The 56,182-nt window shown below is 69.6% G+C and carries 47 protein-coding genes and 1 pseudogene (2 of these 48 only partly in view); 29 read left to right on the top strand and 19 right to left on the bottom strand.

All coding sequences use genetic code 11. The annotated features are described in order from the left end of the window. The 3 genes from ACE3QP_RS03785 to ACE3QP_RS03775 all read left to right on the top strand — a co-directional run. A protein-coding gene (locus ACE3QP_RS03785) for a hypothetical protein (protein WP_374433657.1) crosses the window boundary here: on the top strand, nt 1-801 show its 3' portion. The gene continues 147 nt to the left of window position 1, outside the view; the window shows 801 of its 948 coding nt (coding positions 148-948); the start codon falls outside the window, past its left edge; its stop codon occupies nt 799-801. Nucleotides 802-1,007: 206 nt separating this feature from the next. Next, the gene (locus ACE3QP_RS03780; protein ID WP_374433655.1) at nt 1,008-4,079 is read left to right on the top strand and encodes an endonuclease/exonuclease/phosphatase family protein; all 3,072 of its coding nucleotides are present in this window, start codon (nt 1,008-1,010) and stop codon (nt 4,077-4,079) included. Between the two features lie 26 nt (nt 4,080-4,105). Next, complete coding sequence (locus tag ACE3QP_RS03775; protein WP_374433653.1) at nt 4,106-4,612, top strand: PEP-CTERM sorting domain-containing protein; 507 nt, start codon at nt 4,106-4,108, stop codon at nt 4,610-4,612. On the opposite strand, the gene ACE3QP_RS03770 is transcribed toward ACE3QP_RS03775, so the two are convergent. Further along, nucleotides 4,613-5,320, bottom strand: a complete 708-nt coding sequence (locus tag ACE3QP_RS03770) for a DUF599 domain-containing protein (protein ID WP_374433652.1) — start codon at nt 5,318-5,320, stop codon at nt 4,613-4,615. Between the two features lie 13 nt (nt 5,321-5,333). Further along, the gene (locus ACE3QP_RS03765) at nt 5,334-5,942 is read right to left on the bottom strand and encodes a YitT family protein (protein ID WP_374433649.1); all 609 of its coding nucleotides are present in this window, start codon (nt 5,940-5,942) and stop codon (nt 5,334-5,336) included. A 127-nt stretch (nt 5,943-6,069) separates the two neighbouring features. Between ACE3QP_RS03765 and ACE3QP_RS03760 the strand changes: the two genes are divergently transcribed. Both ACE3QP_RS03760 and ACE3QP_RS03755 read left to right on the top strand, forming a co-directional pair. Beyond that, a complete protein-coding gene (locus ACE3QP_RS03760) occupies nt 6,070-6,813 on the top strand; it encodes a PEP-CTERM/exosortase system-associated acyltransferase (protein ID WP_374433647.1) in 744 nt (247 codons plus the stop codon). A 30-nt stretch (nt 6,814-6,843) separates the two neighbouring features. Further along, the gene (locus tag ACE3QP_RS03755; RefSeq protein ID WP_374433645.1) at nt 6,844-6,978 is read left to right on the top strand and encodes a hypothetical protein; all 135 of its coding nucleotides are present in this window, start codon (nt 6,844-6,846) and stop codon (nt 6,976-6,978) included. Here the strand turns inward: ACE3QP_RS03755 and ACE3QP_RS03750 are convergent. The 5 genes and pseudogenes from ACE3QP_RS03750 to ACE3QP_RS03730 form a co-directional block, all read right to left on the bottom strand. Beyond that, a pseudogene (locus ACE3QP_RS03750) lies at nt 6,937-7,473 on the bottom strand (hypothetical protein); the annotation flags it as partial. The gene ACE3QP_RS03755 and the pseudogene ACE3QP_RS03750 overlap by 42 nt on opposite strands. 172 nt (nt 7,474-7,645) lie before the next feature. Beyond that, entirely contained in the window at nt 7,646-8,656 is a 1,011-nt protein-coding gene (locus ACE3QP_RS03745; RefSeq protein ID WP_374433643.1) for an anion permease, read from the bottom strand. Nucleotides 8,657-8,677: 21 nt separating this feature from the next. Further along, complete coding sequence (locus tag ACE3QP_RS03740; RefSeq protein ID WP_374433641.1) at nt 8,678-9,325, bottom strand: DUF47 domain-containing protein; 648 nt, start codon at nt 9,323-9,325, stop codon at nt 8,678-8,680. Between the two features lie 132 nt (nt 9,326-9,457). Then, nucleotides 9,458-10,066 carry a PH domain-containing protein gene (locus ACE3QP_RS03735; RefSeq protein ID WP_374433639.1) on the bottom strand — a complete coding sequence of 203 codons (609 nt, stop codon included), beginning with the start codon at nt 10,064-10,066 and terminating at the stop codon, nt 9,458-9,460. Nucleotides 10,067-10,133: 67 nt separating this feature from the next. Continuing rightward, a complete protein-coding gene (locus ACE3QP_RS03730) occupies nt 10,134-12,113 on the bottom strand; it encodes an SUMF1/EgtB/PvdO family nonheme iron enzyme (protein ID WP_374433637.1) in 1,980 nt (659 codons plus the stop codon). Nucleotides 12,114-12,411: 298 nt separating this feature from the next. Between ACE3QP_RS03730 and ACE3QP_RS03725 the strand changes: the two genes are divergently transcribed. The 3 genes from ACE3QP_RS03725 to ACE3QP_RS03715 are packed head-to-tail and all read left to right on the top strand — an operon-like array spanning nt 12,412 to nt 14,200. Further along, the gene (locus ACE3QP_RS03725; protein WP_374433634.1) at nt 12,412-12,651 is read left to right on the top strand and encodes a hypothetical protein; all 240 of its coding nucleotides are present in this window, start codon (nt 12,412-12,414) and stop codon (nt 12,649-12,651) included. 22 nt (nt 12,652-12,673) lie between these two features. After that, nucleotides 12,674-13,612 (top strand): hypothetical protein, encoded by a 939-nt coding sequence (locus tag ACE3QP_RS03720; protein WP_374433633.1) that lies wholly within the window; start codon nt 12,674-12,676, stop codon nt 13,610-13,612. Nucleotides 13,613-13,666: 54 nt separating this feature from the next. After that, nucleotides 13,667-14,200, top strand: coding sequence for a GNAT family N-acetyltransferase (locus ACE3QP_RS03715; protein ID WP_374433631.1), 534 nt, complete (start codon nt 13,667-13,669; stop codon nt 14,198-14,200). On the opposite strand, the gene ACE3QP_RS03710 is transcribed toward ACE3QP_RS03715, so the two are convergent. From ACE3QP_RS03710 to ACE3QP_RS03690, 5 genes are read right to left on the bottom strand one after another with little or no spacing between them, the layout of a single operon-like run. Next, nucleotides 14,160-14,951: a substrate-binding periplasmic protein gene (locus ACE3QP_RS03710; protein WP_374433629.1), complete on the bottom strand. Its 792-nt coding sequence runs from the start codon at nt 14,949-14,951 to the stop codon at nt 14,160-14,162. The two genes, ACE3QP_RS03715 and ACE3QP_RS03710, sit on opposite strands and share 41 nt — an antisense overlap. Then, a complete protein-coding gene (locus ACE3QP_RS03705) occupies nt 14,948-15,253 on the bottom strand; it encodes a hypothetical protein (RefSeq protein WP_374433628.1) in 306 nt (101 codons plus the stop codon). Before ACE3QP_RS03705 ends, ACE3QP_RS03710 begins: the two co-directional genes overlap by 4 nt. A gap of 26 nt (nt 15,254-15,279) precedes the next feature. After that, nucleotides 15,280-19,119, bottom strand: coding sequence for a translocation/assembly module TamB domain-containing protein (locus tag ACE3QP_RS03700; RefSeq protein WP_374433625.1), 3,840 nt, complete (start codon nt 19,117-19,119; stop codon nt 15,280-15,282). Then, the gene (locus tag ACE3QP_RS03695; RefSeq protein WP_374433624.1) at nt 19,116-20,888 is read right to left on the bottom strand and encodes an autotransporter assembly complex family protein; all 1,773 of its coding nucleotides are present in this window, start codon (nt 20,886-20,888) and stop codon (nt 19,116-19,118) included. The genes ACE3QP_RS03700 and ACE3QP_RS03695 overlap by 4 nt, the downstream gene beginning before the upstream one ends. Beyond that, nucleotides 20,885-22,054: a VWA domain-containing protein gene (locus ACE3QP_RS03690; protein WP_374433622.1), complete on the bottom strand. Its 1,170-nt coding sequence runs from the start codon at nt 22,052-22,054 to the stop codon at nt 20,885-20,887. The genes ACE3QP_RS03695 and ACE3QP_RS03690 overlap by 4 nt, the downstream gene beginning before the upstream one ends. 83 nt (nt 22,055-22,137) lie before the next feature. Here ACE3QP_RS03690 and ACE3QP_RS03685 point away from each other — a divergent pair, with 83 nt between their 5' ends. Then, on the top strand, nt 22,138-23,307 hold the full coding sequence (locus tag ACE3QP_RS03685) for a GGDEF domain-containing protein (RefSeq protein ID WP_374433621.1): 1,170 nt from the start codon (nt 22,138-22,140) through the stop codon (nt 23,305-23,307). Then, nucleotides 23,307-24,476, top strand: coding sequence for a diguanylate cyclase (locus tag ACE3QP_RS03680; RefSeq protein WP_374433620.1), 1,170 nt, complete (start codon nt 23,307-23,309; stop codon nt 24,474-24,476). The genes ACE3QP_RS03685 and ACE3QP_RS03680 overlap by 1 nt, the downstream gene beginning before the upstream one ends. Before the next feature lies 1 nt (nt 24,477). On the opposite strand, the gene ACE3QP_RS03675 is transcribed toward ACE3QP_RS03680, so the two are convergent. Together ACE3QP_RS03675 and ACE3QP_RS03670 are read right to left on the bottom strand one after the other, a co-directional pair. Beyond that, entirely contained in the window at nt 24,478-25,068 is a 591-nt protein-coding gene (locus ACE3QP_RS03675; RefSeq protein ID WP_374433706.1) for a GNAT family N-acetyltransferase, read from the bottom strand. Continuing rightward, a complete protein-coding gene (locus tag ACE3QP_RS03670) occupies nt 25,065-25,910 on the bottom strand; it encodes an AAA family ATPase (RefSeq protein ID WP_374433618.1) in 846 nt (281 codons plus the stop codon). The genes ACE3QP_RS03675 and ACE3QP_RS03670 overlap by 4 nt, the downstream gene beginning before the upstream one ends. Nucleotides 25,911-26,002: 92 nt before the next feature. On the opposite strand from ACE3QP_RS03670, the gene ACE3QP_RS03665 reads away from it, so the two are divergent. From ACE3QP_RS03665 to ACE3QP_RS03650, 4 genes are all read left to right on the top strand, one after another. Next, nucleotides 26,003-26,641, top strand: coding sequence for a cytochrome c (locus ACE3QP_RS03665; RefSeq protein WP_374433617.1), 639 nt, complete (start codon nt 26,003-26,005; stop codon nt 26,639-26,641). A gap of 106 nt (nt 26,642-26,747) precedes the next feature. Beyond that, entirely contained in the window at nt 26,748-27,992 is a 1,245-nt protein-coding gene (locus ACE3QP_RS03660) for an HD-GYP domain-containing protein (RefSeq protein ID WP_374433615.1), read from the top strand. A gap of 15 nt (nt 27,993-28,007) precedes the next feature. Next, nucleotides 28,008-29,591, top strand: coding sequence for an ABC transporter substrate-binding protein (locus tag ACE3QP_RS03655; protein ID WP_374433614.1), 1,584 nt, complete (start codon nt 28,008-28,010; stop codon nt 29,589-29,591). Nucleotides 29,592-29,653: 62 nt separating this feature from the next. Next, a complete protein-coding gene (locus tag ACE3QP_RS03650; protein ID WP_374433612.1) occupies nt 29,654-30,772 on the top strand; it encodes a hypothetical protein in 1,119 nt (372 codons plus the stop codon). Here ACE3QP_RS03650 and ACE3QP_RS03645 read toward each other — a convergent pair. Next, nucleotides 30,766-31,626, bottom strand: coding sequence for an HDOD domain-containing protein (locus ACE3QP_RS03645; RefSeq protein WP_374433610.1), 861 nt, complete (start codon nt 31,624-31,626; stop codon nt 30,766-30,768). The two genes, ACE3QP_RS03650 and ACE3QP_RS03645, sit on opposite strands and share 7 nt — an antisense overlap. A gap of 119 nt (nt 31,627-31,745) precedes the next feature. Between ACE3QP_RS03645 and ACE3QP_RS03640 the strand changes: the two genes are divergently transcribed. From ACE3QP_RS03640 to ACE3QP_RS03620, 5 genes are all read left to right on the top strand, one after another. After that, the gene (locus ACE3QP_RS03640; RefSeq protein ID WP_374433609.1) at nt 31,746-32,381 is read left to right on the top strand and encodes a transglutaminase-like cysteine peptidase; all 636 of its coding nucleotides are present in this window, start codon (nt 31,746-31,748) and stop codon (nt 32,379-32,381) included. Nucleotides 32,382-32,523: 142 nt separating this feature from the next. After that, nucleotides 32,524-34,494 carry a LapD/MoxY N-terminal periplasmic domain-containing protein gene (locus tag ACE3QP_RS03635; protein WP_374433606.1) on the top strand — a complete coding sequence of 657 codons (1,971 nt, stop codon included), beginning with the start codon at nt 32,524-32,526 and terminating at the stop codon, nt 34,492-34,494. A gap of 111 nt (nt 34,495-34,605) precedes the next feature. After that, the gene (gene nemA / locus ACE3QP_RS03630; protein WP_374433605.1) at nt 34,606-35,700 is read left to right on the top strand and encodes an N-ethylmaleimide reductase; all 1,095 of its coding nucleotides are present in this window, start codon (nt 34,606-34,608) and stop codon (nt 35,698-35,700) included. Between the two features lie 3 nt (nt 35,701-35,703). Continuing rightward, entirely contained in the window at nt 35,704-36,486 is a 783-nt protein-coding gene (gene ppk2 / locus ACE3QP_RS03625; RefSeq protein WP_374433604.1) for a polyphosphate kinase 2, read from the top strand. 86 nt (nt 36,487-36,572) lie between these two features. Then, nucleotides 36,573-38,399, top strand: a complete 1,827-nt coding sequence (locus tag ACE3QP_RS03620; RefSeq protein ID WP_374433603.1) for a hypothetical protein — start codon at nt 36,573-36,575, stop codon at nt 38,397-38,399. An 11-nt stretch (nt 38,400-38,410) separates the two neighbouring features. On the opposite strand, the gene ACE3QP_RS03615 is transcribed toward ACE3QP_RS03620, so the two are convergent. Further along, on the bottom strand, nt 38,411-38,947 hold the full coding sequence (locus ACE3QP_RS03615; protein WP_374433602.1) for an NUDIX hydrolase: 537 nt from the start codon (nt 38,945-38,947) through the stop codon (nt 38,411-38,413). 110 nt (nt 38,948-39,057) lie between these two features. Here ACE3QP_RS03615 and ACE3QP_RS03610 point away from each other — a divergent pair, with 110 nt between their 5' ends. From ACE3QP_RS03610 to pgeF, 3 genes are read left to right on the top strand one after another with little or no spacing between them, the layout of a single operon-like run. Further along, on the top strand, nt 39,058-41,982 hold the full coding sequence (locus tag ACE3QP_RS03610; protein ID WP_374433601.1) for a M10 family metallopeptidase C-terminal domain-containing protein: 2,925 nt from the start codon (nt 39,058-39,060) through the stop codon (nt 41,980-41,982). 15 nt (nt 41,983-41,997) lie between these two features. Next, the gene (gene maiA, locus ACE3QP_RS03605; protein ID WP_374433600.1) at nt 41,998-42,636 is read left to right on the top strand and encodes a maleylacetoacetate isomerase; all 639 of its coding nucleotides are present in this window, start codon (nt 41,998-42,000) and stop codon (nt 42,634-42,636) included. 4 nt (nt 42,637-42,640) lie between these two features. Further along, nucleotides 42,641-43,384: a peptidoglycan editing factor PgeF gene (gene pgeF, locus ACE3QP_RS03600; protein WP_374433599.1), complete on the top strand. Its 744-nt coding sequence runs from the start codon at nt 42,641-42,643 to the stop codon at nt 43,382-43,384. On the opposite strand, the gene ACE3QP_RS03595 is transcribed toward pgeF, so the two are convergent. Beyond that, entirely contained in the window at nt 43,313-43,555 is a 243-nt protein-coding gene (locus ACE3QP_RS03595) for a hypothetical protein (RefSeq protein WP_374433598.1), read from the bottom strand. The two genes, pgeF and ACE3QP_RS03595, sit on opposite strands and share 72 nt — an antisense overlap. Before the next feature lie 172 nt (nt 43,556-43,727). On the opposite strand from ACE3QP_RS03595, the gene phaC reads away from it, so the two are divergent. Genes phaC through phbB form a run of 3 tightly spaced genes read left to right on the top strand, consistent with a single transcriptional unit; the run spans nt 43,728 to nt 47,259 of the window. Continuing rightward, a complete protein-coding gene (phaC, locus tag ACE3QP_RS03590; RefSeq protein ID WP_374433704.1) occupies nt 43,728-45,308 on the top strand; it encodes a class I poly(R)-hydroxyalkanoic acid synthase in 1,581 nt (526 codons plus the stop codon). 10 nt (nt 45,309-45,318) lie between these two features. Next, the gene (locus ACE3QP_RS03585; RefSeq protein ID WP_374433597.1) at nt 45,319-46,494 is read left to right on the top strand and encodes an acetyl-CoA C-acetyltransferase; all 1,176 of its coding nucleotides are present in this window, start codon (nt 45,319-45,321) and stop codon (nt 46,492-46,494) included. A 27-nt stretch (nt 46,495-46,521) separates the two neighbouring features. Next, the gene (gene phbB, locus ACE3QP_RS03580) at nt 46,522-47,259 is read left to right on the top strand and encodes an acetoacetyl-CoA reductase (protein WP_374433596.1); all 738 of its coding nucleotides are present in this window, start codon (nt 46,522-46,524) and stop codon (nt 47,257-47,259) included. A 222-nt stretch (nt 47,260-47,481) separates the two neighbouring features. Here the strand turns inward: phbB and ACE3QP_RS03575 are convergent, their stop codons facing one another. Together ACE3QP_RS03575 and ACE3QP_RS03570 are read right to left on the bottom strand one after the other, a co-directional pair. Then, nucleotides 47,482-50,037, bottom strand: a complete 2,556-nt coding sequence (locus ACE3QP_RS03575; protein WP_374433595.1) for a CHASE2 domain-containing protein — start codon at nt 50,035-50,037, stop codon at nt 47,482-47,484. Continuing rightward, on the bottom strand, nt 50,034-51,644 hold the full coding sequence (locus ACE3QP_RS03570) for a FecR domain-containing protein (protein ID WP_374433594.1): 1,611 nt from the start codon (nt 51,642-51,644) through the stop codon (nt 50,034-50,036). Before ACE3QP_RS03570 ends, ACE3QP_RS03575 begins: the two co-directional genes overlap by 4 nt. Before the next feature lie 154 nt (nt 51,645-51,798). Here ACE3QP_RS03570 and ACE3QP_RS03565 point away from each other — a divergent pair, with 154 nt between their 5' ends. The 4 genes from ACE3QP_RS03565 to ACE3QP_RS03550 form a co-directional block, all read left to right on the top strand. Then, complete coding sequence (locus tag ACE3QP_RS03565; protein ID WP_374433593.1) at nt 51,799-52,611, top strand: TIGR00266 family protein; 813 nt, start codon at nt 51,799-51,801, stop codon at nt 52,609-52,611. A gap of 101 nt (nt 52,612-52,712) precedes the next feature. Further along, nucleotides 52,713-53,582, top strand: a complete 870-nt coding sequence (locus ACE3QP_RS03560; RefSeq protein WP_374433592.1) for a response regulator — start codon at nt 52,713-52,715, stop codon at nt 53,580-53,582. Continuing rightward, complete coding sequence (locus tag ACE3QP_RS03555) at nt 53,579-55,942, top strand: ATP-binding protein (RefSeq protein WP_374433591.1); 2,364 nt, start codon at nt 53,579-53,581, stop codon at nt 55,940-55,942. Before ACE3QP_RS03560 ends, ACE3QP_RS03555 begins: the two co-directional genes overlap by 4 nt. Before the next feature lie 84 nt (nt 55,943-56,026). After that, nucleotides 56,027-56,182 carry the beginning of a YncE family protein gene (locus ACE3QP_RS03550; protein ID WP_374433589.1) on the top strand. Its footprint extends 831 nt past the window's final position, so 156 of the gene's 987 nt are visible here — the first part of the coding sequence; the start codon lies at nt 56,027-56,029; its stop codon lies beyond the right edge, outside the window.

Below are 56,182 nucleotides of genomic sequence, written 5' to 3'. Positions count from 1 at the left end.
ACCGAGCGGCTCAAGCAGCTGGCACGCGAGGACGAGCGCTTCCGCGCCGGCAACGAGGCCTTTGGCGTGGACCCGGCACCGGGCCGGCGCAAGACGCTGCGCATCGTGGCGCGCGGCCGCGACGGCCAGCAGCGCGTGTTCGAGTACCGCGAGGGCAGCCGCGTCGATGGGCGCGAATTCATCGGCTGGCGCAGCGGCCGCGGCTGGGGCGATGAGCGCGGCGGTTGGCGCGATGCGGATGGCGATGGACGCGACAGCGGCCGCTATCGCATCCTCGAAGCCCGTTATGGCACGCCGCGCCGCCATGTGGATGTGACCGAGCGCCTGCGCCAGCTGGCGCGCCAGGACCTGCGCTTCCGCGTTGAGAACGAGCGCCTGGGTGTGGACCCCGACCCGGGCCGCCGCAAGCAGCTGCGCCTGTTCGTGCGCGATCGCCAGGGCGAGGAGCGCGTGTTCGAGTACGACGAGGGCGCGGTGGTGGATGGCGCACTGTTCACCGGCTGGCAGCGCGGCGACTGGGGCCATGAGCGCCGCGAGCGCGACTGGAGCGACGAACGCGGCGAGGAGCAGTGGCTGCAGGTGTTCGAGGCCCAGTGGGGTGCCGATTCGCGCTGGGCCGATGTGACCGCCGCGGTACGCGCCGCGCTGCAACGCGGCGGCCAGCCACGCGTCAGCAACGAATTGCTGGGCGTGGACCCGGCCCGGCGTGCGCGCAAGATCCTGCGCCTGCGTTACCAGCGCGGCCGTGGCCCGCTGCGCGAGCTGGAGCTGCGCGAGGGCGAGCCGCTGGCGCTGCCCTGAGCCTGGGTGGGTGACCCCCTCAGGCAGGGGGTGAGGTGTGACCGACGCCAGGCCGGCCGCGTCGCTTTTCCCTATGAAGCGCGTTGCGTCTACGGGTTTGCCTGAGTGGGAAACAACGGAGCCGCACTGTGTCTGCTTGTCACGGGATTTTCTTGACCGTTCGGTAAGTTACGCCGCTTGCAATTCACCCTCGACAGGCGGCCCCCGTGATCAGTCTCACCACCCTGGGTTCGGCGTACACGCAGAACTTTGATTCCCTGCCCAGCACCGGCACTTCCAGCACCCTGCCCGCGGGCTGGGTCATCCTGGAGTCGGGCACCAATGCCAATGCCACGCTCACGGCGGGCACGGGCAGCAGCAATACCGGCGACACCTACAGCTTCGGCCAGACGGGCAGCACCGACCGGGCACTGGGTGGGCTGCTGTCGGGCAGCCTGACGCCGATGTTCGGCGTGGCCTTCACCAACAACACCGGGGCCCTGATCACCGAGCTGCAGATCAGCTACCGCGGCGAGCAATGGCGCCTGGGCGCGCTGAACCGCGAAGACCGGCTCGACTTCCAGGGCAGCCTGGATGCGACCGCGCTCAACACCGGTACCTGGCACGACCTGAACAACATGGACTTCATCGCACCGGTTCGCACCGGCACGGTGGGGGCCCTGAATGGCAATCTCGACGCCAACTCGCTGCTCATCACCAACATCGCCGGCCTCAGCATCGCCCCCGGTGCCACTTTCTGGCTGCGCTGGACGGACTTCAATGCCTCGGGCTCCGATGACGGCCTGGCCATCGATGACTTCTCGATCACCCCGATCGGCACCGCGCCGGCCAAGCCCAGCGTCAGCCTGAGCGTCAGCAGCAACAGCGGCAGCGAGGCGGCCGGCAGCCAGATCACCGTGACGGCAACGGCCAGCAGTGCGGTCAGCGGCGACGAGACGGTGCAGTTGGGCGTCAGTGGCACGGGCATCGACGCCAGCGACTACCTGCTCTCGGCCACCAGCATCACCATTCCGGCCGGCCAGACCAGCGCCTCGGTCACGCTGACGATCCAGAACGACAGCCTGCCCGAGCCCGACGAGAACCTGGTGCTGACGCTCAGCAGCCCGAGCAGCGGCATCGACCTGGGCGGCACGATCAGCCAGACCGTCAAGATCGTCGATGACGACGCGCTGCCCACGCGCATCCATGAGATCCAGGCGGCCTCGCATCTCTCGCCGCTGAACGGCCAGGCGGTGCGCAATGTGCAGGGCATCGTCACCGCCAAGGCCAGCAACGGCTTCTACATCCAGGACCCGCAGCCCGACGCGGACCCGGCCACCTCCGAGGGCATCTTCGTCTTCACCGGTGCGGGGTCGGCGCTGCTGACGGCGCGCACGGTGGGCGAGGCGGTGCTCGTCAGCGGCACGGTGACGGAATTCCGTGCCGGCGGCGATGCGAACAACCTGACGCTGACCGAAATCACGAACAACGCGGCGGTGCAGTCGCTCAGCGTCGGCCCCTGGACCGCCGGCGCGGGCCTGAGCATCACCCCGCTGGTGCTGGGTACGGACCGCGTGCCGCCCACCCAGGCCATCCACAACGATGCCGCCTCCAATGTCGAGACCGGTGGCGACTTCGATCCCGCCAGCGAAGGCATCGACTTCTGGGAGAGCCTGGAAGGCATGCTGGTGCGGGTGGAGCAGCCGCTGGCCGTGAGCCCCACGCTCAGCCAGGGCAGCTCGGAATCGATCTGGGTGCTGGCCCGCAATGGCGCCGGCGCCACCGGCCTGACCGGCCGCGGCGGTATCGAGGTGTCCGCGGGCGACTTCAACCCCGAGCGCATCCTGCTCGACGACATGGACAACGCCCTGGTGATGCCCTCCGTCCACGTCGGCGCGCGCCTGGGCACGGTGGACGGCGTGGTGGACTACAACGCCAACAACTTCAATGTGCGCGTCACCACGGCCCCCACCGTGACCAGCAATGACCTGCAACGAGAGACCACGGCGCTGGAGAGCGACGGCAACCACCTGCGTGTGGCCACCTTCAACGTCGAGAACCTCAGCCCCCAGGATGGCGCCACGAAGTTCAATGCGCTGGCGCAAGCCATCGTCGGCAATCTGCGTGCGCCCGAGATCCTGAATCTCGAAGAAGTGCAGGACAACAACGGCTCCACCAACAACGGCGTGGTGGATGCCACCCAGACGCTGCAGGCCCTGGTCAATGCCATCCAGGCCGCAGGCGGACCGCGCTACGAGTGGCGCCAGATCGATCCCGTCAACAACCAGGACGGTGGTGAGCCGGGCGGCAACATCCGCACCGTCTTCCTGTTCGATCCGGCCCGCGTGAGCTTTGTCGAAGGCTCGCTCAGCCGCCTGACCGATCCTCTGGCCTCGGGTTCCAACGACGGCGCGTTCGAGAGCAGCCGCAAGCCCTTGGTCGGCAGCTTCGTGTTCAATGGCGAGACCGTCACCCTGGTTGGCAACCACTTCAACTCCAAGGGCGGCGATCAGCCGCTCTATGGCCCCACGCAGCCGCCGGTGCTGGGCAGCGAAGCCCAGCGCATGCAGCAGGCCGCGATCGTCAAGGCTTTCGTCGAGGGGCAACTGGCGAGCAACCCCAACGCCAAGGTGCTGGTGCTGGGTGACCTGAACGACTTCCAGTTCTCGAACCCGGTCAATCTGCTGGAGAGCGGTGGGCTCGCGGCACTGATCGACACCCTGCCGGTCGGCGAGCGCTACACCTACAACTACCAGGGCAATGCCCAGGCCATCGACCATGTGCTGGCCAGCCAGAGCCTGGTGGGCCTGCTGCGCGGCTACGACGTCGTGCACATGAACTCCGAGTTCGTCGACCAGATCAGCGACCACGACCCGGTGGTGGCGCGCTTCTTCATCGAACGTGCCGGCTCGGTGCTGGACGGCACGCGCGGCCGCGACACCCTGGTGGGCACGAGCGGCGCCGACCGCATCACCGGCGGCCAGGGCCGCGACACCCTGACCGGCGGTGCGGGCAACGACGCCTTCGTCTACACCAGCCTGCTCGATGCCGGCGACCAGATCACCGACTTCACGCCCGGCCAGGACCGCCTGGACGTCAGCGCCCTGCTGGCCGCGGTGGGCTATGCCGGCAGCACCCCCTTTGCCGATGGCTACCTGAGCCTGCTGCAGCAAGGCGCCAACACCGTCGTGTACTTCGACGCCGATGGCGCCGCCGGTGCCGGCCAGGCGCGGCCCCTGGTGGAGCTGGTGGGCGTGCTGCTCAGCGAACCCGGCCTGCTGCTCGACCCCGGCTTCTGAACCCTTCGCGATCCAAGGACCTCAACATGAACAAGCAACTCCAACGCGGCCTGGCCGCCCTGGGTCTGAGCCTGGCCAGCTGGGCCAGCCTGGCGGCCCCCGTCACCGTCAACTTCAGCGTCACCATCGACAGCGCTGGCAGCCCGCTGGTTGGCCAGAGCTTCAGCGGCAGCGTCAGCTTTGACGATGCCCTGGGCAGCGTGATGGGCGACGAGACCCTGTTCGACCTGAGCAGCTTCAGCTTCGATTTCGCCGGCAGCAGCTATGGCCTCGGCGATCTGTTCGCCGCCTCGGCGGTCTACAAGAACGGCCAGTTCGTGGGCCTGGACGCCCAGGGCGATGGCTTCAGCTTCATGCCCGCCTGGGGCGGTGCCGAGGCCTACTTTGGCTACGACTTCGGCCCCGACGGCATGGGCAATGGCAGCTTCGCGGCGCAGATCGACCCGGGCAACGGCGTGCCCGAGCCCACCGGGCTGGCGCTCGCGGGCCTGGGTCTGTTTGGCCTGGCCGCGGCGCGCCGCCGCGCGCGCTGATCAGTACGTGCCGGGCTCGCGCAGCGCGCCCAGCACGTCGCTGTGGAACTCGCGCCGGTAGAGCACGAAGAGCACGAAGGCCGTGGCCGCCATGAAGGCGAAGGGCGAGAAAAACCAGGCCACGGCCGCGAAGCTCAGGTAGTAGGCGCGCAGGCCGTCGTTGAAGGTCTCGGCCGCCATGCCCATCAGCCGGCCGGCGTGGTCGGCAAAGGCCTGGCGCTGGTCTTCCTCGGCAAACTGCGCGGCCTCCGGCGCCGCGCCCACGAGGATGGCGCCAAAGCTGTACTGGCGGATGCTCCAGGTGAAGCGGAAGAAGGCGAACACGAAGATCGCCGTCAGCAGCGCCAGCTTCAGGTCGAAGACCAGCAGGCTGGTGCGCGCCGCAAAGGGAATCTCCTTGACCAGGCCGCTGACCTTGTCGGTCGAGGCCATGGCGGCCAGCAGGCCGCCAATCACCAGGATGCTGGTGCTGGCAAAGAAGGCCGGGCTGGCCGACAGGTTCTGCACGATGGCGGCGTCGACGATGCGGTTGTCGCGCTGCGTGGCCTGCAGCATCCAGGCGCGGCGCCAGCGGTTGGTGATGGCCAGGATGCTGGGCCGGCGCGTGCTGAGCTGGCGCGCCCAATGCGCATAGCCCACCCAGCCGCCGAAGAACAGCAGCAGGGCCAGCAGATCGGGCAGGGGCAGGGGGCCGAAGACGGGGTTCATCGCGCGCTGTCGTTCAAAAAGCCATGTAGCGGCCGGGTTTGTGATTGACCGCCAGCGCGAAGTTCATCGCCAGCGCGGCCAGCACCGAGAGCGCCAGGCGCGTGGCATCCAGCCAGGGCCAGGCGGCCAGCAGGATGGTGGCGTCGATGCCCATCTGCAGCCAGCCGGCCCGCAGGCCGAAGCGCTCCTGGCACCACAGCACCAGCACGTTCAGCCCGCCCAGGCTGGCGCGGTGGCGGAACAGGATGATGAAGCCGGCCCCCACCAGCAGGCCACCACCCACGGCGGCGAACAGCGGTTGCACCGAGTCGATGCGCAGCCACTGCGGCAGCCAGGCCGTCAGCAGGGTCAGCAGGCTCACGGCCGCCAGGGTCTTGAGCGTGAAGCGCGCGCCCATGCGCTTCCAGGCCAGGGCGTAGAAGGGCAGGTTGATGCAGAAGAACAGCGGCCCGAAGGGCAGGCCGGTGGCGTAATGCGCCAGAAAGGCCAGACCCACGGTGCCACCGGTGACCAGGCCGGCACGCTGGAACAGCGCCAGGCCCAGGGCCACGAACAGGGTGCCGGTCAGCAGGGCCTGCACGTCTTCGTACGGGCGGTGGCGCTGGGCGGGGCTGCTGGTCATGACGGGCGGCAGTGTAGGAGTCACTTTGGCGGCGGAATGCAACAGCGCTGTGCAAGCGGCCCTTGCATGGTTGACACTGGTTGCCTTGCAGTCGCGCGCTGCTCTAGCAGCGCCTCACCTCACGGCCATGTCCGATCGCAACCTTGGCGAAACCTTCGCGCAGTATTTCGAGATCCTGCCGGCGCTGGATGCGGCCACGCGCGCCGACGTGTATCACGTGCGCCATGAGGTCTATTGCCGCGATCTGGGCTGGGAGCCGCTGCGCGAGGACGAGCAGGAGACCGATGCCTACGACGCCCACTCGGTGCACCTGCTGCTGCGCCGTCGCGGTGGCGGCGAGCTGGTGGGCTGCACGCGCGTCATCCTGACCAATCCGCAGGCGCCCGAGGAACTGCTGCCGGTGGAGGAGAGCTGTGCCGAGGTGCTGGACCACCGGGTGTTCGACCCGGCCAGCGTGGCGCGCACGCGCCTGGCCGAGGTATCGCGCCTGGCGGTGATGCGCAACTTCCGGCAGCGCAAGGGCGAACAGGAAACGGCGGGTTCGATGTCCGGTGACGACTTCGAGTCGCGCGGCCCGCAGATGCGCTTCCCCTTCATCCCGGTCGGGCTCTACCTGGGAGCCGCAGCGGTGGCGCGGCGCTTTGGGCGCGACCATGTGCTGGTGCTGACCGAGCCGCGGCTTGCGGTGCATTTCGCGCGCATCGGCTTTGCCATCCACCCCATCGGTGGCGCCATCGAGCACCGGGGCCTGCGCGTGCCCTCCCTGCTCTACACGGAGAAGGTCATCACCGGGCTGCGCCCCTTGATCCGGCCGCTGTACGAGCACATTGAGGCCAGCGTCGAAGCCGAGTACGCGCGCCACCCGGCCTGAGGGTGCTGCCCACGCACATCGGGGCGGCGCGTGCAGGAACTCGTGGTGGCGGGCCACCGCTTCGCCCAGGTGCTGGCGCAGCAGGCGTTGCAGGGTGCCGTCCTCGCGCAGGCTGCGCGCGGCCTGGTGCAGGCGCTGGCGCAGTGGCTCGGCCACGGCTTTTGAAACCGCCCAACCGGCCTGGAAGCGGTCCTGCGCAAACCAGTCCTGCAGGCTCCAGTCGGCCAGTTCCGGCAGTTCGTTCACGGCCGAGGGAAAGAGCAGCACGGCGGCCACCCGGCCGGCCTGAAAGGCGCGCAGCAGGGCCAGCATGTCGGCGCCTTCGCTGACGCGGCCCTGCTGGCGCAGTGCATCGACCCAGGCCTGGGCTGCCGGCCCGCGCCGACCGCCGCGCGTCACGCCCAGCAGCAGCTCGGGCTGGGCATCGAAGGCGGCGCGGTCGGGCGTGGCCAGCGCCTGGGCGCTGCGCAGCAGCACCACTTCGCGGCCCTGCAGCAGCCACAGGAACTCGGCCTCGGCGCGGCGCTCGGGCAGGTAGGTGGCTCCGGCGGTCAGGTCGGTGGCGCCGCTGCGCAGATCGGACCAGAGCCGGTTGGTGTTGGTGGGCAGCAGCTCGAACTGGCAGCCGCTGCGTCGGGCCAGTTCGGCGGCGATGTCCACGTCCAGCCCCGTGCTGGCGCCGCCCGGGCTGGCGGGGCGGTAGTAGCCCGGGTAGGGCAGCACGGTCAGGCGCAGGTGCGCGGGCTCGGCGGCCTGGGCCGGCCCGAACCCCCCGCCCAGCGCAAGCAGCAGGCTGCGGCGGGACAGGGGCTGAGCCGGCAGGGCGCTCAGATCAGTACAGGCGCAGACTGATCCAGTAGCCGATGGCCGCGACAAAGGCCGAGGCCGGGATGGTCAGGATCCAGGCCCAGACGATGCTGCCTGCCACGCCCCAGCGCACCGCGCTGGCGCGGCGCGTCGAACCCACACCGACGATGGCGCCGGTGATGGTGTGCGTGGTCGACACCGGAATGCCCAAGGCCGTGGCCAGGAACAGGGTCAGGGCGCCACCGGTTTCGGCACAAAAGCCGCCCACCGGCTTGAGCTTGGTGATGCGCTGTCCCATGGTCTTGACGATGCGCCAGCCGCCGAACATCGTGCCCAGGCCGATGGCGGCGTAGCAGGAAATGATGACCCAGGTGGGGGGCGACTTGTCGGCCGCATCGGCGTAGTTGGTGGCCAGCAGCAGCATCCAGATGATGCCGATGGTCTTTTGCGCGTCGTTACCGCCATGGCCCAGGCTGTAGGCGCCAGCTGAAACCAGCTGCAGGCGGCGGAACCATTTGTCCACCTTGGTGGGCCGCGTGCTCCGGAAGATCCAGGCCACGATCACCATCATCAGCGAGCCCAGCACGAAGCCCAGCACCGGCGAGACGAAGATGAAGACCACCGTCTTCATGATGCCCGCCGCCAGCAGGGCCGAGGCACCGGCCTTGGCGATGGTGGCGCCGACGATGCCGCCGATCAGCGCATGCGAGCTGCTGGACGGGATGCCGTAGTACCAGGTGATGACGTTCCAGGTGATGGCGCCGCACAGGGCGCCGAACACCACATGGGTGTCCACCACCCCGGGCTGCACGATGTTCTTGCCCACCGTGGCGGCCACGCTGAGGTGGAAGATGAAGATCGCGATGAAGTTGAAGAAGGCGGCAAACACCACGGCCTGGCCGGGGCGCAGCACGCCGGTGGAGACGACGGTGGCGATCGAGTTCGCCGCGTCGTGGAAGCCGTTCATGAAGTCGAACAGCAAGGCCAGGGTGACCAGCACCATGACCACGTAAAGCGCGGTTTGGGTCGTTTCCATGACTGGTGACGGGCCCGCGGCTTACGAGTTTTCGAGAATGATGCCCTCGATGACGTTGGCAACGTCCTCGCAGCGGTCGGTGATGGTTTCCAGCAGCTCGTAGATGGCCTTGAGCTTGATCAGCTCGCGCACATCGGTGCAGTCGCGGAACAGCTTGCTCATGGCCATGCGCATCACGCGGTCGGCGTCGCCTTCGAGCTGGTCGATTTCCTCGCAGGTCTTCAGCGCGGCTTCCATAGTGGCCGGCTCGGCAATGCGCGGCAGCAGGCTCACGGCGTGGCGCAGGCGCTCGCAGCACTTCAGGCTCAGGTCGGTCAGGCGGCTGATTTCCTCGGTCATCACCTGCACGTCGTACAGGGCCATGGTTTCGGCCGAGTCCTGGATCAGGTCGGCCACGTCGTCCATGGTGTTGATCAGCGCGTGGATCTGGTCGCGGTCGATCGGCGTGATGAAGGTGACGTGGATGGCGCGGTTGACTTCCTGGGTCACGCGGTCGGCGTCATGCTCGGCGCGGTCTACCAGCTCGTTGTACTTGGCGCGCAGCTCTAGGTTGCCGTAGTTGGCCACCAGCAGCGAGAAGGCCTTGGCAGCCTCGACGATCTGATCGGCATGCTGGTTGAAGAGTTCGAAGAAATTGCCGTCGCGCGGCAGCAGCTTTCCAAACAGCATGGGTCAGGTCTCCAGGGGTGGTGCAGAGGGGCCAAACGAACGAGCGCCCGGTGGTTGCCGGGCGCGTCGCGGAGTAGGGGGTGAACGGGCGCTATTGTCACCGGTTCGTCACAGATGCCCGATCCCGGGTGCTCAGTTGTGGATGTAGCGCTCAAAAACGGGCGCGAAGTCGCGGCGGTGGAAGCGCTCCAGCACAGTGCCGTTGATGTTGTTGAGCAGGGCGTTGTAGTGGGCGGTCACGACCTCTTCGCTGGCCGTGCCGAGCTTGAACATCTGCCCCACCACGCCCAGGCAGTGCATGGCGTTGTCGCGCGCGCGTTCGTCGCGCTCCTGCAGGCGGCCGATCATGATCAGCGCCTTGTAGATGTCCTTCACCTGCTCGATGAAGCTCTTGCGCACGTCGATGCTGAAGGGCGATGCGTCGCCGATGGTGAACTTCAGCTCCACATCCATGTCGATGGTGCCGGCCGTCTCGATGGTCACGCGGCCGATGCGATGGCTGCCGTACTCGTAGCGCTTGATGGTGCGCTTGCTGGAGACCGCCGAATCGCCATCCACATGAACCAGTGCCAGGTTGGTGAAGCAGTACTCGTCCTTCTTGGACTTGATGAGGAAGAAGATCTTCTCGCCGTCCTCGCTGAAGAGGTAGTCGTCGGCATCGACCTTGTTGTAGTCGCTCGGCGGCACGATGACGCCAATGTCGCTGAGGCCCAGGGCCTCAGAAGCCAGTTTCTTGAACATGCGGGGGCTCCTTCCTGAAAGGGAGCCAGGACGATAGTTCGGGCCGACGGTTTTGGCGAGCCTGGTTTCAGAGCGGCCGCATCACCCGAAAGCCGATGGCGTCCGTGCGCGCATCCGGCGCCTGGCGTGCGCGCTTGGCGGGGCGGGTGCGCGGCGGGGCGTCGTACCAAGAGCCGCCGCGCACCACGCGATGTGGGCAGCGCTCGATCTGGGCCGCGCGGCCATCTTGCGGCGGGTTGCTGGCGTAGGTAGCTTCGCTGTAGCAGTCCTGCACCCATTCGGCGGCATTGCCCAGCATGCCGTGCAGGCCGAAGGCATTGGCTTGCAGCTCGGCAGCGGGGGCGGTGAAGGGATGGAGGTCGTCACAGCCGGCCAATTGCCACACGCCCGCAGCGCCCGGTACGGTGCGCTGTGCGCTCTGGTCGGCGCCGTTCACATGCTGGCAGAACTGACGCAGTGCGGGGTCTGCGCCCCAGGGAAAGCGCTCCTGGCTGCCGGCGCGCGCAGCGTACTCCCACTCGGATTCGGTCAGCAGCCGGTAGGGCTTGCCGCCGGAGTGCTGGTTCAACCATTGCAGATAGGCCTGAACGTCCTGCCAGCTGATGCACACCACCGGGTGGTTAGCGGCCTGCTCGAAGCCCGGGCGGCGCCAGTTGCGTTCAGTGGTGCGGAGGGCGAGCTTGCCGTTCCAGGCGGTGCAGCCATCGCCGCGCTCGGCCTCGCTGCGGTAGCCGCGGTCGCGCACGAAGGCGCTCCACTCCGCGCGCGTCACTTCCATGCGGCCTACCGCCATGGGCTGGGCCAGGATCACCTCGTGCCAGGGGCCTTCGTCCTCGCTGCGCCCTTCCTCGTTGTCGGGCGAGCCCTGAATGAATTTGCCGGCCGGCAGGATGACGAGTTCCGGGCAATCTGCGCAGTCTCGGAAGCGCTCGCCCGGTGCACTCGGGGTGGCGCGCTGCTGCTCGGCGCGGGCCTGGTCGACCCGTTGTTCGGCTTCGGCACGCAAGAGTTCGTCGTCGTGGCTGAAGGGGTTGTCGACCGACCACTTCTCGAGAAACTGGCCCCAGCGCTGCGCCTGCAGGCTCGCTGCGCCGCCATAGGTGCTGAGGCGGTCGAAGTCCAGCTTCATCTGTGCCTGTTTGGCCAGCCATTCGGGGCGCTCCTTTTCGTCGGGTGGCGCAGCCATCTGGCGCGGTGGCTCGGCGGCGGGCGGCGGCGCCGGCGCGGCGGGTTCAGGTTCCAGGGTGGTCGCGGTGTTCTGCGCCAGCATGGTGGGGGCGTTGCCAACAAAGGCGAAATCGCCCTCGATCGAGCCCTCGCTCCAGGGTTCCTGCGCCCCCTGCGAGCGGGTGCGCACGGCCTTGATGACTTCCTTCAACAACTGCTCCACCGGCAGGTTGGGGCGCATCATGTGGTGCAGCAGGGCCTCGGTGAACTGGCCGTTGCGACTGCCGTTGCGGCCATCAAAGGCCACTTGGCTGGGCTTGGCGGCGTAGGCAATCAGCATGCCGCTGGGCAGTGGGAAGTCGCTGCGCGCCAGGCCGGTGGCGCTGCCCAGCAGGGCGCGTTTGAAGGGGTTGTCGCGGCAGGCGTCCAGGAATACCAGGCTGGCGCGGCTGCGCGAGCGGGCCAGGATCTCCAGCATGGCGCGCAGGTTCAGGCTTTGGTGCCGGACGTCTTCTTCACTTTCGATGCGGGCGTCCACCGTCGGGAAGTAGTTCTCGCCGCTGATCTGAAAGCCATGCCCGGCATAGAACAGCAAGCCGATGGCACCGGGCGCCTTGTCCAGCTTCTGGCGGAACTCGCGCTGCACCGCGCCCAACTCGGCGGTGCGCAGGTTCTCGCGGTAGACGATGTCCTCGGCCGCGAAGCCAGCACGCAGCAGATTGGCGCGCATATCGCGCGCGTCGTTCACCGGGTTCTTCAGCGCCCCCTGCATGTAGTTGGCGTTGCCGATGACCAGCGCAATGCGGCGCTCTCCGGCCCCATGGGCGGTGGCTTGGAGGTAAAGGAGCAGAAGCAGCAGCAGGAAGCGGACAAGTGGCATGCAGGCGTGCGGGGGCGACAGGCGGTGAAATTGTGCCCAGATGTAAGCTGTTGCGCTCATCATGGCTGGGCGAGCCTGCGGGTTCCGTCACGGCGGGGGCTGAGATGTGCCGTGAGCGGCGGCAGCACAAACCCCGTGGTCGGGAGCGTGGTCAGCGCGGCATGCTCTCTCCAGGTGCCGGACTGGGCATTAGACAAGGAGCCAATTCGTGCGGTTTTTTTCCAAAGCGGGACTCGGGCTGGCTGTGGTGGGCCTGATACAGGGATGCGCGGCGCCGCCTCCGGCAATGCCTGACCCCTTGACGACCATCCTCAACAGCACCGGCAAGGCTTTGTCCGAGGTGCGCTACCAGTCGTGTGGCAATGCCGGCGATGAATGGCAGCGCGTCAAGGATTCGGCACTGCGCCCGGGCGGCACGCTCGAATTCGTGCTGCCGGCCGATTGCGTCAATTTGATAGCCCTGTATGAAGGCGGCAAGGTGGCCGGCACCCAGACCGGCGTCAAGAAGAGCTTCCCGTTCCGCTGGGTGCTGTACTGATCTCAATCGATCCGGAGTCCGCATGAAACGCTTGAGCATTCCCCTGGTCTTGGCCGCCCTGTCGGGTTGCACCTCGGTGTCGCATTACGTCGTGGCCTCGCAATTCGTGGCCAGCAGCCAGGGCCAGCAGCCACCCGAGGTGATCGAAACCGAGGCCTACCGGGTCGACGGCGCGCGCACCACCACGGTGGCCGTGCGCGCCCCCGACAGCTGCGCCAATGCCACCGCCGACCAGGCTTCGGGCGGTGCGCAATCGCAGGGCGCCATCCTGGCCACCACCTGTGGCGTGGAGATGGGCGACATCGAGCGTGCCTTCGCGCGAGCCAATTACAAGGTGATTTCCTGGAAAGTGCTGGCGCGTGAGATGGCCGGCAACAAGTCCGCCACCGAGGTGGCGCAGGCGCTGGGCGCCGAGGTGCTGTTCCAGATCAACTCGCTGGAAAAGTCGCAAAAGACCCTGGGCAAGGACGCGCGCTGGGAGCGCCGCTACTACCGCTCCGACGCCAATGGCGCGCGCCTGGGCGACCAGCCCCTGCCCGACGACCAGCGCGACCTGATCGCCCGCACCTATCTGACCCGCCTCGAGGGCCAGTACAACCCGCGCACCTATGCGGTCACGCTCGATGCCTCGGCCGTCTGGGTCAAGTCGGGCCAGTCGATCTGGTACTACCGCTGGACCAAGGCGGCCGAGCCACCCGAGTCCGGCTCCAGCTACTCCCTGCACCTGAACTGCAAGGACAACGTGCTGGCGACATGCATCGCCACGCGCCAGGCCGAGCAGGAGCGCGCGCGCAGCGGCGGCGGCAGCTCGCAGGCGCGGTCGGGCGAAGTGGTCGGGGTCAGCGTGTCGGAAAAGGCCGAGGACCGCGAGCGAGCCGTGCAGGCCGAGTTGCTCAAGGAGGTGATCGACAACTTCGTGCAGCGCTTCTCGGCCGCGCGCAGCTTCGCCCCGGGCAGCTGAGCACCCATGGCCTGATCAAGGGCCCGCGCTGCGGGCCCTTGGCACTTTCTGCCCATGACCACTCTGAACACCCCCCGCCTGCGCCTCGAACCCATCACCGACGTCCACTTCGAGGGCCTGCAGGCCATGAACCGCCTGCCCGAGGTGATGCGCTACATCAGCGGCGCCCCCGAAACCCCTGAGCAGACGCGCGAGATGATCGAGCGCGTGAAGGCGCGCTGGGCCGAATGGGGCTTCTCCTGGTGGGCTTTCATCCATCTGGCATCGGGGCGTATCGCGGGGGCAGGCTGCATCCAGTACCTGGACCGCCTGCCCGGCAACCCGCACGAGATCGGTTGGCGCCTGCACCCAGACTTCTGGCGCCAGGGCTTTGCCAGCGAGGCCGCTGAGGTCATGGCCAGCTTTGCCTTCGACACCCTGCAGGTGCCCGAGCTGGTGGCCGTGCGCCACCCCGACAACCGCGACTCCGCCAAGGTGATGGAGCGGCTGGGCATGCAGGAACGCGGCCCCGGCACCTGGTATGGCGCCGAGCTGGTGCTGCACGGCATCAGCGCGGCGCAGTGGCGGGCGCGTCGGCCGCTTCGCTGAGCTTGGGGATCCACTGCCGGCGCAGGCGCGCCAGCGTGCCGTCGGCCTTCGTCTCGGCCAGCGCCTGGCGCAGGCGGAGCAGCAACTCGGGGTCGCTGCCCTTGGCCAGGGTGAAGTAGTAGCCGCCCTCGGTGGTGAGCTGCAGCACCGGCTCCAGTGCTTCTTCGGCCATGCCGGGTTCGGCGTCGAGCTTGCCCTCGCTCCAGATCACCATCGGGATCAGGTCGAAGCGGCCCATGCGCAGCATCCGCCCCAGCGCACGCCGGTCGTGCATCACCTCCAGGTTCCGGCGCGGCGCAAAGCCCAACTGCTCCAGCTTCGGGATGATGGCGTCGGCATAGGCCACACCCACGCGGTACTGGCGGGCCTCCGCCAGCTTGCGGATCTGGATGTCGGTGCGGCGCTTCATCTTCCAGAGCCAGACATCGCGCGGCGCGATCGGGCCCAGCCACTCGAACAGGGCCTCGCGCGGTGGCGTGCGGGCCAGGGTAAAGAGCAGCACATCGGGCTGGTGCAGGCCGCGCTCATAGGCCAGGCGAAAGGGCAGGGCCTCCAGCTCCAGGCGCAGGCCGGCGCGGCGCGCCAGTTCCTCGGCCAGCTCCACGCTCAGGCCCTGCAGTCGGCCATCCAGCAGGTAGTTGAAGGGCACGGTGCCGTCGCCGGCCACGGCCTTCAGCGTGGCCGCTGGCGCCGCATGGGCCAGACAGGGCGCCAGCAGGGCGCCTTGCAACAGGGGGCGGCGCCGTGTCATGGGTCTTCGGTGTCGACCTGCTGAAACAGGGCCTCGCCCCAGGCCATGGGGCCGACCAGGGTCAGGGTCAGGGTCGTCCATTCAGGGCCTTCCTGCAGCTCCTGCAGGTGGGCGTCCCAGACGCCGTGCTCGTCCAGCGCGCCTCGTGGTCCCGGGGCATGGGCCTCGGCCCAGGCGAGCAGCTCATCGAGCTCCGCGCGCGCCGCGGCGGCATCTGCCGGGCGCACGCTGGCCATGGCCTCCCAACTGCCGTGGCCGTCGTCGTCCTCGCTGCTGGAGATGCTCAGGTACTGCAGGCGCATGGCGGCGATTCTGGCCCTGGCGGGACTCAGTCGAACTTCCACACCCACAGCCCGTCCACGCCGCTGTCCTCCCCACTGCGCGCACGCAGCGTGAAGCGCTGGCCCAGGCGGTAGGCGAGCTGCCAGCTGCCGGCGGCCTGGCCCAGGCTGCGCTCGTAGGCCAGGCTCCAGCGGCGGCCCAGCTGGGCGCCCACGCGCAGCACGCGCTCGCCTTCGTCGGTCGGCGAAAGGCTTACCTCGGTCAGGCCCAGCTTGCCCATCAGCTCGGAGGCCGGGTTCTCGCCTTCGCCGGCCAGCAGGGCCAGGGCGGCGCGTTGCAGCAGGGCGGCGTCGCTGCTGCCCAGCTCGTCGGGGGCGCGGCCCAGCAGCAGCCAGGAGAGCACTTCGGTGTCGGACAGCACGGGCTCGCTGTACAGGCGCACGCGGGGTTGCAGCGCGCGGCCGTCCACGCGCACGCCCACGCGCTGCTCCATGTCGGGCCGCACGGCCAGCAGGTCCAGGCGCGGGTTGTCCAGGCCGGCCTTGTCGAAGCTCAGTACGCCGGTCTCGATCTCCAGGTCCTGCCCATAGGCGCGGTAGCGCCCGCCGTTGGATTCGATCTGGCCGCTCCAGCGCGAGGGTTTGCCGGGCTCCATCTGCAGGCGCAGCTGGCCGGTGGCGCGCGTCTGCAGGCCGCGGCCGCGCACGGTCAGGCGCTGGCCCAGGTCCAGGCGCAGGTCCACCTGCGGTTGCCAGGCGGTGGCGCCATTGGCGCCGCGCGCCGCCACCGAGGCGGTGCCGGCGCGCAGCACGCGCACGTCTTCGCCCAGCACGGGCGCGTCGGCGCGACCGAGGTCGAAGCGCCCTTGGTCCACCGTGAAGCCGCCCTGCAGACCGAGCTGCCCGGGGCGCAGGCGCAGTTGGGCGTCGCCGCTGAGCACGAGCTGACGGTCGTAGCGCTGCAGCACGCGCCAGGCCTGCGCCTGCAGCTGCAGATCGGCCTGGGTGTCGGCCTGCCAGTTCAGCTGGCCGGCGGCCAGCAGCTGGCCCCCGCGCTCGGCCGGCGTGCCACCGGGCTGGCCGCCGAGGTGCGAATCGACCAGGCGTGCCTGTGCGCCCTCGAAACGCAGCTCGACCTGGCCATCCTGCGTGGCAAAGCCGCTGGCCGGGTGCTGCAGCGCGAGCTCCTGCACGCGTAGCGGGCCGTGGATCAGCGGCAGGCTGCGCTGGCCGCTGATGCGCAGGTCGGCCTCGGCGCGGCCGCGCAGGCGCAGGCCGCTCAGCCCGCCCTGCAGCCAAGGCTCCAGCGCCTGCAGGGTGGGCAGGCGGGCTTGCAGCCGGCCATTGAGCTGCTCGGCGGCGTCGAAACCGAGCCGCAGCTGCAGCTCGCCATGGGCCTGGCTGGCCAGCTGCAGGCTCAGGCTGGCGGCCTCGCCCAGGCGCTGGGCCTGCAGATCGAGCGTGCGCAGCTCCAGCGCGAGGGGCTGGCCGGCGTCGTCAGGCAGGCTCAGGTCGCCTTCGAGCCGGCTGAGGCGTGCACTGCCGCTGAGCTGGCTGCCCTGGCCTTGCAGATCGGCCTCCAGCTGGGTGCGCAGGTCGCCCTCCCACGCGAAGCCGGTGGCGGCGCGCAGCCAGGGGGCCAGGCGCGGCTGGCCCTGCAGGCGCAGCTGCCAGGCCTCGGCCGCGTAGCGCGCCTGCTGCAGTTGCAGCGGCTCGCCCAGCAGTTGCAGCGTGGCGGGGCCTAGGGTCCATTGACCAGCGGCGGGTTGCCAGCTCAAGGCGCCTTCGCGCAGCTGCAGCCAGGCGCTGCTCGGGTCGGGGCCGGCGTCGAACTGCAAGGCCTGCCAGTCCTGCTGGCTGCCGTTCCAGCGGCCCTGGGCCTGTCCGGCCACGCGCCAATCCTGCATGCCGCTGCGGCCCTCAGCGTCCATGCGCCAGGCCTGGGTGTCCAGCGGGCCCTGGGCGCTGAACCGTGCCTGGCGCAGGCTTTGGCCGGCGCCTTCCAGGCCGCGCAGGCTCAGCTCGACCTGCAGGGTCTGGGCATCCAGTCGGCCGCGGCCCTGCAGGCTTTCCAGCTGCCAGCGTGCTTGCTGCGGCAGACGCAGTCGCAGCGCGCCAGCGTCCACTTCGGCCTGCCAGGTGCCGCCCTGTTGTTCAGCCTGCAGGCGCAGGCGGCCGGCGGCTTCCTGCAGCCAGGGCTGCCACCAGGCTCGCAAGCTGGTCAGTTCGTCCACCTGCACGCGCGCCTGCAGGGGCTGCCAGCCGCCCATCCAGCCCGTCTGCTGCTCCTGCGCCGTCAGCGCCAAGGTGGCGGGAGCCTGAACCTGCAGGCTGGCCTGGGCCGGCTGGCCGACCTGGGCGCGCTGCCAGGTCGCCTGGCCTTCCAGTGGCAGGCCCAGCCAGCGCGTGCCGGGTTGCAGCTGCAGCTGGGCCTGACCGCTGGCCGCGCGCAGCGCGGCCAGGCTCAGGCTGGGCAGGGCCAGCTCGGCCTTCAGTTCGGCCTGCAGCGGGCTGCGCTGTGCCGGCCAGGGGCCCAGGGCGGGCAGGGGCCATTCGCCTTGGCTGCGGGCCTGGGCCTGCCAAAGGCCAGGGCCGGTCTGCTTCACTTCGGCGCTCAGCTGCTGGCCCGAGGGGCCTTGCAGGTTGAAGAGGAACTGCGTGGGCTGCAACTGCAGCAGGCGCGTCTGGGCCTGCAGCTGCCAAATGCCTAGCGCCTTGCCGGGCGCTTGCAGCTGGCCCTGCAGGCGCAGCTCCAGCGCGTCCTGCGCCTGCTCCAGCGCCAGCGCGCCGCCAATCTGCGCGGCCGGCCAGCCGGCGTGCAGGGCATTCAGGCGCAGGGGTTGCAGGCTGAGGTCGGCCTGCCAGCGCGCCTGGGCGGGCAGGCCGGCGGGGTCTTTCAGGGCCAGGCGGCCGGCGCTGCGGGCGGCTTCGCCCAGGTCCAGCGCCAGGGCCTGTACGCGCAGGCTGCGCCAGTCGTTCAGCGGCACGCGCAGCCGTGCCTCCAAGGCACGCAGGGGCCAGCCGTCCTGGTCCAGCCGGCGCGCGGCGCCATTGCTAATGCGCGCCTGCAACTCGGCCACCTGCTGGGCATCCACCCGGGCCTGCAGCTCGCCGCTCAGGGCCGTGTGCGGCCACTGCGGGTGCAGGCGGCGCAGGTCGAAGGCCTCCAGTTGCAGGCGCAGCTGCTGCAGGGGCTGGGTGGCGAGGGGCTGCAGATCGGCCTGAGCCTGCGCCGCCGGGCCGAACTGGGCCTGCAGGCGCAGCGCGGCCAGGCTGCCCTGGGCCTGAAGCTGCACCGGGTCGAAGCCCGGCACCTGCCAGCGCGCCTGGGCGCTGAGCTGGCCGTTTGCCTGCAGCCGTGCCTGGCCCTGGGCGCTGCCCTTGGCCAGGCTCAGCGGCGCCAGCTGCACGGCCCACAGCGGATCCTGGCGCGCCTGCAGCTGCAGGCTCAGGCCCTGCAGGTGCTGGCCGTCCAGGCTCAGTTCCTGGATCTTGAATGCGCTCAGGCTCAGGTCCAAGGGCAGGCGCAGGCTTTGCAGCAGGGCCTCGGGGCGCAGGGGCTCAGTGCCGGGCTTGCCGGTTTGCAGCGCCAGGCGTTGCGCGCCCAGGCGGCCTTGCAGATGCCACCGGCTGTCTTGGCGGCTCAAGCCCTCGCGCTGCCACTGCAGGCCCAGCAACTCCAGCCGCGTGCCGTCTGCGCCCTGCCAGCGCAGCTGCTCGATGCGCAGGCCGTTCCAGAAGCTGCCCTGCAGGCCCTCGGTCTGCACGCCGGCACGGGCCAGCCAGAAGCGCAGGCCGCTGGCCTGCTGGCTCCATGCCAGCAGCGCAGCCAGCACGCCCAGCGCCAGCAGGAGCAGCAGCAGGCTCCAACGCAGCGCCCGCTTCATAGCGCGATGCCCACCGACAGATGCAGACGCCACTGGCCGGCGGCCTGCTGGGGCTGGTCGCTCATGGCGCGGGCCAGGTCCACGCGCAGCAGGCCCACCGGGCTGCGCCAGCGCAGGCCGAAGCCGGCACCCACGCCGGGTGTGCCGGCGGCGCGCCAGCTCGGCGCGGCCTGGCCGGCGTCCACAAACACGGCGCCGCCAAAGCCGCCCAGGCCGCCGAACCAGCTGGCGGGCAGGGCCTGCTGGGCCTCGGCACTGGCCGTCCAGAGCACCCGGCCGCCCACCGGTTCCAAGCCTTTGGTGCCCAGGCGTTGCGGGCCCAGGCTGCGCGGGCCGTAGCCGCGCACGGAGTCATCGCCGCCGGCGCGGAAGGCCAGGGATTCGGGCGCCTGCAGCGCGGCCGGTGCCCAGAGCTGGCCGGCTTCCAGGCGCAGGGCGAGGCCGCGGCCGCTGCTGGCCGGGCCCAGCGGCAGGTAGACCTGTCCGCGCGCCTGGGCCCTCGCCAGCCCGCCCTGTTCAAGCTGACCCTGCTGGCGCGAGCGCGCCGGGCCGGCGCCCAGCTGGCCCACCAGCAGCCAGCCCTCGCGCGGCAGGCTGATGCTGTCCAGCCGCCGCCAGGCTGCACCGGCTTGGCCCAGTAGGGCCTGGCTGCGCGCGGCCAGCTCGCCTTCACCTTGGCGGCTGCTGAGCAGCTCGATGCCGTAGCTGCGGTCGTTGCGGTTGGTCTCTTCCACCCGGCCCAGGCGCAGGCTGCCCAGGGTGTAGGGCGTGGTGTCGGGTTCTTCGTTGCGCTGCCAGCGCAGCGCGCCCACCCAGCGCTGCTGCAGGCGCCCGGGGTGGGTGGAGAGCTCCAGCTCCAGGAGCTGCGCATGCTGCGCCAGCTGGGCGCGACTGCGCGCACGCAGGGGCTGATCCAGGAAGCGGCGGTGCAGGTGCTCGACGCTGGTCTGCGCGCCGCTGCGCGTCTGCCAGCCCAGGCCCAGGGCGAGCTGCTGGCGCGTGGCTTCCTTGACGCGGATGCGCACCGGCAGGCGGTTGCCGTCCTGCAGCTCCTCGCCGTCCAGCTCCACCCACACGCCGTCGAACAAACCGCTGCGCTGCAGCCGGGTCTGCGCGTCGAGCAGGCGCTGCTCGGTGTAGCGCCGGCCCGGGCGCAGGGCGCCGAGCAGTTCGCGCAGTTCTTCCTCGCGGTGGCGCTGCAGGCCTTCAAAGCGCAGCTCGCCCAGCAAGATCTCCGGCCCGGGGTCGAGCTGCAGCGTCAGGCGCACGTTGCTGCAATCCACCTCGGCCTCGGTGAGCTCCCAGCGCGCCAGCGCATGGCCCTGGGCGCGCACCTGGGCCAGCAGGTTGCGCTTGGCGCTGTCCCAGTCGGCCTGACGAAAGCGCTCGCCCACGGGCAGGGCAAAGGCGGCGCGCCAGGTCTGCCAGCGCTCGTGCTCGGGCTCGGGGCCGCTGAGCAGCAGCTCGCTGATGCGTGCGGGCTCACCCGGTTCAATCTGCAGGCGGCCGGCTGCGCAGTCCAGCTGCACATGGGCCTCGAAGTAGCCCTCGGTCTCTAGCAGCGCGCGCGCCTGCGCCGGCGCCAGACGGCACAGGCGGGCCCACTCCAGCTCGGTGGGTGGGTTGCGGCCCTGCAGGGCCTGGCTCAGGTCCAGATGGGTGCGCAGCAGGGTGGCCAGTGCGCTTGGCGCCTCGATGTCCACCGCCTTGGGCAGGGCCCAGGCGGGGGCGGCCAGCCAGAGCGCGGCCGCCAGGAACGCCCGCCTCATTTGCTCAGATGGCGCATCGCGGCTTCCAGGCCGGACAGCGTGAGCGGGTACATGTGCTGGTGCATCAGGCCTTGGACGAGGTGGATGCTCTGGCGGTACTCCCACACACCGTGCGGCTCGGGGTTGATCCAGGCGTGGCGTGGGAAGGCTTGCGTCAGCCGGTCCAGCCACACCGAGCCGGCCTCCTCGTTCATGTACTCGACGCTGCCGCCGGGCTGCAGGATCTCGTAGGGGCTCATGGTGGCGTCGCCCACGAACACCAGCTTGTAGTCGCGGTTGTACTTGTGGATCAGGTCCCAGGTCGGCGTCTTTTCGGCGAAGCGCCGGCGGTTGTTCTTCCACACGTAGTCGTAGATGCAGTTGTGGAAGTAATAGAACTCCAGGTGCTTGAACTCGCTCTTGGTGGCGCTGAAGAGCTCCTCGACGCGGTGGATGTGCTCGTCCATCGTGCCGCCCACGTCCATCAGCAGCAGCAGCTTGACCTTGTTGTGGCGCTCGGGGCGCATCTTGATGTCGAGGTAGCCGGCGTTGGCCGCGGTGGCGCGGATGGTGTCGTCCAGCGCCAGTTCATCCGCCGCGCCCTCGCGCGCGAAGCGGCGCAGGCGGCGCAGCGCCACCTTGATGTTGCGGGTGCCCAGTTCCACCGAGTCGTCGTAGTCGCGGTAGCCGCGCTGCTCCCACACCTTCACGGCACTCTTGCCCCCGCCCGCGCCGCCGATGCGCACGCCCGCCGGGTTGACGCCGCCATTGCCAAAGGGGCTGGTGCCGCCGGTGCCGATCCAGCGGCTGCCGCCCTCATGGCGCTCCTGCTGTTCTTCCAGGCGCTTTTTGAGCGTGTCCATCAGCTCGTCCCAGCCCAGGGCTTCGAGCTGGGCGCGCTGCTCGGGCGTCAGCTCCAGCTTCAGCTGGGCCTTGAGCCAGTCCTCGGGCAGGTCGCGCGCCAGCTCCAGCTTCAGCTCCACGCCCTTGAAGAAGGCCGCGAAGGCGCGGTCGAAGCGGTCGTACAGGGCCTCGTCCTTCACCAGGATGGTGCGTGCCAGGCTGTAGAACTGGTCGAGCGAAGGCTCGATGACGCCCTGGCGCAGGGCGTCCAGCAGGGTCAGGAACTCCTTGGGCGAGACCGGCAGGCGGGCCGCGCGCAGGGTCTGGAAGAAGGGCACAAGCATGGGGCGATTGTGAAGGCCCGTAGGCGCCGGGCCTCGGAAAACCTCGGGCAAACCCCCGGTTGGCGAGCGGCTACGCTGGCGCCGTGGCACGCCTGAATTTCGCCGAACTGCTGCTGGTGCTGGTGGCCGGCCAGCAATTGCTGGCCGCCGCCATCTGGCTGCTGGCCGTGCGCCTGCGCGTGGCGCCGCGCGTGCCCTCGCTGCACTGGGTGGCTGCTTCGGTGTGGGTGGCGGTGTGCGCTGCCCTGCCGGTTCTGCAGAGCCAGGACCGCTGGTACGGCTTTGGCCTGCCGGCGCTGCTGCTGCCTGGCGCGCTGATCCTCACGCGTCTGGGCTTGGAGATCCTGTTCCGCCAGCCGCGGCGCGATGCGGAACACCTGCTCGTCATGCTGCTGGCGCTGGGGGGCGCGCTGCTGGCCGCGCTGCTGGGTGCGGGCGAGCGCTGGTGGCATGTGCAGGCCTCGTTGCTTTCGGCCGCCTGCCTGCTGCGCGGTGCGGCCTGCGTGCACGGCGCGGCGCGGCGCGAACTGGGCCTGCGAGGCGCGCGCCTGGTGTGCTGGCCGCTGGTGCTGATGGCCCTGCTGTTCGGCGGCCGCGGGCTCGGAGCCTGGCTGCAGCCCGAGCATTTCGCGCAGCCGATGACGGCTGACAGCCCCAGCAACATCGCGCTGCTGATGGCCTACCTCAGCATGAGCGTGCTGTTCCACGTCATGCTCTCTCTCACTGTGGCGCTGCGCCTGGTGGGCAAGCTGCAGCAGCTGTCGCGTCTGGACCCGCTCACGGGCCTGAGCAACCGCCGCGGCCTAGAAGAGCGCTGGGCCAGCCTGCGCCACCGCCTGCCCTTGGCCGCACTGGCGGTGGACGCCGACCATTTCAAGAACGTGAACGACCGGCATGGCCACGCGGTCGGCGATCAAGCCCTGCAGCACCTGGCGGAGCTGATGCGGCGCAGCGTGCGCAGCGGCGATGTGGTGGTGCGCCTGGGGGGCGAGGAGTTCCTGCTGCTGCTCGCCCATACCGACGCCGAGCAGGCGCGTCAGCGCGCCGAGCAGTTGCGCGCGCTGGTGGTGAACAGCCCGCTGCGCCTGGACGAGGGCGAGCTGGCGCTGACCGTCAGCATCGGTGTGGCGGTGGCGGTGCAGGCCGGCCCCTCCGGGCCCTTGATCAGCGCGGCCGACGCCGCGCTCTACGAGGCCAAGCGCAGCGGGCGCAACCGGGTGGTGCTGGGCGCGCTGCAGGAGGCGCGCACCTGATGCTGCGGCTCAGCCTGGCCGAGCTGCTGATGGGCGTGATCGTCTTGCAGCAGGGCCTGGCGGCGCTGATGTGGTGGCTGTCTGCCCGCGTGCAGGTGGTGCCGCGCGTGCCGGCCCTGCACTGGGCCGCCGGCGCACTCTGGGCGGCCGGCGTGGTGGGCTGCACGGTGCTGGGCCAGAACCTCGGCCCCGCCTTCAGCCACAGCTTCACCAACATGATGGCGCCGGGCGTTTTCATCCTGCTGCGCCTGGGTCTGCAGATCCTGCTGCGTGCGCCGCGGCAGGACGGGGAGCACGCGCTGGTGGCCGTGCTGGCCGTGGCCAGCGCCTGGGGCGGGCATCTGGCGGGTGCGCCGCTGTTCTGGGGCATTGCCACGGCCTCGCTGTTGAACGCGTACTGCCTGCTGCGCCTGGCGCAGACCGTGCGCCTGCCGGTGCGCCAGGAGCTGGGCGAGGGCGCGGTGCGCCTCGTCACCTGGCCGCTGCGAGCGCTGGCCGGGGTGTTCCTGCTGCGCGCTCTGCTGGCCCTGGTGGTGCCGCCCGAGGCCGTGCAGCCACTGTACGTGGACACCCCGCCCAACATCGTGGTGCTCGTCATCATGATGACCCTGGGCCTGGTGATGCACCTGGTGCTGGCGCTGTGCGTGGCCCTGCGCCTGGTGCGTCGCCTGCACCGGCTCTCGCGCCAGGACGCGCTGACCCTGCTGCCCAACCGCCGCGCCGCCGACGAACACCTGGCCCGCCTGTTCGCCCGCCTGCGTGCGGGCCAAGGCGGCTTTGCGCTGGCGCTGGCGGATGTGGACCACTTCAAACGCGTCAACGACCAGCAGGGTCATGCGATCGGCGATCGCGCGCTCGCCCATCTGGCCGCTCAGCTGCGCGCGCAGGCCCGGCCGGTGGATCTGGTGGCCCGCTTTGGCGGTGAGGAATTCGTGCTGCTGCTGCCCGATGTGGACGCCGCCACCGCCCACGCCGTGGCCGAGCGCCAGTGCCAGGCGGCGGCGGCCGAGCCGCTGCGCCTGGGCGCCACCGCGCTGCCGCTGAGCATCAGCCTGGGTGTGGGGGTGGCGCGTGCCGACGACAGCGCGGAAAGCCTGCTTGCGCGGGTGGATGCCGCGCTCTACCGCGCCAAGGCCGCCGGGCGCAACCGGGTGGAGCTGGCCGCCTGACTCAGGCGCGCGCCAGGCGTTCCAGCAGCCGCGCCTTGGCGGCCGGCCAATCGCGGGCCAGCAGGCTGTAGCGCACGGTGTCGCGCACCGTGCCGTCGCGGCGGCGCAGGTCGTGGCGGATCACGCCCTCGCGCTGCGCGCCCAGGCGCTCGATGGCGGCCTGGCTGCGCAGGTTCAGGATGTCGGTGCGCCAGCCCACCAGGGCCGCGCCCAGGGTCTCGAAGGCGTGCTGCATCAGCAGCAGCTTGGCAGTGGTGTTGACGGCGCTGCGCCAGCAGCTCTGTGCGTACCAGGTGTAGCCAATCTCCAGGCGGTCCAGGTCGGCCACGATGTCGTGGTAGCTGGTGCTGCCCAGCACGCGGCCGCTGGCACTGTCCAGCACCGCGAAGGGCAGGCGGTTGCCCGCGGCTTGCTGGGCCAGCGCGCGCTCGATGTAGCCGCGCGTGTCATCCGGCTCGGGCACCGAGGTGAAGGTCAGGTTCCACAGCTCGCCATCGGCGGCGGCGGCGAGCAGGCCAGCTTCATGGTCCAGGCCCAGTGGCACCAGGCGCACCGGCGCCTGGGTCAGTTCGACGGGTCCGACCTGCATCAGCGGTTGTGACGTTGCATGTGCAGCAACTTCTCGAACAGGGTCAGGTCCTGCTCGTTCTTCAGCAAGGCGCCGGCCAGCGGCGGCACGCGGGTCGGGCCGGCTTCGCTGACGCCGAGCTGGCTGGCATCGATGTCCTCGGCCAGCAGCAGGCGCAGCCAGTCCAGCAGCTCGCTGGTCGAGGGCTTCTTCTTCAAGCCGGGCAGGTTGCGCACCTGGTAGAAGCTTTTCAGCGCGGCGGCCAGCAGCTCGCTCTTCAGGTTCGGGAAGTGCACGTCGACGATGCGCTGCATGGTCTCGGCGTCCGGGAACTTGATGTAGTGGAAGAAGCAGCGGCGCAGAAAGGCGTCCGGCAGCTCCTTCTCGTTGTTGCTGGTGATGAAGACCAGCGGCCGGTGCTTGGCCTTGATGGTCTGGCGCGTCTCGTAGCAGTGGAACTCCATGCGGTCGAGTTCGCGCAGCAGGTCATTGGGGAACTCGATGTCGGCCTTGTCGATCTCGTCGATCAGCAGGGCCACTGGCGCATCGGCCTCGAAGGCCTGCCACAGCACGCCCTTGAGGATGTAGTTGTGGATGTCCTTGACCTTCTCGTCGCCCAGCTGGCTGTCGCGCAGCCGGCTGACGGCGTCGTACTCGTACAGGCCCTGCTGCGCCTTGGTGGTGCTCTTCACATGCCACTGCAGCAGCGGCAGGCCCAGCGCCCCGGCCACTTCCTCGGCCAGCAGGGTCTTGCCGGTGCCGGGTTCGCCCTTCAGAAGCAGCGGGCGTTGCAGGGTGATGGCGGCGTTGACCGCGAGCTTCAGGTCGTCGGTGGCGACGTAGTGGGCGGAGCCTTCGAATTTCATGCGGGGCAGTATAGGAATTGACCTGCGTCAAGCCGGTTCCGCCCAGCCCATAGAATGCGCCCCCATTTCCTGACGCCTCCTTCAAGAACACCATGCGCCAGCTGCTCTCTGCCCTTGCGATCGCCTCCGTCGCCCTCGCCGCCCTGCCGGCCCATGCCCAGGACGCCGCCGCCGGCGCCAAAAAGATCGCCATGTGCATCGGCTGCCATGGCATCCCCGAGTACCGCGCCAGCTTCCCTGAGGTGTACCGCGTGCCCAAGATCTCGGGTCAGAACGCCGGTTACATCGTGGCGGCGCTGCAGGCCTACGCCAAGGGGGACCGCAAGCACCCGACGATGCGTGGCATCGCAGGCTCGCTGAGCGAGCAGGACATGAAGGACATCGGCGCCTTCTACGAGCAGCAGGGCAAGGGCGAGCCGGCCCCGGCCACGGTGGCCGCGGCACCCGAGGCGATCGCCGCCAAGCTGCAGGCCTGCGCCGCCTGCCATGGCGCGAACTTCAGCAAGACCCTGGACGGCAACCACCCCAAGCTGGCCGGGCAGCATGCCGATTTCCTCTATGTGGCGCTGCGCAGCTACCAGGCCGAGGGCAAGGCCACTTGGGGCCGCGGCAACGCCATCATGCAGGGCCAGATCAAAGAGCTGAAGCCGGCCGAGCTGAAGCAGATCGCTGCCTACCTGGCCTCGCTGCCGGGCGAACTGAAGACCGTGCCGCAGTCGGCTACACGTTGATTCAGCTGACGCCCTGCTGACAAGGCCGCCTGCGGGCGGCCTTTTCTTTTGCGGGATCGCCCGGGGTGGCAGGTGCCGGAATGCGCTGATACTTTTGGCGCCCGCCATGCTGAAAAAAATCCCGACGTCCCAAGCCGAACTGGGCATGTTCCTCCAGTCCATGGAGGGCTCCTGGCTGTCGCATCCCTTCTGGAAGACGCGCTTCCTGCTCAAGGAGACGAGCGATCTGGAGGCGCTCAAGCGTTCCGGTGTGCCCTTCATCTGGATTGACGTGGTCAAGGGCAAGGACGTGCTGGAGTCGCTGGCCACTGCAGATGAAGTGCCGGCCATTGAACAGCCCGCCGCGCCGCCCCCGGCGCCCGCCCAGCCCAAGGTGTCCGCGCCCGTGGCGGCCAAACTGCCGCCCCCCAAGCCCTGCAGCTTTGCCGACGAGCTGGAACAGGCGGCCGAGCTGATGCAGCGCTCCAAGAAGCAGGTCATCAACATGTTCAACGAGGCCCGCCTGGGCCGCGCCATCAAGAGCGAGGAATGCCTGCCGGTGGTGGAGGACATCACCGGCTCGGTCTGGCGCAACCCTTCGGCGCTGATCAGCCTGGCGCGCCTGAAGACGCGCGACGACTACACCTACATGCACTCGGTGGCCGTCTGCGCCATGATGGTGGCGCTGGGCAAGCAGCTGGGGCTTTCGGAAGACGAGCAGCGCGCCGCCGGCCTGGCCGGGCTGCTGCACGACGTCGGCAAGATGCTGATGCCGCTGGAGATCCTCAACAAACCCGGCGCGCTCACCGATCCCGAATTCGCCGTCATGCGCAGCCACCCGGCGCGCGGCTACGAGGCGCTCAAGGCCAGTGGCGCGTTCGACGAGAACGTGCTGGACGTCTGCCTGCACCACCACGAAAAGATGGACGGCGGCGGCTACCCGCACCGGCTCAAGGCCGACCAGATCACGTTGTTCTCGCGCATGGGCGCGGTTTGCGATGTGTACGACGCCGTCACCTCGAACCGCCCCTACAAATCCCCCTGGGACCCGGCGGCCTCGATCGCCCGCATGGCGCAGTGGCAGGGCCATTTCGATCCCAAGGTGTTCCAGGCCTTCGTGGTTTCGATCGGCATCTACCCGGTGGGCACGCTGGTGAAGCTGCAATCGGGCAAGCTGGCGGTGGTGATTGACCAGAACCCCGGCAAACTCACCGCACCCAAGGTGCGCGTGTTCTTCTCGACCAAGTCGAACCTGCCGATTGACGTCACCGACCTCGATCTCGCTCAGGCCAACGACAAGATCGTCAGCCGCGAAGATCCGAACGCCTGGGGCTTCACCCAGCTCAATGACCTCTGGACCCAGCCGCGCTGAGCGGCTTCCCTGCCCATGATCAAGCCTTTCCTGACGGCGCTGGCCGCCGCCGGCCTTCTTGCCTTTGGCGCCCAGGCGCAGACCCTGCGCTGGGCCAGCCAGGGCGACCTGCAGACCGCCGACCCGCACTCGCAGAACGAGTCGATGACCAACATGATCAATGGTCAGGTCTACGAAAAGCTCGTCAATCGCGACAAGACCATGGCCATCGTTCCCGGCCTGGCCACCGAGTGGAGCAACCCCGACCCGCTGACCTGGCGCTTCAAGCTGCGCCCGGGCGTGAAGTTCCACGACGGCGCGCCGCTGACGCCCGAGGACGCGATCTTCTCCATCCAGCGTGCCAAGGAACCCACTTCGCAGCTGGTGCAATACGCCAATGCCGTGGGCACGCCGCGCCGGGTGGACGATCTGACGGTCGAGTTCAAGCTCGACAAGCCCAACCCGATCTTTCTGCAGCACATGGACCTGCTGTGGATCATGAACAAGGCCTGGAGCGAGAAGAACCGCGTCACCAAGCCGCTCGACTTCAAGAACAAGGAAGAAAGCTACGCCAGCCTGAACGCCAACGGCACCGGGCCCTACATGCTGGTGAGCCGCCAGCCGGGCGTGAAGAACGTCTACAAGCGCAACCCGAACTGGTGGGGCAAGTTCGAGGGCAATGTGCAGGAGATCGTGTTCACGCCGATCGGCAACGACGGCACCCGGCTGGCCGCGCTGATCTCGGGCGAGCTCGACTTCGTGCTCGACCCCGCGCCTCGCGACATCGCGCGCCTGCGCCAGCAGCCCGGCCTGCAGATCATCGACGGGCCCGAGAACCGCCTCGTCTTCATCGGCATGGACCAGGCGCGCGACAGCCTGCTCTACGGCAAGACGGCCAACGGCAAGAACCCTTTCAAGGACCTGCGCGTGCGCCAGGCGCTCTACCACGCCATCGACATCGAAGGCATCCGCGTCAAGTTGATGAACGGCCTGGCAGCGCCCACCGGGGGCCTTACGCCCTCGCCCAAGGCCAGCTTCGACGACCCCAGCGTGCAGACCCGCCTGCCTTATGACTTGAACCAGGCGCGCAAGCTGATGGCCGAGGCCGGCTACGCCGATGGCTTCGAAGTGACGCTCGATTGCCCGAACAACCGCTACATCAACGATGAGGAAATCTGCCTGACCCTGGCCTCGATGTGGGCGCAGCTGAAGATCAAGGTCAAGGTCAACCCGATGCCGCGCTCGCTCTACTTCCCTAAGCTGGAGAAGCTGGACACCAGCCTCTACCTGTACGGCTGGGGCGGCGCCATCACCGATGCCGAATCCATCTTCGCGCCGGTGCTGCGCAACCGCGGCGAGAAGGGCATCGGCGCCTACAACTACGGCAACTGGAAGAACGACAAGTTCGATCAGCTCGCCGCGCAGAGCGCCGTCGAGGTGGACGTGAAGAAGCGCGAGCAGCTGATCCGCGCCGCCATGGCCGAGTTCCGGGCTCAGACCCATCTGATCCCGCTGCATCGCCAGGTCATCCCCTGGGCGGCGCGTGCCGGCCTGAAGGCCGTGCACCGGCCCGACAACTGGCTGGAAGTGGCCTGGGTGACGGTGCCGACCCAGAAGTAATCAGGCAACAAAGCAGCAACAGCGCAGGGGCCCAATGGGCCCCTTGCCTTTGGGAGTCCGCCATGCGCTTCGGCCGCCGCCTGTTTCCTGTGCTCCTGACCCTGCTCGCGGGCGGCGTCGGGGCCCAGGCCCGCTTCGACCCCGCCACCCAGCAGCTGCGCATTCCCACCGTCGAGGTGGAAGGGCAGCTCTACCGAGACGCCCTGCTGCGCCTGGACGCCGATGGCCGCCTGAGCCTGCTGGCCCTGAGCCCGCCACCGGTCAGCCCGCCCAACCAACTGGCCGCGCGCGTGGCGGCCGCCAGCCAGGCGGCCCAGAGCGATGCCCGCTGCACGGCCGTGCGGCCCTTCTACTGGGAGATGGGCGACGCCAGCCAGCGTCTGGCCGGCGGCTCGGTGGGCTTGCCGAGCATCGAGGCCGGCAGCCAGCTGCCGATTGCCTCGTCCAGCAAATGGATCTACGCCGCCTATGTGCTGGAGCGCCGTGCGGGCCAGCCGACGGCCGAGGACATCCAGTTCCTCAATTTCCGCAGCGGCTACACCCAGTTCCCGCCCAATGGCTGCCAGGCGCAGGACACGGTGGCCAGCTGCCTGGCGCGCGACAACAACGGCGTCAAGACGCCAGCCCACGAGGGCTTCTTCTATTACGGCGGCGGCCACATGCAAAAGCACGCCAACCAGCCCAGCATGGGCCTGGGAGCACTCGACAACGCCGGCCTGGCCGCCGAGCTGCGCCGCCTGCTGGGGCAGGACGTGGCCCTGGCCTATCTGCAGCCCCAGCCCGCCGGTGGCCTGCGCATGACGGCACGCGACTACGCCACCTTCCTGCGCAAGCTGCTGGGTGGCCAGCTGCGCATGAGTGCCTGGCTGGGTGCTCAGGCCGTGTGCACCAACCCCGCACGCTGCAGCCAGGCCCTCTACACCCCGGTGCCGGCCACGCAGAGCTGGCATTACGGCCTGGGCCATTGGATCGAGGACGACCCGGCTGGCGATGGCGCCTTCAGCAGCGCGGGTGCGTTCGGCTTCTACCCCTGGATCGACGCCCAACGCAGCCACTACGGCGTGCTGGCGCGCTTTGACGCGGGCGGTGCGGGTGCGGATTCATCGGCCTGCGGTGCGGCCATTCGGCAGGCCTGGGTGGGGGCGGCGCCGCTGGCCGCGGCTTCGCGCCGACGTCAGTAGGCGTCCAACTCGGCCAGCTGGTCGGCCCACTCGTCCAGCTCGGTGGCGTGGATGTGCAGCCAATCCAGCACGGCCTCGCCGTGCGCGGTCCAATCGGCATCCGGCGGCAGGCTTTCGGTGCGGCGCATCAGCTGCTCGGCCACCAGGCCGGCGGCCACCAGCAAGGGCACACCGGGTTCGATCTCGCGGTCCGTCAGAACCGTGAAATCGTGGTGCAGGCGCACCGCGGCCATCAGGGGTTGGGGCAGGCCCCAGGCGCGCACCACCAGGGCGCCCACCACGGCGTGGTTGATTTTGTGGTTGATGTCCTCGGTCTTGACGAAGGGGCGGTCGATGCGCGCCGCGCCTTCCACCAGCGTGGCGCCATAGCCGCGCACCGACTGCAGCAGCACCGGCATGCCGACATGCTGAAAGAGGCCGAAGCTGCTCGCCAGGTCGGCGTCCAGCCCCGGCAGCTTGGGCGCCAGCAGGCGCATGGCGGCGGCGCGCCGGCTGCTGCGCTCCCAGAAGCGCGCCAGGTGCGGGCTGTTGACCGGAATGGCGTTGCGCACCAGAAAGCCCGTCATCAGCTCGGCGGTGAGGTTGAGTCCAAGGCGTGTCATCGCCTGGCCCACGCTCACACAGGGGCTGCCACCCCCAAGATGCACCGGGCTGTTGGCTACGCGCAGCAGGGTGGCGGACATGGCCACGTCCTCGGCCGCAATGGCCTGCACCTCGTTCAGATCGGGTTGTGGCAGGGCCAGCGCGGCCCGCAGGCGGCGCAGGTGCTCGGGGCAGGGCGGGATCTTGATCTCGCGCAGCGGGCCGCGCTCACGGGCGGTCTGGATCTCTTGTTGGACGGCGGCGATCTGCATCGTGAAAGCATACCCAGCGTCCACCCAGCCCGGCCGCGGCCAGAGCGCAGGAATTCGCGCTGCGCCAGGGTTTTTCAGCCATGGGCGCGCGCAGCCCTGCACCTACAGTGCCGGCTGCCGTGATCGACCGCCGCCTGTTCCCAGTTCTGCTGCTTGCCCTGGCCCTGCCGGTGCTGGCCTGGGAACGTGCCCGCCTGCTGGAACAGGCCGCGCAGCTGCCACCACCGGCGCAGAAGGTGGTGCAGGGTCTGGTGGAGCTGATCGAGCGCAGCCCGGCGCAGGCGCCGGCGCAGCGCGTGCGCGAGGTGAACGACTACATCAACCAGCGCGTGCAGTGGCAGACCGACCAGCAGATCTGGGGCCAGATGGACTACTGGGCCAGCCCGCTGGAGATGTTCGAAAAGGGCCGCGGCGACTGCGAGGACCTGGCCATGGCCAAGTACTTCGCGCTCTTGGCCGAGGGCCTGCCCGAAAGCAGCCTGCGCCTGGTCTACGTGCGCGCCCAGTACCTGGGCCGCCCGCAGGCGCACATGGTGCTGGCCTGGTACCCCACGCCCCAGGGCGAGCCCTGGATCCTGGACAACATCGACCCCGAGCTGAAGCGCGCCGGCGAGCGGCCCGATCTGGCGCCGGTGTTCAGCTTCAATGCCGAGGGCCTGTGGCAGGGCGTGGGTGCGCAGGGCGCCGGCAACCCGCTCACGCGCTTGTCCCTTTGGCGCGACGCCCTGGCCCGCGCCAAGGCCCAAGGTTTCTGATGGCCCACCCCCGAAGCGCTTCGCGCCTCCCCCTCAAGGGAGCGTCACCAGTGGCCCGGCAAAGCCGGTTCCACGGTGACCGCTTGGATGGGATGTGGCATGCGCGCTCTGGCTGCAAACGCCGGGGCCGAGGAGCATTTCCATGAGTTTGATTCGTCAGGTCAGCCTGTTGATCGTGCTGGCGCTGCTGGTCGGCCTGATGGGGGCCCTGGGGGTCTCGGTAGGTTCGATGCGGGCGGTGCTGCAGGATCAGGCCCGTATCAAGAATGCGGACAACGCGCAGTCGCTGGCGCTGGCGGTGTCGCAGCAGGGTGGCGACGCCGCGCTGATCGAGCTCCTGATGAGCGCCCAGTTCGACACCGGCCATTACCAGCAGCTGCGCTGGGTGCAGGCCGATGGCAAGACCGCCTTCGCCCGCGAGGCCCAGGCCAGCGGCGGCCGTGCGCCGGCCTGGCTGCGCCAGGCCCTGCCCATCGAGGCCGAGCCCGGCATCGCCCAGCTCAGCAACGGCTGGCAATCGATCGGCCGCGTGGAACTGCGCAGCCAGCTCGGCTATGCCTACGACGCGCTGTGGGACGGCCTGCTGCGCGCGGCCGCCTGGTCGGCCCTGCTGACCCTGCTGGCGCTGGCGCTGGCGCAAGCGGTGCTGGGGCGCATCCGCCGCCCGCTGGATGCCCTGGTGGCCCAGGCCGATGCCATGGCCGAGGGCCAGTTCGTCACCGTCGAGCCCTCGAAGGTGAGCGAGCTGCGTTCGCTCACCGACGCGCTGAACGCCATGGTGCAACGCATCAAGCGCATGTTCGAGGCGCAGACCGAGCAGCTTGGCCTGCTGCGCCAGCAGGCGCACTGCGATGCGCTCACCGGGCTGTCGCTGCGCAAGCACTTCCTGGCCGAGCTGGCTTCGGCGCTGGCGCGCGACGACCTGCCCGAGCGCGCCGGCCTGCTGCTGCTGCGCCTGCAGGACCTGGCCGGCGTGAACCGCGTGCTCGGCCGCGAGGCCACCGACGAGGTACTGGCCCTGCTGGGCCACGCGCTGCAGCAGTACACCGAGCGCGTGCCGGGTAGTCTGGCTGGGCGCTTGAACGGCGCTGATTTCGCACTGTGGCTACCCGCGCCCGCCGTGTTGGAGGAGAGCGCCCAGGCCTTGGCGGACACGCTCAAGCTGGCCTTGCAGCAGGGCGGCGGGCAGGGCGGCAACGGCGTGCTGCGCCTGGCCCTGGGCGGCGCCGAGCTTGCGCGAGAGCAGGCGCTCTCGCAGTGGTTCGCCCAGGCCGACGAAGCCCTGGCCCAGGCCGAGGGCCAAGCCGCAGCCGGTCAGACGATTGGTATTTCGCTGCGCCAGGTGCCCGCGCGTGCCGATGCCCCTGTGCTGCCCAGCGGCGAGCGTGCCTGGCGCGCGCAGATCGAGGCCGCGCTGGCGCAGGGGCACACGCGCCTGCTGCAGTACCCGGTGCTGGACCGCGACGGCCATCTGTTGCACTGGGAATGCCCGCTGCACCTGGGCCTGGCCGAGCGCAGCGGCAGCACGCCCGATTTCGTCAATGCCCAAACCTGGCTGCCCCTGGCCCTGCGCACCCAGCTGACGGCCGAGGTGGACCTGGCCGCCGTGGCCGCCGCCCTGCAGCTGGTGCGCGACGACGGCCAGATGCGCGCGCTCAACCTCGCCCCGGCCTCATTGCTGGCGCAGGACTTTGTGGGCCGCTTGCGTGACCTGCTGCGCAGCCAGGCCTTGGCGGCGCGTCAGATCGCGCTGGAGTTCGATGTCTCGGCCGCCCAGCCCAAGAGCTTCGAGCTGCTGCGCGAGCTCTCGCGCAGCCTGCACCCGCTGGGCGTGCGCGTGGGCCTGGAGCATGCCGGCGCCCAGCTGCAGCGTATCGAGCGTCTGTACGAGCTGGGCCTGGACTATGTGAAGCTGGACCGCGCCATCCTCGTCGGCGTGCACGAGGACGCCAGCCGCGCCGGCTTCGTGCGCAGCCTGGTCATCTTCCTGCACAGCCTGCAGCTGCAGGTGCTGGGCGAGGGCGTGGATGACCCGCGCGATGCGCAGGCCTTGCTGGATTGCGGATTGAACGGACTCACCGGCCCCTGGGCCACCGGCCACCAAGTCAGGTAGCCCCCCCGCGCCTCCCCCCAGGGGGCGCCGCCAGCGGCCCGGCAAAGCCGGTTCTGCGGCGGCCCCTTGGTGGCAGCATCTGTGCGTATTGCCAATAGCTGAGTACATCTCGTGATTGAAGCCTTGTTCTCCCCCCTGCGCGCTGGCGCGCTGGATTGCGCCAACCGCATCTGGATGGCCCCGCTGACGCGCCTGCGCTCGATCGAGCCCGGCGATCTGCCGGGGCCGCTGGCGCCGCTGTACTACCGCCAGCGCGCCGGCGCCGGCCTGATCGTTTCGGAAGCCACGCACATCAGCCCGCAGGCCAAGGGCTATGCCGGGGCGCCGGGCATCTACTCGGACGAGCAGGTCGAGGCCTGGAAGCCCGTCATCGAGGCCGTGCACCAGGCCGGCGGGCGCATCGTCTGCCAGCTCTGGCATGTCGGGCGCATCTCTCACGCCAGTCTGCAGCCGGGCGGGCTGGCGCCGGTGTCGGCTTCCGCCATCGCGGCGCAGGCGCGCACCAGCCTGAGGCACGCCAGTGGCGAGGTCTACCGCGAGGCCTGCAGCACGCCACGGGCGCTCGAGCGCTGCGAGCTGCCCGGCCTGGTGGACAGCTATGCCATGGCCACGCGCCGCGCCCGCGCGGCCGGCTTCGATGGCGTGGAGATTCACGCGGCGCATGGCTACCTGCTGCAGCAGTTCCTGGCCGCGGCCAGCAACCAGCGCCAGGACGAATACGGCGGCACGATCGAGAACCGCGCGCGCCTGTGCCTGCAGGTGGTCGATGCCGTCTGCGCCGAATGGGCGCCCGAACGCACGGGCATCCGCATCTACCCCTGCCCGGCCGCCCCCGATCTGGCCGACGACGACCCCGAGGGCAACGCGCTCTACCTGGTGGAGCAGCTGGGCCGGCGCGGTCTGGCCTACCTGCATGTGTCAGAGCCCGACTGGGCTGGCGGCCCCGAGTTGCGGCCCGAGTTCCGCCAGGGCTTGCGTGCGCGCTTCTCCGGCGTCATCGTCGGGGCCGGGAACTACCAGGTGGCCGATGCAGTGGCGCGCATCGAAGCCGGCTTGATCGACGCGGTGGCCTTCGGGCGGCCCTTCATCGCCAACCCGGATCTGCCGCTGCGCATCCGCCAGGGCGCGGCCTGGAACACACCAAATCCGCAGAGCTTCTACGGTGGCGGTGCCGAGGGCTACACCGACTACCCCACGCTGGAGTGAACGATGGCCAAGGACGCGAAGAAGGACCGCATCGGCAAGGCCGAGTACCTGGAGAAGCTCGCCCCGCTGCAGCTGGAGCTGAACCGCATGGCGCGCTGGGTGCAGCACAGCGGCAAGCGTGTGCTGGTGCTGATCGAGGGCCGCGACACGGCGGGCAAGGGCGGGGTGATCTCTGCGATCTCGGACACGCTCAACCCGCGCCAATGCCATGTGGTGGCCCTGGGCAAGCCCAGTGAGCGCGAGCGCAGCCAGTGGTACTTCCAGCGCTATGTGCCGCATCTGCCGGCGGCCGGCGAGATCGTGCTGATGGACCGCAGTTGGTACAACCGCGCCGGCGTCGAGCCGGTGATGGGCTTTTGTTCGCCCGATCAGGCCAAGGCCTTCTTGAAGCAGGTGCCCAGCTTCGAGCAGCTGCTGGTGGACGACGGCATCCTGCTCTTCAAGTACTGGTTGTGCGTGGACCAGGCCCAGCAGGAGCAGCGCTTTGCCGAGCGCCTGGCCGACCCGATGAAGCGCTGGAAGCTCAGCCCCATCGACCTGCAGGCGCGCGACAAATACGCCGCCTACACCGCCGCGCGCGAGACCATGCTCAAGGCCAGCCACACCGCACAGGCGCCCTGGACCCTGGTGGACTTCAATGACCAGCGCCGCGGCCGGCTCAAGCTGATCCGTCACCTGCTCGACCAGCTGCCCGACACCGCCATTCCGGATGATCTGATCGAGTTCCCACCCCTGGCCGGCGAGCCGCTGAAAGAGCGCTACAAGGGCAAGCTGCGGCCGCTCTGAAACGGTTTGCAAAAGCCGGCGCGCAGCTGCTGGCGCGCGGCTTTAATGCCGGCCTTCGCCCCGGGGATGGGGCTCGGGGAGCTGGTATGGCAATCAAGTGGATGGTGCTGTTGGGTCTGTTGGCGGGCAGCCTAGGCGTGGCGGCACAGACGCAACTGGTGGAAGGGCTGGACGCCCGCGCGCCCTACTTGGCGCGGCCGCTGCCGGCCCTGAACCAGCCCTATGCGGACGAGGCCTACGGTGCGCGCGTGCGCCGCGTCAGCGATGCGGCCATCGCCTATGACCGCGACCCGCCGAGCTGGGTGCGCCACGCCTATTCGCGCCAGCCGGCCTTCAATGCCGATTCGAGCCGGGTGCTGATGCAGAGCTCGAACGGTTGGATGCGCCTGTTCACGCGTGATGCCGCCAGCGGTGCACTGAGCTTCAGCAAGACCCTGAGCCTGGCCGAACCGCAGGAACCGGTCTGGCACCCGAGCGACCCGCACAAGATCCGCCACCTGGGCTACTACGGCCAGGGTCTGCGCATCCACGAATACGACATCCGCACCGATCAGAGCACTGTGCTGGCCGACCTGGGCGCGCGGGTGCGCGAACGCTTTCCGCGCGCCACCTCCATGTGGACCAAGCAAGAGGGCCGGCCCTCGAACGACGGGCGCATCTGGTGCCTGCAGGTGGAGGACGCGAACTTCGCCATTCAGGGCCTGATTGCCTACGACCTGAGCGCCGACCGCCTGCTCGGCAGTCTGGCGGTGGACGAGCGGCCCGACCACATCTCCACCTCCCCCCTGGGCCAGCACTGCGTGCCCAGCTGGGTGGGCGCGCGCGGCACGCGCGCCTACAGCACCGACTTCCAGAGCTTCCGCCAGCTGCACAGCACCAGCGAACACAGCGACCTGGCCCTGATCGCCAGCGGCGCTGAGGTGCTGGTGTTCACCGACTACCAGAGCGGCGACCTGGCCATGGTTGAGCTGGCCAACGGCCAGCGCACGAATCTGTTCCGGCTCTATGGCGCCAACGCCTCGGCCACCGCCGTGCATGTCAGCGGCATCGGCTCCGAGCAGCGCCCCGGCTGGGCCCTGGTCAGCACCTATGCCTGCAGCACCCAGTACGGCAGCGCGGCCTGCCCCTGGGACCAGCAGCCCCTGCGCGACAAGCTGCTGCTGGTGCAGCTGGCCGCCAACCCGCGCATCGTCAATGTGGCGCACAACCGCTGGGGGCCGGCCGGCTACTTTGGCGAGCCGCAGGCGGTGGCGAACAAGGACTACAGCCTGATGCTGTTCGCCTCCAGCTGGGGGGCGGCCGACCCGGTGCATGCCTTCCAGGTCGAGTTCAACGCCACCCTGCTGGGCAGTGCGCCACCATCCCCCGGTTTGCAGCTCAGCGGGGCCATGGTTCAGCGCATCGACGCCCAGCGCGCGCAGCTGGGCTTGCGCAGCAATCAGGCGGCCGCTTGCCGACTGTCCAGTCAGCCCGGCACCTCTTTCTCGGCGCTCAGTCTGGCCTTTACGGCGGGGGAGGGCGGCCTGAGCCACGCGCGCCTGCACGGCCTGGGCAGTGCGGCCGCACAGACCGTCTACGCCCGCTGCCGCGCCGAGGCCAGCGGCGCCGAGCAGGAGCTGGCCCTGGTCATTCCGGCCTGGTCCCAGCCCTTCACGCTTGGCTTGCTGCAGATCAAGCGCAGCAGCCCCTACGCTGCCGAACTGCTACTGAGCAGCAGCGCCGCCGCCAGCTGCCGCCTCGCCACGCAGCCCGGCCATGCCTTTGGCGCGCTCTGGGATGCCTTCAGCGCCAGCCAGGGCGGTCTGCGCCACAGCAAACGCGTGGGCCTGAGTGGGCCGGGCACTCACCAGCGCTGGGCGGTCTGCCGCAGTGGCACGGGTGCGGAGGCCGAGTTGGCCTTGACCATCCGTTGATCAGTCGCTGATCAATCGATATCGCCGATCAGCAGCTCCGTGCGCCCGGCACGCTGGTGCTCCAGCGTGGCGCGCACGGTGCGGAAGGCCAGTTCGTCCCAGGGGATTTCGGCGAAGTGGAACAGCGCCACTTCCAGGGATTCCGGCCCGGGTGCGAAGTCCAGGTCGAGCAGGCGGGCGCGGTAGAACAGATGCACCTGGCCGATGCGGGTCACGTTCAGCAGGCTCATCAGGCCCAGCAGTTCCACGCGCGCGCCGGCTTCCTCCAGCGTTTCGCGCAGCGCCCCCTCGGCCACGCTCTCGCCCAGCTCCATGAAGCCCGCCGGCAGCGTCCACCGCCCGCGTTGCGGCTCGATGGCGCGGCGGCACAGCAGCACGCGGCCGTCCGGCGCCAGGGGCAGGGTGCCCACCACATTGGTGGGGTTCTCGTAATGGATCTGGCCGCAATCCGTGCAGACGGCGCGTTCGCGGTTGTCCTCGGGCGGGGTGCGGTACTGCACAGCCGCTCCGCAGGCGGCGCAGTGCTGGTAGCGGCGGGTGACATGCATGGGGGAGCAAGTGTCGCCCAGCGGCCCAGGTGATCGCTGGCTCCTCCGGGCCATGCCAGCGCGGCCAAGTCGGGTTCCAATGCGGGTCAGTTTTTCCAAGGGAGCTTTCCATGGCCATCGCACAGTGGACCCTGGCCCAAGTCATCGCCCAGCTCAACAGCGGGCGCAAGTGGACCGGTTCAACCATCACCTATTCCTTCCCCACCAGCGTCTCCGGCTTGTACGCCGATGAGGAAGGGCCGGGCTTCCGGCCCACCAATGGCAGCCAGCAGACGCTGATGCGCCTGGCCCTGAATACCTGGGATGACCTGATCCCGGCCAATTTCCAGCTCGGCAGCGCCGGCTCCACGGCGCTGGAGTTCGGCTACACCAGCACCGGCATCGGTTTCGCTCATGCCTACTACCCGACCAACGGCAGCATCTGGTTCAACGCCGGTGAGAGCGACCTGACCGATCCCGTGCTGGGGGCCTACGGGTTCATGACCTTCGTCCATGAGATCGGCCACGCGCTGGGCCTGGACCATATGGGCAACTACAACGGCAACGGCAACTGGTCGCCCTCGTCCTACCAGGACAGCATCGTGCTCTCGGTGATGTCTTACTTCGGCCCGCGCTACGCGGCTTCGCAGTACTCGCCCGACATCGCGCAGGCCGACTGGGGCGACAACCGCAACCAGGTGCACGACCCGCAGACGCCGATGGTGAATGACGTGGCCGCCATCCAGCAGATGTACGGCACGCCCACTGACACGCGTGCCGGCAACACCACCTATGGCTTCCGCAGCAATGTCGACGGCGCGATGGCGCAGATCTTCGACTTCGCGCGCAATGCCAACCCGATCCTGACGATCTACGACAGCGCCGGCACCGACACCTTGGACCTCTCGGGCTGGAGCACGCCCAGCCGCATCGACCTGACACCGGGGGCCTATTCCTCGGGCAATTCGATGACGAACAACATCGGCATCGCCTACAGCGCCTGGATCGAGAACGCCATCGGCGGCAGCGCCAACGACGTGCTGATCGGCAACAGCCTGGCCAACCGGCTCGAAGGCGGCGCCGGCGACGACGAACTGGAGGGCCGCGAGGGCGACGATGTGCTGGTGCCCGGCAGCGGTAGCGACCGCGTCGACGGCGGCGATGGCACGGACACCCTGGTGCTGTCGCTGGCGCAGTCTGCCTACAGCTTCAGCCTCAGTGGCAGCCTGCTGACGCTGAGCAGCGGCGCCCTGGTGGTGCGCAGCAGCAGTGTCGAGCGCTTCCAGTTTCTGGACGTCACGCGCACGCTGTCCGAGCTGGTGGGCGGCGGCGGCAACCCGCAGCCCAGCGCACCCGTGCTGCTCAGCCGCACGCCGGCCGACGACAGCGCCAACGTGCCCATCGGTGCCAACCTGGTGCTGAGCTTCAGCGAGACCGTGCTGGCCGGCTCCGGCACCATCCGCCTGCTGGGCGGCGATGGCAGCGTGCTGCGCGAGGTTGCCGCGAATGACAGCCGCCAGGTGCAGATCAGCGGCAGCACGGTCACCCTGAACCTCGAAACCGATCTGGCTGCCTCCATGCAGTACATCGTCAACATCGGCGCCACGGCCTTCCGCAACGCTGCCGGTGTGTACTACGCCGGTCTCGCGGGCCTGAGCGACTGGGACTTCCGCACCGTCACCGCCACGGTGCAAGACGACTACCCGCTCGACGTCAGCACCACCGGCCGCATCGTGCCCGGTGCGCCAGGCGTGACGGCGAACATCGACAGCGGCACCGATGGCGATCTGTTCCGCGTCGATCTGAGCTCCGGCGTCACTTACCGCTTCGACATGACGGCACCCGCCACCAGCGCCGTCGACCCCTACCTGATGCTGTACGGCATGCAGCCCGAGGTCGATCTGATCACCTTCGATGACGACAGCGGCGGCAATTTCAACTCGGTCATCTACTTCACCCCCACCCAGTCCGGCACCTACTTCCTGGCCGCCTATGACTACGCAGATGCGCAGGGCAGCTACACCTTGACGGCCAGCGTGCCCAGCGACGATTACCTGGGCTCCGGCGCCACGCTGGGGCGCGTGGCGGTGGGCGATGTGGTGGGGGGGCGCATCGGTGCGCCCAGCGATGCCGACAACTTCTTCATCAGCCTGCAGGCCGGTCAGACCTACACCTTCGAGCTGAACCGCACGGCCGGCGATGGCCTGGACGACCCCTACCTGACCCTGCTGGACACCAACGGCCACGCCCTGGCCTTCGACGACGACAGCGGCATCGGGGGCAATGCCCTCATCGTCTTCAAGGCGCCCAGCACCGGCAATTACCAGCTCAGCGCCAGCGACTTCGACCAGGGCTCCGGCAACTACCGCATCGTCGCCCAGCTCAACACCCGCTTCACCGGCACCGCAGGCAATGACAACTTTGCGGGCGGCAGCGGGCCTGACACCCTGGACGGCGGCGACGGCAACGACACCCTGCGCGGCAGCGGCGGTGCGGACCTGCTGGACGGCGGCGCCGGCATCGACACCGCGAAGTACAGCGGCTCGGCCGAGTTGTTCGAGATCTTCATCACCGACCAGGGCTGGCTGCTGCGCGACACCACCAACGCCGAGGGCTCGGACACGCTGGTGAACATCGAGCGCCTGGCCTTCCCGGATGCCCATGTGGCGCTTGACCTGGACGGCAACGCGGGAATCACCGCCCTGATCCTGGGCGCCGTGTTCGGCGCCGAGGCCGTATACGAACCGGAGTACGTCGGCATCGGCTTGTCGCTGCTGGACAGCGGCATGAGCGACGACGCCTTGATGCAGCTCGCCATCGAAGCCCGCTTCGGCCGCGCGCCCAGCAACAACGAGCTGGTCGACCTGCTGTACTTCAACCTGCTGGGCGTGCACCCCGGGCAGGACGAGCTGAACTACTTTGCCGGCCTGATCAAGCCCGGCTTCAGCCAGGTGGACCTGGCCTGGCTGGCGGCCACCCAGGACATCAATTTCGAGAACATCGACTTCGTCGGCCTGGCTCAATATGGCCTGTTTTTCGAGCCGGTTGGACCGTGAGTCTGGACTTTGACCATGAAGCTTGAGCTGTATTCCTACTTCCGTTCCTCGGCCAGCTGGCGCGTGCGCGCCGCGCTGGCCTTGAAGGGCCTGGCTTGCGACTACCACGGTGTGCATCTCGTCAAGGGCGAGCAGCTCGCGCACGAGCGCCTGGGGCCGGCGCATCTGCTGCCGGCGCTGTGGGCCGACGGCGAGCGCGTCACCCAGTCGCTCGCCATCCTGGAGTTCCTGGAGGAGACCCACCCCGAGCCGCCGCTGCTGCCCAGCGAGCCACTGGCGCGCGCCTATGTGCGCTCGCTGGCGCTGGACATCGCCTGTGAGATCCACCCGCTCAACAACCTGCGCGTGCTCAAACACCTGAAGCACGAGCTTGGGGTGAGCGAGGACGCCAAAAACGGCTGGTACCGGCATTGGGTGGAGCAGGGCCTGGCGGTGGTGAACGAGCGCCTGCTGGCCGAGGGCCGCATGGGTCGCTTCTGCTGTGGCGATGCGCCCGGCTATGCGGATTGCGTGCTGGTGCCGCAGGTCTTCAATGCCCAGCGCTTCGAGGCCCGCATCGAGCACCTGAGCGCCGTGATGGAGGTGTTCGAGGCCTGCATGGCGTTGCCGGCTTTTGCCGACACGCACCCGAGCCGCGTGCCGGATGCCGAGTGAGAGCTTGCTGCAACTGAACCTCGGCCCTGGGGTTCTCGCCGCGCTGAGCACCCGGCTGGGGGGCGTCAGCAGCGCCGGTTTTGCCAGCCTGAACCTGGGCGACCACGTGGGCGACCGCCCCGAGGCCGTGGTCGAAAACCGCGCCCGCGTGGCCGCGGCGCTGGGCCGGCCGGTGCAGTACCTGAAGCAGGTGCATGGCGTGCAGGTGGCGGCCGTCGCGCACGCGGGGCCCGCCCCGGAGGCGGATGCGGCCTGGACGGCACAGCCCGGCGTGGCGCTGGCCGTGCTGGTGGCCGATTGCCTGCCGGTGCTCTTCGTCGCCCGCCGGCCCGATGGCCTGGCCCTGGCGGTGGCCGCGGCCCATGCCGGCTGGCGCGGTCTGGCCGGTGGGGTGCTGGAGCAGAGCGCGGCCGCGCTGCGCGCGCACGCGCCCGACGCGCACCTCCACGCCTGGCTGGGCCCCTGCATCGGGCCCGATGCCTTCGAAGTCGGTGAAGACGTGCTGCGCGGTTTCGGCCGGGAACCGGGTGCAGCCGGGCTGGGCTTTCGCTACCAGCCGCGCGCGGACGGCAGCCCGCACTGGCGCGCCGACCTGCACGCCCTGGCACGCCAGCGCCTGGCCTTGCTGGGCGTGGAAGTGCTGGGGGCGGAACCCACCTGCACCGTCAGCGCGCCCTCACGCTTCTTCTCGTTCCGGCGCGACGGGGCTGGCAGCGGGCGCTTCGGCGCCTTCATCGGCCTGTCGTAAGCGGCGCTTACGCTGCGGCGTGCCCAGCAGGTAAGCCAGCAGTGCGCAGGGCAGCAGGCCGTAGAAGACCAGGGTGATGACGGCGCCCAGCACCGTGCCCTGCGGCGACGTGGCTTCGGCCAGCGCCATCAGGACGGTTACGAACAACCAGGCAAATAGCACAAGGTACATTGCGGGTTAACACTGAGACTAGAGGCGCCACTCCAGGATGCAAGCTGGGGTGCTCGGCCCGCATCTTCGCCCTTCCATGACTGACGCCTTCAAGCTGCCCCCTTTCCCCAAGCTTCCCGACTTCGAATCCGTCACAGCCGCGCTGCAGCCCTGGGCCGGCGTGGAGCTGCCGATGGACGCCTGGACCCGCTTGCAGAGCCAGTACCTGGAACAAGCCACGGCGCTCTGGAACGAGGCCCTGCAGAAGGACGCCGCGGCCGCCCCGCTGAAGGACCGGCGCTTTGCCAACAAGGCCTGGAGCGAGGACCAGAGCGCCCACTTCCTGGCCCAGCTCTACCTGCTGAACGCGCGCACCCTGAGCGAAATGGCCGAGGCCGTGCAGGGCGACGCCAAGGCGCGCGCGCGCATCAAGTTCGCCGTGCAGCAGATGGTCGACGCCGCCGCGCCGAGCAATTACCTGGCCCTGAACCCCGAGGCTCAGCGCCTGGCGCTCGAAACCGGTGGCGAGAGCATCGCCAAGGGCCTGCAACTGCTGTGGGCCGACGTGCGCCGCGGCAAGCTCTCGCAGACCGACGACAGCGCCTTTGAAGTGGGCAAGAACGTCGCCACCAGCGAGGGTTCGGTGGTGTTCGAGAACGACTACTTCCAGCTGCTTGAGTACAAGCCGCTCACGAAGGAAGTGCACGAGAAGCCCTTCCTGATCGTGCCGCCCTTCATTAACAAGTTCTACATCCTCGACCTGCAACCCGAGAACTCGCTGATCCGCTACGCGGTGGAGAACGGCCACCGTGCCTTCGTGATGAGCTGGCGCAACCCCGACGAAAGCTGCGCCGCCTGGACCTGGGACGAGCTGGTGGAAAACGCGCCGCTCAAGGCCATCGAGGTGGTGCTGGCCATTGCCGGCACCAAGCAGCTCAACACCCTGGGCTTCTGCGTCGGCGGCACCATCCTGGCTACGGCGCTGGCCGTGCTGGCCGCGCGCGGCCAGCAGCCCGCCGCCAGCCTGACCCTGTTGACCACGCTGCTCGATTTCGAGCACACCGGCATCCTGGACATCTTTGTCGACGAGCAGTCCGTCAAGCTGCGCGAACTGACGATCGGCGCCGAGTCCCCCAAGGGCCCTGGCCTGCTCAAGGGCAGTGAGCTGGCGCAGACCTTCAGCTTCCTGCGCCCCAACGACCTGGTGTGGAACTACGTCGTCGGCAACTACCTGAAGGGCGAGGCCCCGCCCGCCTTCGACCTGCTGTACTGGAACGGCGACAGCACCAATCTCAGCGGCCCGCTGTACTGCTGGTACCTGCGCCACACCTATCTGCAGAACGAGCTCAAACAGCCCGGCAAGCTGACGGTGTGCGGCGAGAAGGTGGACCTCGGCGCCATCAAGGCCTCGGTCTACATCTACGGCAGCCGCGAGGACCACATCGTGCCCTGGGAAGCCGCCTACGCCAGCACCCAGCTGCTCAAGGGCCCGAAGCGCTTCGTGCTCGGTGCCAGTGGCCACATCGCCGGGGTCATCAACCCCGCCAGCAAGAACAAGCGCAGCTTCTGGGTCGGCAAGGACGGCAAGTTGCCGCAGGACCCGCAGGCCTGGCTGCAGGCCGCCACCGAAACGCCCGGCAGCTGGTGGCGCGACTGGTCGGTCTGGCTGGGCGGCCATGGGGGTGCGCTCAAGGCCGCGCCGAAGGCGCAAGGCAGCCGCAAGTATTCGCCGATCGAATCGGCACCTGGACGCTACGTCAAACAACCTGCTTGAGGAGTTATCGATGGATGTCGTGATCGTTTCCGCCGCCCGCACCGCGATCGGCAAGTTCGGCGGCTCGCTCGCCAAGGTGCCGGCGCCCGAGCTCGGCGCCATCGCCATCAAGGCGGCGCTGGAGCGCGCCAAGCTCAGCGGCGACCAGGTCAGCGAGGTCATCCTGGGCCAGGTGCTGACAGCCGGCAGCGGCCAGAACCCGGCGCGCCAGGCGCTCATCAAAGCCGGCCTGCCGCATGCGGTGGCGGCGATGACGATCAACAAGGTCTGCGGCTCGGGCCTGAAGGCCGTGATGCTGGCCGTGCAGGCCATCCGCGACGGCGACGCCGAGATCGTCGTGGCCGGTGGCCAGGAGAACATGAGCGCCAGCCCGCATGTGCTGCTGAACAGCCGTGATGGCCAGCGCATGGGCGCCTGGAACATGGTCGATTCGATGATCACCGACGGCCTGTGGGATGTGTACAACCAGTACCACATGGGTATCACGGCCGAGAACGTCGCCAAGGCCCATGGCATCACCCGCGAACAGCAGGACGCCCTGGCCCTGGCCAGCCAGCAGAAGGCGGCCGCCGCGCAGGACGCCGGCAAGTTCAAGGACGAGATCGCACCCGTGCTGATTCCCCAGCGCAAGGGCGACCCGCTGGTATTCGATGCCGACGAGTACATCAACCGCAAGACCAATGCCGAAGCGCTCAGCGGCCTCAAGCCCGCCTTCGACAAGGCCGGCTCGGTGACGGCCGGCAATGCCTCGGGCCTCAACGATGGCGCCGCCGCGCTGGTGCTGATGAGCGCGGCGCGCGCCGACCAGCTGGGCCTGATGCCGCTGGCCCGCATCGCCAGCTATGCCAGCGCCGGCATTGACCCGGCCGTGATGGGCATGGGCCCGGTGCCCGCCAGCCAGAAGGCGCTGGCCCGCGCCGGCTGGAAGGCGCAGGACCTGGACCTGCTCGAAATCAACGAGGCCTTTGCGGCCCAGGCCTGCGCGGTGCACAACCAGATGGGCTGGGATCTCAGCAAGGTCAACGTGAACGGCGGCGCGATTGCGCTGGGCCACCCAATCGGCGCTTCGGGCGCGCGCATCCTGGTGACCCTGCTGCACGAGATGCAGCGCCGTGACGCCAACAAGGGCATCGCCTCGCTGTGCATCGGCGGCGGCCTGGGCGTCGCCCTGTGCGTCGAGCGCTAAAAATTTCAACCCAGAGGAGACGAAGAAATGGCACAGAAAGTCGCGTACGTAACGGGTGGCATGGGTGGCATCGGCACCGCCATCTGCCAGAAGCTGCACAAGCAGGGTTTCAAGGTCATCGCCGGTTGCGGCCCGAGCCGTGATTTCACCAAGTGGCTGGACGAGCAGAAGGCCCTGGGCTACACCTTCTACGCCTCGGTCGGCAACGTCGCCGATTGGGACTCGACCGTCGAGGCCTTCACCAAGGCGGTGGCTGAGCATGGCGTGATCGACGTGCTGGTCAACAACGCCGGCATCACGCGCGACCGCATGTTCCTGAAGATGACGCCGGAAGACTGGAAGGCCGTCATCGACACCAACCTGAACTCGATGTTCAACGTCACCAAGCAGGTGGTGCCGGGCATGGTCGAGAAGGGCTGGGGCCGCATCATCCAGATCAGCTCGGTGAACGGCGAGAAGGGCCAGGCCGGTCAGACGAACTACTCGGCCGCCAAGGCCGGCATGCACGGCTTCACCATGGCGCTGGCGCAGGAAATGGCCAACAAGGGCGTGACGGTGAACACCGTCAGCCCCGGCTACATCGGCACCGACATGGTTCGCGCCATCAAGCCCGAGGTGCTGGAGAAGATCGTCGCCACCATCCCGGTCAAGCGCCTGGGCACGCCGGAAGAGATCGGCTCCATCGTCGGCTGGCTGGCCGGCGAGGACAGCGGTTTCACCACCGGCGCCGACTTCAGCTGCAACGGCGGCTTGCACATGGGCTGAGCAAGGACCGAGCAGAGCCCTGAGGGCTCTGCGACGCCTTGCGAAGGACACCCGCCGTTTCGCGGCGGGTGGCTGGGGGGCTGCCAGAGCCTGGCTCACAGCTCCTCCAGGAAGTCCACGATCCGCAGGCTGGGGGGCTGCCAGAGCCTCAGTCACCGCTCCCGTTGGCAGGCCTCGGTCCACGCGCCCCAACACCCCACACGGCCCCACCCGGGGCCGTTCTCAATTCCGCCTGGCCTCCCGCAGCCGCCACTGCGCACCGGCCACGGCCTGATCTGCCGCCTGCAGCCGCGCCACATCTTCCGGCTGCTGCGCCAGCGCTTCGGCGGCCCGCAGCAGCTCCGCATCCTCCAGTCCGCGCGCGCACGCCACCAGATCATTAAGCAGGGCCTGACGCGCGTCCGGGCGGGCCGCGCTCTCGCGCCAGGCGGCGGCCCAGCGGCTCAGGAACACGCGCGCATGGGCCCGCTGACGCTGCTGCCCATCGGCGCGCGGCAGGGCGGGCGCAGGCTGCGCCGGCGGGCTGGCGGGCAGGCCGTGCCCGGTCCAGCGCACCACCGCCTGCAGCAGGCGCGCGCGTGTGATGGGCTTGTCCAGGTGCTCGTCACAGCCGGCGGCCAGGCTGGCGCGGGCGTCTTCGGCCTGGGCATGGGCAGAGAGCGAGAGCATGGGCGTGCGTGGGCGTCCGCGCTCCTGTTCCTGGGTGCGGATGGCCTGGGCGCAGGCATGGCCATCCAGCCCGGGCATGTCGATGTCCAGCACGATGAGGTCGTAGTCCGCGCGCTCGGCCATGGCCAGCGCCAGCAGGCCGTTGTCGGCGTGGTCGATCTGCGCCCCCAGCACGGCCAGCTGGGCGCGGAACAGCTCGGCGTTGACTTCGTTGTCCTCGGCCAGCAGCACACGCAGCGGGCGGTCGGCACCGGCCTGTGCGGGCGCGTGGGCGGGGTCGGGGGCTTCGGCCCGCTGCAGCGGGATGTTGAAGGCGAAGCGGCTGCCAGCTCCGGGCACGCTGTGCACGCTGATCTCGCCGCCCATCAGGCGCACCAGCTCGCGCGAAATGGCCAGGCCCAGGCCGGTGCCGCCGATGCGATCCTCGCCCTGCACGAAGGGCTCGAACACGCGCGACTGCTGACTGGGGGCGATGCCGATGCCGGTGTCGGCCACCGCCAGGCTGAGCCGCCCCTCGGTGTCGCAGCGGGCGTGCAGGTCCACCAGCCCCTGCTGGGTGAACTTGATGGCGTTGCCCAGCAGGTTCAAGAGCATCTGGGCCAGGCGCTGGCGGTCCAGCAGCACCCATTCGGGCAGCTCGCCGGGGGCGATCAGGGTGCAGCGCAGCTGCTTGGCCTCGGCCAGCGGCTGCATCAGGTCCACGCATTCCTGCAGCAACTCGCGCAGGCGGCAGGGCGCGGGGTGCAGCTGCATCTGACCGAGCTCGATGGCGCTCAGATCGAGCAGCTCGTTGATCAGGGTGGCCAGGTGCCGGCCCGAGGCCTGCATGAGGTCGAGGTTGCGGCGCTGCGCGGCGTCCAGCGGCGCCTGCTCCAGCAGCTCGCTCAGGCCCAGCAGGGCATGCAGCGGGGTGCGGATCTCGTGGCTGACATGGGCCAGGAAGCGCGACTTGGCCGCATTGGCCTCGGCCGCCACGGCGCGCTCGTGCGCGGCCTGGCGCGCGGCGGCCTGGGTGCGGTGCTGGTGCAGCATCAGATGCGCCACCAGGCCGGCGGCCAGTGCGCCCAGGGCCGGGCTGGGGTCGAACCAGTGCAGGTGGTGGCCGGCCAGGGCTGTCAGCGCGACCAGCAGCAGCGCACCGCCCAGCGCCAGCGCGGTGGCCAGGCGCGGCTGGGTGCGGCCCAGCAGCAGCGCCCACAGCCAGGGCAGCAGCGCGCCCAGCAGGATCAGCGGCGCGCCCGGCAGGGGCTGCAGCCAGCGGCCATCGCGCAGGCTGGCGTAGGCCTGGGCCAGCACCGAGCCGCCGCGCAGCTGGCCGGCCGGCGTCATCACGCGGTCGGCCAGCAGGGCGCTGCTGGCAATCAGCACCACTTGGCCCTTGGCGGCGCGCAGCGCGGGCGCGTCGTCCTGGCCTTCGAGCGCGGCCAGCGCCAGATCGGCGAAGGGCAGGGTGCGCACCTCGGCGGCCGGGCTGCGCGGAAAGGCGATCACGGCCCCCACGGCCGGCAGCGGGCGCTTCTGGGGGCCGGCCTCCAGCAGGGCCAGCGGCAGGCTGGGCCAGTGGCCCTGGCCGCTCTCGTGATAAAGCCAGAGCGTGCGCAGCCGGCCATCCCTGTCCAGCGGGCTGCTGACCACGCCCAGCCGGGGCCGCACCGATTGGCCGGCCAGCGGCAGCAGCAGCTGGTTCCAGCGCACGCTGGCGCGGCTGCTGTCGGGCAGCTCGGGCTGGCCCACGCCCGCAGCGGCCAGCAGCACCGGCGCGCCGCTGGCGTCCAGTTCCTGCGCCAGCAGGCTGTCGCCGCTGTCGGGGTCGAGGAAGAGCAGATCCAGGGCGATCACCTCGGCCCCGGCGCGGCGCAGGCTGTCGATCAGCAGCGCATACACATCGCGCCGAAAGGGCCAGGTGCCCAGGCGCGGCGCCAGCCGGGCCAGGCTGGCGTCGTCGATGTCGTAGACCAGCACGCCCTCGGGCGGCTGCTGGGGCGCGGCCCAGCGCAGCTGCCAGTCCAGCCAGAAGCGCTCCAGCGGTCCGCCGGGCAGGTGCAGGGCCCAGGCGGCCAGCAGGGCGGCGGCCAGCGCCGCCCACAGGCCGCGGCGCGAGGGATTCAAAGCAGCCAGGCCAACGCGGGCAGCCAGAACAGCCAGCCGCGCCAGCCGCCCGGCCATTCGATGCTTTGCGTGCTGCCCCAGGGCCCGGGCGTGCCGTCCGGGCTGAGGCTGCGCAGGCGCAGGTGGTGGGTGCCGCCGCCGGGAGGCTGCAGCTCGGCGTTGGCCTCGGCCAGGGTGGTGTCCAGCCAGGGCTGGGCGAAATCGGCCGTGCTGGCGGCCTGCAGCTGGTAGCGCACGCCGGGCAGGGGGCTGGCGGCCCAGCGCAGCTGCAGACGGTCACCCTGGCGCTCGCTCTGCGGCGGCGGTGGGGCCGGGGGCGGCGGCAGACGCTCCAGTTGCTGGGCATCGCTCCAGGGACCCTGGTGGCCGTCGGCGCGCACGCTGGCCACGCGCCAGTGGTGCACGCCCTCGGGCAGTTCCAGGCCGAACTGGGTGTCCGGCAGCGTGGCGTCAGCGTGGCGCAGGCGGGTGAAGCCGGCGTCTTCGGCGATCTGCAGGTGGTAGCGCTGGGCCGCGGCGCTGCGCGTCCAGCGGAACTCGACACGCGACGCGTACTGCTGCGCCGCCGCGGCGGGCGTCTGCAGGAAGGGGGGCTCGGGCCGGGCGGCCAGCTCGAAGGGGGCCTCGGCGTCCAGGCCTTCCAGGCCGTCGGCGGCGATGGCGCGCACGCGCAGGGTGTAGCGGCCATCGGGCAGCTCGGCGCCGCCTTCCCAGCCGTTGGCCGGGGCGCGGGCATCAAGCCAGAGCTGCTCCCCGGCGGGGTCGAGCACCTGCACGCGCAGGGCGCTGGCGCCGGGGGCCGCGCCCGTCCAGCGCAGCGGCAGGCGTTCGATGCGTGCCGGCAGCGCCAGCGCCGGGGCGGGCAGCAGGGCTTGCGGGCGCCCGGGCTGGCCCTGGCTGAGCAGGCCCTGGCCGGCGGGCACGGCCTGCGCGCTGCGACCCTGCGCGGCGCTGACCTCGCCCTCCAGCACCTCCAGGTGCAACTGGCCGTTGCGCACCTGGGTGCGGAATGCGGTGCCGCGCACGCCCAGATTGGCCACAGGTGTGAGCAGCTCGAAGCGGGCCGGCAGGCGGCGCACGGCCTGCTTTTCAGCGCTGCGCGGGGGCACGCGGCTGTCTGCAGCGCCCTCTTGCAGTTGCAGCTGGCTGCGCACGCCCAGGCGCCCTTGGCTCAGCCGGCCCAGCTGCAGGCGGCTGGAGGGGCGCAGCACCAGCCGGGCGCCATCAGCGAAGCGCAGGGTGGCGCTGCCTTGCGGACCGGCATGCAGCCAGTCGCCCTCCACCAGGCGGGCGCCGGAGCTCAGCGGGTTGCGCTGGCCGCCGCGTTCCAGCTCCACGCCGCCCAGTGCGAACAGCACCTCGGCCTCGGCCGGCTGTTCGGCCAGCCATTCGCGCGGCCAGGCCAGCGTGTGGCCGGGCTGCAGGCGGAAGGGGTCGCGCACGCCGGTGTGGCGCTGCAGCATCTGCCAGCTGATGTCGGGCCGCAGCAGGCGCTGCTGCAGGCCGATCAGGGTGTCTCCCGGCACGATGCGATGCTGGTGCTGCGGGGCCTGCGCCCCCGCCCAGGTGCTGGCCATGATCAGCCAGGGCAGAACGAACGCCTTCATGCCGGTTCCTCCCGTCTTTGCGGTGCCGCCATTCTGCGGGCCGGCCGGGCGCGTGCCGGTCCTTCGTGCTGCGGGTGAATCCGCTTGACGCACAGGGCGCATTGGCCGCCGCTACCATGGCGCCCCTTTTTTGGTTTGCTTGCGAGGAATGGCCATGGGCATGGATGTCGTCGATTACGAAATCAAGGGCGCCGAGATGCAGTTCGTCGAGGTCGAACTCGACCCCGGCGAGGCGGCGATCGGCGAGGCGGGCTCCCTGATGTTCATGGATGCCGGCATCGGCATGGACGCGGTGTTCGGCGACGGCCGCCAGCAGCAGCAGGGCTTCTTCGGCAAGCTGCTCGGCGCGGGCAAGCGCCTGGTCACGGGCGAGTCGCTGTTCACCACCGTCTACACCAACAACGGCAGCAGCAAGCAGCGCGTCGCTTTCGCCGCCCCCTACCCAGGCAAGATCATTGCCATGGACCTGAAGCAGATGGGCGGCATGGTCATCTGCCAGAAAGACAGCTTCCTGGCCGCCGCGCGCGGCGTGCAGATCGGCATCCACTTCCAGCAAAAGCTCTCGGTCGGCTTCTTCGGCGGCGAGGGCTTCATCATGCAGAAGCTCGAAGGCGACGGCCTGGCCTTCGTGCACAGCGGCGGTACCGTGGTCAAGCGCACCCTGCAGCCCGGCCAGACCCTGCTGGTGGACACCGGCTGCCTGGTGGCGCACACGCCCAGCGTCAACTTCGAGATCCAGTACGTCGGCAAGATCAAAACCGCGCTGTTCGGCGGCGAGGGCCTGTTCTTCGCCAAGCTCACTGGCCCCGGCGAGATCTGGCTGCAGAGCCTGCCCTTCTCGCGTCTGGCCTCGCGCATCTTTGCCGCTGCGCCGCAGCAAGGTGGCAGCCGTGAGGAGGGCTCGGTGCTGGGTGGCTTCGGCGCCGGCGGTCTGCTGGGGGGCATCCTGGGCGGCGACGACGAATAAGACGGAGTCGGGCATTTGCGCCTCGCGCCCCGGGGCGCACGCTGCTAGAGTGCCTCAAGGCTTGTAACAAGCCACTACAAAAAGCAGTCGAAGGGGGGGCGATGACCGAGACCGTGGTGCTCTGCGTGGACGACGACGCCACCCTGCTGCAGGCGCTGCGCAGCTTGCTGGTGCCGCAACTGGGCCTCGGTCATTGGGTGGAGATCGCGGAGAGCGCCGAGGAGGCGCTCGAAATCTGCCGCGAAATGCGCGACCAGCAGCGCCATCTGGCGGTCGTCATCAGCGACTACATCATGCCCGGCATGCGCGGCGACGAGCTGCTCGTGCGCCTGCACGGCATGGCGCCGGCCACCGTCAAGATGATGCTGACCGGCCAGAGCGATCTGAGCGGGGTCAAGCGCGCGCTGGCCGAGGCTGATCTCTATCGCTGCCTGGAAAAGCCCTTCGTCAGCGAGGAGCTGGTGCGCAGCACGCGCGCGGCGGTGCGCACCTACTGGGAGCGGCAGGCATGGCTGTCGCGCCGCAGTGCCACCGGCGACCCGCGCGACGGCCTGTGTACCGCCCCCGAGCTGGCGCAGCTGCTGGATGAGCGCCTGAGCCAGCCCGCGGCGCGGCCGCTGTGCGTCACCCTCATCGACCTGGGCGAGGAAGAGGGCAGCAACGAACGCCCCCTGCTGGCCCTGGTGCAGCAGCTGCAGCGCCACCAGCGCGCCACCGATGTGGTGGGGCGCTGGGGCGGCGAGGCCTTCCTGGTCATCAACTGCAACACCGAACTGCCAGATGCCTTCGCCCATGCCGAGGCGCTGCGCCAGCGCATGGCGCTGCAGGGCCTGCAGGGCGCGGCGCAGCTCAGCCTTGGCGTGGCCAGTTCGCGGCCCGGTGAACCGGCGCTCGCGCTGATCGAGCGCGCGGCGCAGGCCCTGCAGGCGGCCCGCATCGAAGGCTGTGTCCAGGTGGGTGTGGCCGATTGAGCGTCCGGCAGCGCCTGCGCCCGCGGCTGCCGGCCTCGCTGGCGGCACGGCTGGTGTTGCTGACCCTAGGCTTCTGCCTGGCCTTCTCCCTGCTGGCGGTGGGCCTGCGCGCCGCGCTCGCCTGGCAGCACAACCAGCAGGTCATGCAAGGCGAACTCGCGCTGATCGTGCAGGTCTACCAGCACACCCTGGCCAAGGCCATCTGGGAGGTGGACAACGAGGGCCTGGAGGTGCACCTGGGCAGCGCGCTGCAGGTGCCGGCGGTGGGGGCGGTGGAGGTGGAGCTGCGCAGCGGCTCCGAGCTCAAGGTGCAGAAGCTGAGCCGTCAGCGGCCGGGTTACCAGGCTTCCGACCGCGCGCCGCGCCTGGAGGCGCCCTTGAGCCTGCGGCCCTATGTGGGCGCTTCCAGCCAGCAGGTGGGGCGGCTGCTGCTGCGGGGCGACGAGCGCCTGATCTGGCAGCGCCTGAGTGCCGACCTGCGCGACATCATCGTCACGCAGCTGGTGCAGTCGCTGCTGCTGGCCGGCTTCATCATGCTGATCTTCAACCGCATGGTGACCGAGCATGTGCGCCGCATCGCCCGCCATCTGGCCGAGCTGGGGCCGGAACGCCTGCACCAGCACCTTGACCTGAAACGCGGCACCGAGCGGCAGGACGAGCTCGCCCAGCTGGTGGACGGCGTGAACCAGCTGCAGGACAGCCTGGCGCAGTACCTGAAGGCGCAGCAGCAGGTCGAGGCCGAGCTGGCGCACCACCGCGACCACCTGGCCGAGCTGGTGAGCGAGCGCACGCAGGAGCTCTCGGAAGCGAACCAGGCGCTGGAGAACTCCGCTCACACCCTGCGCCAGCTCGGCCAGATCGGGCTGGAGACCACCTCCTTCCTGGACGTGCGCTCGGTGTGCGAGAAGCTGCACCACGGCCTGAGCCAGATGATGGATGCCGATGTCTACGGCGTGGCCCTGCTGCTGCCCGAGGGCGACGCGCTGCAGTACGTGTACTTCATGGAGCAGGGTGTCGAGGCGCCGCCGATGCGCCTACCGCTGAGCGATGACCGCTGGCTCACGGTGCAGGCCTTCCTGGCGGATTCGGAATTTCTGTTGGCCGATGCCTCGCAGGCCAGCGGCGCGCCGCAGCTGGAGGGGCTGGTCAAGCGGCCCCTGGGCGCCGCCATCCTGCGGCCGCTGGTGGCCAACGGCAAGCGCATCGGCGTGGTGTGCGTGCAGAGCTATCGCGAGCACGCCTACGGCCAGCGCGAGATCGAGATCCTGCGCTCCACCTCGCCCTATGCCGCCATCGCGCTGGCCAACGCGGCCGCGTATGCGAATGCCGAGTCGGCCCGCGCCGAGGCGGCCGCGGCGCTGGCCGAGCTGCGCCACGCCCAGGCGCAGATGGTGCAGTCGGAAAAGATGGCCGCGCTGGGCCAGTTGGTGGCCGGCGTGGCGCACGAGATCAACACCCCGATCGGCGCCATCAAGGCCAGCGGCAGCAACATCACCGTGGCGCTGTGGCAGGCCCTGCACCAGCTGCCGGAAGTGCTGCGCGCCCTCAGCGAGAGCGAGCGCCGCCTGTTCGAGGAGCTGATCGAGGGCGCGCAGACCTTCCGGCCGCTGCTCAGCAGTCGTGAGGAACGCTCGGTGGTGCGCGAGCTCGCCAGCCAGCTGCAGGCCCAGGGGCTGGTGGGCGCGCGGCTGATGGCCAGCCAGCTGGTGCAACTGCAAGTGCAGGAGCGCGTCGAGCACTTCCTGCCCCTGCTGCGCCATGAGCAGGTCGACCGCGTGCTCGGCACCGCGCTGTGCCTGCACACCATCGCCAGCAATGCCGCCAACATCCACACCGCGGTCGAGAAGGTCAGCAAGATCGTCTTCGCGCTCAAGTCCTACTCGCGCTCCGACCACGTGGAAGAGCCGGTGCTCACGGATCTGCAGTCCACTGTCGAGACCGTGCTGACGCTGTATCAGAGCCAGCTCAAGCACCAGGTCGAGCTGGTGCGTCACTACCAGCCCCTCGCCCCGCTGCGCTGCCTGCCCGACGAGCTCTGCCAGGTCTGGACCAACCTCATCCACAACGCCCTGCAGGCCATGCAATACAAGGGCACGCTCACCATCGCCATCGAGCGCCAGGACGGCGAGGCGGTGGTGGCCTTCACCGACAGCGGCTGCGGCATCCCGCCGGAGATCCAGTCGCGCATCTTTGACGCCTTCTTCACCACCAAGCCGCGGGGCGAGGGCAGCGGCCTGGGCCTGGACATCGTGCGCCGCATCGTCCACAAGCATGGCGGCCGCATCGAGCTGCGCTCGGAAGTGGGCGTGGGTTCGACCTTCACCGTGCACCTGCCCTACGCCAACGAGAGTTCACTCTAGGGGGCTGACCCCGGGCCAAGCGCTGGCGGGCGCTACGATGCGCGCCCTCCGGGATTCCCCGGGGTGGTGGAGCGTATGAAGTCGATGGGGTTTTGGGGGCTGGGCGCGCTGGTGCTGAGCCTGTGTGGGGCGGCGATGGCGAATGCGCCGCCGCCGGTGTTCGTGCTGAATTCCATGGATGCCTCGGTCTCGGTGGTCGATCGCAACCCCTGGCGCGAGCGCACGCGCATCCAGACCGGC

This window comes from Inhella sp. (assembly GCF_041912635.1).
Taxonomy (GTDB): Bacteria; Pseudomonadota; Gammaproteobacteria; order Burkholderiales; family Burkholderiaceae_C; genus Inhella.
This window is presented reverse-complemented; position numbering and strand designations above follow the sequence as displayed.

What these genes read in the sequence shown, in the direction of transcription:
- ACE3QP_RS03595 (WP_374433598.1), bottom strand. Translation starts at nt 43,555, where the DNA reads ATGTACCTTGTGCTATTTGCCTGGTTGTTCGTAACCGTCCTGATGGCG.
- ACE3QP_RS03610 (WP_374433601.1), top strand. Translation starts at nt 39,058, where the DNA reads ATGGCCATCGCACAGTGGACCCTGGCCCAAGTCATCGCCCAGCTCAAC.
- ACE3QP_RS03715 (WP_374433631.1), top strand. Translation starts at nt 13,667, where the DNA reads ATGACCACTCTGAACACCCCCCGCCTGCGCCTCGAACCCATCACCGAC.
- phaC (WP_374433704.1), top strand. Translation starts at nt 43,728, where the DNA reads ATGGACGCCTGGACCCGCTTGCAGAGCCAGTACCTGGAACAAGCCACG.
- ACE3QP_RS03670 (WP_374433618.1), bottom strand. Translation starts at nt 25,910, where the DNA reads ATGAAATTCGAAGGCTCCGCCCACTACGTCGCCACCGACGACCTGAAG.
- ppk2 (WP_374433604.1), top strand. Translation starts at nt 35,704, where the DNA reads ATGGCCAAGGACGCGAAGAAGGACCGCATCGGCAAGGCCGAGTACCTG.
- ACE3QP_RS03655 (WP_374433614.1), top strand. Translation starts at nt 28,008, where the DNA reads ATGATCAAGCCTTTCCTGACGGCGCTGGCCGCCGCCGGCCTTCTTGCC.
- ACE3QP_RS03770 (WP_374433652.1), bottom strand. Translation starts at nt 5,320, where the DNA reads ATGAACCCCGTCTTCGGCCCCCTGCCCCTGCCCGATCTGCTGGCCCTG.
- ACE3QP_RS03735 (WP_374433639.1), bottom strand. Translation starts at nt 10,066, where the DNA reads ATGTTCAAGAAACTGGCTTCTGAGGCCCTGGGCCTCAGCGACATTGGC.
- ACE3QP_RS03650 (WP_374433612.1), top strand. Translation starts at nt 29,654, where the DNA reads ATGCGCTTCGGCCGCCGCCTGTTTCCTGTGCTCCTGACCCTGCTCGCG.
- ACE3QP_RS03695 (WP_374433624.1), bottom strand. Translation starts at nt 20,888, where the DNA reads ATGAGGCGGGCGTTCCTGGCGGCCGCGCTCTGGCTGGCCGCCCCCGCC.
- ACE3QP_RS03720 (WP_374433633.1), top strand. Translation starts at nt 12,674, where the DNA reads ATGAAACGCTTGAGCATTCCCCTGGTCTTGGCCGCCCTGTCGGGTTGC.
- ACE3QP_RS03760 (WP_374433647.1), top strand. Translation starts at nt 6,070, where the DNA reads ATGTCCGATCGCAACCTTGGCGAAACCTTCGCGCAGTATTTCGAGATC.
- maiA (WP_374433600.1), top strand. Translation starts at nt 41,998, where the DNA reads ATGAAGCTTGAGCTGTATTCCTACTTCCGTTCCTCGGCCAGCTGGCGC.
- ACE3QP_RS03615 (WP_374433602.1), bottom strand. Translation starts at nt 38,947, where the DNA reads ATGCATGTCACCCGCCGCTACCAGCACTGCGCCGCCTGCGGAGCGGCT.
- ACE3QP_RS03665 (WP_374433617.1), top strand. Translation starts at nt 26,003, where the DNA reads ATGCGCCAGCTGCTCTCTGCCCTTGCGATCGCCTCCGTCGCCCTCGCC.
- ACE3QP_RS03585 (WP_374433597.1), top strand. Translation starts at nt 45,319, where the DNA reads ATGGATGTCGTGATCGTTTCCGCCGCCCGCACCGCGATCGGCAAGTTC.
- ACE3QP_RS03570 (WP_374433594.1), bottom strand. Translation starts at nt 51,644, where the DNA reads ATGAAGGCGTTCGTTCTGCCCTGGCTGATCATGGCCAGCACCTGGGCG.
- ACE3QP_RS03635 (WP_374433606.1), top strand. Translation starts at nt 32,524, where the DNA reads ATGAGTTTGATTCGTCAGGTCAGCCTGTTGATCGTGCTGGCGCTGCTG.
- ACE3QP_RS03710 (WP_374433629.1), bottom strand. Translation starts at nt 14,951, where the DNA reads ATGACACGGCGCCGCCCCCTGTTGCAAGGCGCCCTGCTGGCGCCCTGT.
- ACE3QP_RS03700 (WP_374433625.1), bottom strand. Translation starts at nt 19,119, where the DNA reads ATGAAGCGGGCGCTGCGTTGGAGCCTGCTGCTGCTCCTGCTGGCGCTG.
- ACE3QP_RS03730 (WP_374433637.1), bottom strand. Translation starts at nt 12,113, where the DNA reads ATGCCACTTGTCCGCTTCCTGCTGCTGCTTCTGCTCCTTTACCTCCAA.
- ACE3QP_RS03565 (WP_374433593.1), top strand. Translation starts at nt 51,799, where the DNA reads ATGGGCATGGATGTCGTCGATTACGAAATCAAGGGCGCCGAGATGCAG.
- ACE3QP_RS03705 (WP_374433628.1), bottom strand. Translation starts at nt 15,253, where the DNA reads ATGCGCCTGCAGTACCTGAGCATCTCCAGCAGCGAGGACGACGACGGC.
- ACE3QP_RS03740 (WP_374433641.1), bottom strand. Translation starts at nt 9,325, where the DNA reads ATGCTGTTTGGAAAGCTGCTGCCGCGCGACGGCAATTTCTTCGAACTC.
- ACE3QP_RS03660 (WP_374433615.1), top strand. Translation starts at nt 26,748, where the DNA reads ATGCTGAAAAAAATCCCGACGTCCCAAGCCGAACTGGGCATGTTCCTC.
- ACE3QP_RS03745 (WP_374433643.1), bottom strand. Translation starts at nt 8,656, where the DNA reads ATGGAAACGACCCAAACCGCGCTTTACGTGGTCATGGTGCTGGTCACC.
- ACE3QP_RS03645 (WP_374433610.1), bottom strand. Translation starts at nt 31,626, where the DNA reads ATGCAGATCGCCGCCGTCCAACAAGAGATCCAGACCGCCCGTGAGCGC.
- phbB (WP_374433596.1), top strand. Translation starts at nt 46,522, where the DNA reads ATGGCACAGAAAGTCGCGTACGTAACGGGTGGCATGGGTGGCATCGGC.
- ACE3QP_RS03560 (WP_374433592.1), top strand. Translation starts at nt 52,713, where the DNA reads ATGACCGAGACCGTGGTGCTCTGCGTGGACGACGACGCCACCCTGCTG.
- ACE3QP_RS03680 (WP_374433620.1), top strand. Translation starts at nt 23,307, where the DNA reads ATGCTGCGGCTCAGCCTGGCCGAGCTGCTGATGGGCGTGATCGTCTTG.
- ACE3QP_RS03690 (WP_374433622.1), bottom strand. Translation starts at nt 22,054, where the DNA reads ATGCTTGTGCCCTTCTTCCAGACCCTGCGCGCGGCCCGCCTGCCGGTC.
- ACE3QP_RS03775 (WP_374433653.1), top strand. Translation starts at nt 4,106, where the DNA reads ATGAACAAGCAACTCCAACGCGGCCTGGCCGCCCTGGGTCTGAGCCTG.
- ACE3QP_RS03765 (WP_374433649.1), bottom strand. Translation starts at nt 5,942, where the DNA reads ATGACCAGCAGCCCCGCCCAGCGCCACCGCCCGTACGAAGACGTGCAG.
- ACE3QP_RS03620 (WP_374433603.1), top strand. Translation starts at nt 36,573, where the DNA reads ATGGCAATCAAGTGGATGGTGCTGTTGGGTCTGTTGGCGGGCAGCCTA.